We start from the raw sequence: 57,671 nt of genomic DNA on the forward strand, positions 1-57,671 counted from the left end.
GGCAGATGGGCTATATATGATGTACAGATAATGCATGGAAAAAGGCATAAAAAAAGCCCCCAAATTTTCATTTGAGGGCTTCTGCTTTTGATGGTGGTGCCTCCAGGAATCGAACCAGGGACACAAGGATTTTCAGTCCTTTGCTCTACCAACTGAGCTAAGGCACCAGTGCTTCAAGCATGCTTACGTTGTTGTGGTAAGCGGGTGCAAATATAGATTCAAATTTAATATCTCACAAAGGAATTTTAAAAAAAATGCTTTTGTATTTTTGGGTTCCTAAGCGGTAGGCTATGAATTTAATTATTGATGTTGGAAATACCCTGTCAAAAGTTGCTGTTTTTCAGCAGGATGAATTGATAGAAAGATTTACGGTTGAGAAACCTGATCTGTCAAAAAAAATTGAAAAAATTTTTTCCAGGCATCCAGATCTCGACGGAGTGATCATCTCCAAAGTCTCTCAGGCGGAATTCTCCCTACCGCAAAATCTCCAGAAAAAGATGCCGATTATTAACCTGGATGCAGGAACCCGATTACCTTTTGAAAATCTATATGCCACGCCTCAAACTTTGGGGGCTGACCGTAAGGCCCTGGTCGCCGCTGCTGTTAAAGAGTATCCTGGAAAAAGTGTGCTGGTCATCGATGCCGGCACTTGCATAACTTACGACTTTAAGAATGAGAAGGATCAATATTTGGGAGGAGCCATTTCTCCCGGTTTGAAAATGCGGTTTAAGGCATTAAATTCCTTCACCGCTAATCTGCCGTTGGTGGAAGCGCGGGAGGAAGCCGAACTTATAGGAGACAGTACCTTGACCTCCATTAGGTCGGGGGTGGTTAAGGGCATTTTAAAGGAAATTGACGGGGTGATCGAGGAGTATAAGGAAAAATACCCCGAACTTGTTACGATTATTACAGGTGGAGACGCACAATTCTTGTCTATAAACTTAAAAAATAGCATATTTGCCAACTCCAATTTCTTGTTGGAGGGATTAAATCATATTCTCGAATTTAATATCAGTCGATGACAAAACGATTTCTAATAATCGTATTCATTTTATTTTCAGTGATTACGACCGCTCAGGAGCGAACTTCCTCCCCTTACTCTTTCTATGGCATTGGGCTGAACACATTTAAGGGCACCGTAGAAAACCAGTCTATGGGTGGTCTCAGCATTTTTTCTGACTCTATACATCTCAATCTTCGCAATCCCGCAGCATACGGTAAGCTTGCCTTGACCACCTATGGTTTGGGTGCAAGCCATACGGCTACCGAGGTTATGACTTCTGAAGAAAGCGGTACAGCGAATAAAACTTCGTTTGATTACCTGGCGGTGGGTATTCCTACCGGAAAACTCGGTTTCGGTTTCGGGCTGATCCCATACACCTCTGTGGGATACGATATTCTTGACAGGAATGAGGCTAATAATACCGCGAGCAGATACACCGGAAAAGGTGGCCTTAACAAGGTTTTTTTGGCAGCCGGTTATGAGATCAATGAGAATATTTCTGTGGGTGTGGATGTTAACTATAACTTCGGAAACCTTCAGAATAAAAACATTTTTATTCGAGAGGGTCTCCAGTATGGCAGCCGTGAGATCAACAGAAGTGATCTTAGCGGATTCACCTACAAGATCGGCCTTGCTTATGAGCGAATGCTTAACGAGGATCTACAGTTCATGTTTGGAGGACACTATACTCCAGAAGCAAACCTGAGTTCAGCTAACGAACGAGAGCTGGCTACCATTATTTTTACTGGCGAAGGAATGGATATCGCTGCAGATACAAGGCAGGTAGAAGTAGCTGATGGAGATCTTACCCTGCCATCTAGTTACACTCTGGGAACCGGGATAGGAAAGCCGAGAAAATGGTTCTTTGGGGTAGAATATACAGGGTCTGAAGCAAGTGATTTCAGCAACAGGTCTTTTGCTTTGGAAGGAGCTACTTATAACAAGTCGAATAGCTATAAAGCTGGAGGATATTTCATTCCTAACTACTCTTCGCTTACCAGCTACTTTAGCAGGGTGGTTTATCGTGCCGGCCTAAGAATGGATGAAACCGGGCTGAACCTGGATGGTGAAGATATCAATGAGTTTGGCATAACCTTTGGAGTAGGACTACCAGCAGGAAGGATGCTGTCTAATGTTAACCTTGGATTTGAGTATGGTCAGCGCGGTACGAAAGATTCAGGACTCGTTTTAGAAGATTTCTTCGTTGCCAGAATAAGCCTCTCTCTTAATGATAGGTGGTTTGTGAAAAGAAAATTTGAATAATACTAATTTGGAATAAACCTTACACTATGAAAACTAAACTTATATTATTTCTTTCCGCGGTACTGTTGAGTGCCGGAGCCCTGCAGGCGCAGGCAAACCAGGAATGTGCTACAACGGCATCTTTGGCTTATAGCGATGCAAAAGCCAAGAATTATGATGCAGCATACCCACGGATCCAGACCTTGAGGAAAGATTGTCCTACTTATAGCGTTGTGACTTATCAATATGGAGAAAGAGTGTTAAAGCACATGCTTGAGAAAGCGCCTGAAGGTGAGAAAAAAGCCATCGCACAGGATCTTATTAAATTGTACGAGGAGCGTCTTCAGCATTTCCCTGGGAAAACCAAGGCTGGTGAGGTTTATGGTGATATCGCGCAGGTGATGTACGATTACAAACTGGGTACTCCAGAAGAGCAGTATGCCGCTTTTGATAAGGCTTACCAGGAAGATAAAGATGCGCTTAACGCAAAGTCTCTTTATACTTACTTTTCTTTATTGGTTGACCTTCAGGATGCCGGAAAAAGAGATCTTCAGGATGTATTTTCCCAGTATGACGTAGTGATCGCCAAGGTTGAGGAAGAAGAGAACAAAATGGCCGAAGGTCTTGCCAAACTAATTGAAAAGCAGGAGGCCGGTGAGCAGCTTACCGCCAAGGAGGAAAAGATGCTGAACGCTTATGAGATCAACCTTAAGGCATACAGTACCGTTAGAGGTAGTATCAACGCTAAATTAGGTCAGCGTGCAGATTGTGATAATCTTGTGCCTCTTTACAGCAAAGACTTTGAAGCTAATAAAAGCAACGTTGAATGGTTGAAAAGAGCTGCCGGAAGACTTTCTGGAAAAGATTGTACTGAAGATCCATTGTTCTTCAAGTTAGTGGAAGCTTTACACCAGGCAGAACCATCAGCTAAATCTGCACTTTACTTAGGACAGCTGGCAGATGCTGAAGGTAACGCGAGCAAAGCTCTCGAGTATTACAACCAGTCTGCTGAACTTGAGAAAAATCCGAAGGATAAAGCGAGGGTTTACTATAGAATTGCTGACGAATACAAGAGAAAAGGTCAGTTTGGACAGGCGAGAAACTACTACAGAAAAACCCTTCAGGCATTGCCTTCTTATGGAAGAGCTTATTTGCAGATCGCTAACATGATCGCCCAAAGCGCTAACAACTGTGGTAACACTGCCTTTGAAAAGAGAGCCGTTTACTGGTTAGCTGCCGATTATGCTGCAAGAGCAGGACGTGTAGACCCTTCTATCAGCAGCACTGCCAATGAAACCGCTGCGGCTTACAGGGGTAGAGCGCCACAACGTTCTGATATCTTCCAACAGGATATGCAGGGGAAAACTATCAACATTGGATGTTGGATAGGCGAAAGCGTACGCGTACCTAACTTGTAATATGAAGTTAACATACGGGAACATTTTTGGAAGCATTGTCACAATACTCTTTGTGGCAATGCTTTTTTCATGTGAAGGGAACCTCAAAGGCGTACGTGAAATGGAAATGCCCGAAGATGCGCCTCAGGCCATTGGGACCGGGATCAACTTAAAATATGTGGATTCCGGAAAAGTGGTGGCTACGCTTAAAAGTGAGAAAATGAGAGACTTTTCGAATAAGAACTTTCCTTATCGGGAGTTCCCCGAAGGGCTCGAAGTAGAGTTCTTTGGAGAGAACGATGAAAAGAATACCGTCACCGCGAATTACGGCATCATATACGACCAGACCGGATTGATCGATCTGCAAGGTGATGTGGTGGTGGTGACTAGTGACAGTACCCGTCTAATGGCCGATCAGCTCTATTGGGACCAGGAAAATAACTGGGTCTTCACAGACAGGCAGAACACCATCAGGTTCAAGAACGGAGCCGTTAATGAAGGCCAGGGCTTTGATAGTAATCAGGAATTCAGTAATTTCCGATCCAGGTCCAATGTGGGCGTGCAAATTATAGAAGAAGAGAAAAAATGATGAAAATTTCCAAATTCTTTGAGTTCGTCTATTTGGCGGCAGCAGTCTTTTTCCTGTATGAGGCTGTGAACATATGGAACACAGAGCGCAACAAGGCTTACTTGTTCCTTCTCTTCGTATTCATAGCTGTGTTCATGTTCTTCTTCAGGAGACATTTCAGGAACAAATATCAAAACAGGAATAAATAACAGGGATGGTCTTTGACATCACCATTATTGTCTTTTCCCTTATTTTTTCAGCTTTTTTTTCGGGCATGGAGATCGCCTATGTTTCGGCGAACAAGATACATGTCGAGATAGAGAAGAAGCAAAATGACTTTCTGGCCAAGGTGCTTACCCGGCTTACCCGGAAACCTTCCAAGTTCATTGCTGCCATGCTGGTGGGGAATAACATCGCCCTGGTGATCTACGGATTTTTCATGGGTGACCTGCTTATGGAATGGCTGGGCGGGATGGACCTGGAGAATGACCTGGCGAAATACCTTGTGGAGGATTTTAGTCTGTTAACCCAGACCGTGATTTCCACACTTGTTATCTTGCTGACTGCGGAATTTTTACCCAAAGTATTTTTCCAGATCTACGCCAACACTCTGCTTAAGTTCTTTGCATTGCCGGCTTATCTTTTTTACCTGCTCTTCAGTGTGATTTCCTCTTTTGTGATCTGGATCTCAGATTTTGTGCTGAAGCAGTTTTTTAAGACCGAAGGCGATGAGGTGCAACTGGCATTCACCAAAGTTGAATTGGGGAACTACATCAATGAGCAGATGGAGAAGGTGGAAGAGGATCAGGAGATCGATACCGAAATTCAGATCTTTCAGAATGCGCTGGAGTTTTCCGAAGTGAAGTCACGGGAGGTGATGATCCCCCGTACCGAGATCGTCGCGGTCGATCTCACTACAGAACCCAAAGACCTGGTGCAGACCTTCACCGAAACCGGACTTTCCAAGATCCTGGTCTACAAGGAAAACATAGATGACATCATTGGTTATATTCACTCTTTTGAACTTTTCAAGAAGCCGCCTACCATAAAATCTATTTTGCTGCCCGTAGTCTTTGTGCCTGAAACCATGCTGGTAAAGGATGTTCTGAACATCCTTATCAAGAAAAGGAAAAGCATTGCCGTGGTGATCGATGAGTATGGAGGTACGAGCGGCATGATGACGGTGGAAGATATTGTGGAAGAGCTTTTTGGAGAGATAGAAGATGAGCACGATCCGGTAGTTTTGATAGAAGAAAAACTGGGGGATGACCATTTCCTTTTTTCGGCCAGGCTTGAGGTAGATTACCTCAATGAGCAATTTAAGCTGGATATACCCATTGGGGAAAATTATGAAACTTTAGGTGGTTATATTGTCAACCATACAGAAGAGATCCCTCCAAAAGATGGGATCGTGCAAATTGACCAGTTCACTTTCCATATCAAGGAGGTCTCCAACACCAAGATCGAGTTGGTGGAAGTAAGGATCAAACCTCAGGATTAATTTTCCTTACATTTTGCGGATTTATAGTTTTTTAATATTCCTAAAAAGGTTATTTTCGCCTCCTGTATTTTAGAATAAACACAATTAAAAATGGCAGTATTAAATAAAATAAGGCAACGTTCGGTCTTCTTGATCGTGATTATTGCCTTAGCGCTTTTCTCTTTTGTATTGGCTGATGTTATCCGTAACGGAGGTCTCGTGTCTCAAAAATCACAAAATGTGATCGCGACCATCAACGGAGAGGATATTGAGCGGGAAGAGTTTGCAAGACAGGTGGAGGCTTATCAGCGCAACCTGGGGCCTAATGCCTCTACATCTCAGGCAGTGAACATGGTTTGGGATATGAAGGTGCGTCAGGCAGTGCTTGAGCAGCAGTTCGAGGAATTGGGGATTCGTGTTGAGGAAGCCCAGGTAAAAGAATTGCTTCGTCGTGAAATGGGAAGTAACCCTAACTTCACTAATGAAGCCGGAATGTTTGACGAGAACAAACTTCGTGAATATGTTGCCACGCTAAAGTCCACTTCTCCGCAGGCTTACCAGCAGTGGTTAGATTATGAAGCTTCTGTAGGTAAATCTGCCCTTGAAGAAATGTATATGAGCCTTGTGAGAGCCGGAGTAGGCGCTACCCTTGCTGAAGGAAAAGTTGCTTTCAAGTTTGCCAATGACAATGTTGACCTTGAATTCGTGAATATCCCTTACACTTCGGTTCCTGATTCTGAAGTGGAGGTTTCAAAATCTGAAATAAAAGAATATATCAAGGATAATGCAGAGCGTTTTAAGACCGAAGCGTCAAGAGATATCCATTATGTACACTATACCGAAGTAGCTTCTGTTGAAGATGAGGCTGAAGTAAAAGCTGAAATTGGTGCTCTGCTGAACGACAAAGTTGAATATAACTCTGTGACCAAGTCGAACGATACTTTGGCTGGTTTCAGTTCAACTGAAGATCTTGAGACTTTCGTTAATGAGAATTCAGACGTGAAGTACCGCGATCGTTTCGTGTTCAAGAATAACCTTCCCAAAGAACATGCAGATGCCCTTTTCAACCTGAACGAGGGTGAGACTTACGGGCCTTACAAAGATGCCGGTGCATGGAAGATCTCAAGGGCTGTTGCTGTGAAGCAGATCCCTGATTCTGCCAAGGCAAGACACATTCTGGTTGCCTTCCAGGGTTCTCCTGTAGGGCAGGGGGTATCAAGAACCAAAGCCCAGGCTAAAGAGCTTGCTGACAGTATCGCTTCTGTTGTTAAGAACAACAAGGATAAATTCGCTGAACTGGCTTCAGAATTTTCTGCTGACGGATCCAACAAAGACCAGGCGGGTGATCTTGGGTGGTTCACTCCCGGTACCATGGTTCCTGCTTTCAATGATTTCGTTTTCACAAACGAGGAAGGAAGTATTGGAGTGGTTCAGACTCAGTTCGGATACCACGTGATCCATGTTCAGGAGCAGACTGAAAAGGAAAAGGCCGTGAAACTGGCCACTGTTTCCAGAGCTATTCAGCCTTCAGAAAAATCAATGAACAATCTTTTTGCCGAGGTGACCAAGTTTGAACTTGCTGCCAGAGATGGTGACTTTGCTGCATTGGCAAAAGAAAACAATAAGGAAGTGAAACCTGTGAAAGAGATCCAGGAACTGGATGAGAACATCCCGGGAATTGGAGCTCAAAGAAATATTGTGCAGTGGGCTTTTGATGAAGAGACCGAAGTTGGTGATATCAAGAGATTTGATGTGCGAGACGGGTATGTGGTTGCGCAGGTGACTGCAGCGAACAAAAAAGGAACCAAGTCTGTTGAGGCTGCATCTTCTACGGTGATCCCTATCCTTCAGAAACAGAAAAAAGCTGAGATCATCAAGAACAGGATCTCAGGTAACGATCTGCAGTCTATCGCAAAGAGTCAAGGTGTGCAGGTGAATACGGCCAACGCAGTTAACCGTAACAGTCCAACCCTTCCTGGAGTAGGTAGTGAGCCAACTGTGGTTGGTGCCGCATTCGCCATGGAAGAAGGTGCCGTTAGCCAGCCGCTTGCGGGTGAAAAGGGAGTTTTCGTGGTGAAGGTGCTTAAGAAAACAGAAGCGCCAGAGCCTGCTTCTTACCAGCCTTATGCTTCAAGAGAGGCAGCTGCAAGAAGAACTACTGTTAATACCGAAGTGTTCTCAGCGCTTAAAGAATCTGCTGAAATAGAGGATAACAGGGCGAGATTCTACTAAGATCCGTCACCTATAAATAAGCAAAAGGCCCTTCATCGAAGGGCCTTTTTGTTTTCTGAAAAATTAATATTTAAAGGATCATTTCTGAATAGGGGATAATGGTTTCATATCCCTTTTTTCTGAAATAATCCTGTTCCGCCTCACCGCCCGTAGCCAGGATAAAATCTCCGCCCCAGCCGCCAAGGCTTTTTATGCCGCCGGAATAATCCGGAAAAAATGAAGTTTTGACTTTCGGAAGGTTAATCAGTTGTGAGATGATCTGTTCATGTATCTCCAGCAGCAAATTGAATTCTGAAAGGCTGCTGCAGGTGATCACCTGGTGGGTGAGCCTGCTGATCTTTTCACAGGCGGTGGCAAGAGCCTCCTTTTCTTGCTTTTTGTAATGTTGGATCGATTCCCGACTGTTCTGTTTACGGTTTAGGTGGACAAAGAAGATGCTGTCGCTGAAATCGGGGTGGAAAGAAGTGGTGAGGATGCTTCTTCCGCTCTTTGTAAGCTCATAAGTTACTGCGGAATCTTCGATGGCTACAGCAATGTCATATCCGCTACCGCCAAAGGTTTTTTCCTGCAGCTCAAAGGGATCTATTGAGAACCAATTTGCGATATTTGCTATAAGAGTGGAAGAGGTGCCCAGTCCCCAGTCGAGGGGAAATTCAGTAAAAGTGGTCACCTGGAACCCTTTATCCTTTTGGAGCAGCTTTGGGTTCGCTTGATGCGCTTCCCTCAGGATGAAAACCAATCGTTTTCTGAACTTATCTTCCTCTTTTTGCTCTACAGTGTGCCGGGTGATCTCATCAAGGGCTATTTCAGCCTCGAACCAGATATTCTCCTCGTGGTCATAACTGGTCCATTGAATAAATCCATTTTCGGCTTTTTTGACCTCTATGCTTTGGCCGAACCTGGTTGGCAGGGCAAGGGCCGTAGCCCCGTCCAGTACCACGTATTCTCCCGTGATCAAAAGTTTGCCGTGACTATAGAATTTCTGCATTAGCTTCTTAGATTTTCAAGAGCTTCCTCCACCGCACTGTGGGAAACATTGTGTTTCTTGAAATGTTCTACCATCGCCTCTTTTTCTTCAGGCGTTGCCTGTAGCTGATTAAGGATGTTCATAAGGTGCATCTTCATGTGCCCCTGCTGAATTCCGGTGGTGATAAGCGATTTTACGGCCGCAAAGTTTTGGGCAAGCCCGGCTACGGCTACTATTTTCATCAGGTCTTCGGCTGAAGGTTTTTGAAGGATCTCGAGGGCGATCTTTGAAAGAGGGTGAAGTCCCGTAAGTCCGCCAACCGTTCCCAGCGCCAGCGGAATTTCCATCCAGAACCTGAATTGACCGTTTCGAACATCGGCATGGGTAAGGCTAGTATACTTTCCGTCTTTGGCTGCGTAGGCATGAATGCCGGCTTCAACTGCTCTAAAATCATTGCCGGTAGCGAGAACTACGGCGTCTATTCCGTTCATGATCCCCTTGTTGTGAGTCACTGCTCTAAAAGGCTCTGTCTCGGCGATTTTTAAGGCCCTCACGAATTTGCCTGCAAAAGCTTCTCCGGTGAGTCCGTGATCGGCCAGGTCTTCTACCGGGCAGGAGACCTCCGCTCTCACAAGACAGTCGGGTACATAGTTTGACAGGATGCTCATCACGATCTCGATGTCCTTTTCGGTAGCGCTGAAAGCTTCATGTTTTTCGGCTGCCGTTTTGAAGGATTCCGCAAATCTTTCCAGGCACGAGTTGATGAAGTTGGCGCCCATGGAATCCTTGGTCTCGAAGGTGCAATGTAGCTGAAAATATCCTCCTAAAGCTTCATTTTTGTCCCTGAGCTCTATTCCCGTCACTCCGCCGCCGCGCTTTTTCATGTTTCGAACCAGGGGTTCAACGGCCTCCAGAAGTTCAGGCTTAACTTTTCTGAAAAAGTTTACAAGTTTCTCTTTTTCTCCCGAATAGATAAAGTGCACCTGCCCGATCTTCTGGGTTCCCAGTACTTCAGCCTTAAAGCCGCCGCGTTTTCCCCAGAATTTCGCCGCCTTACTGGCAGCCGCGATCACAGAGCTTTCTTCTATGGCCATTGGAATGGCATACCTAAAACCATTGATCATGAAGTTGGGCGCTATCCCAAACGGCAGGTAATAATTGGAAAGCGTGTTTTCTGTGAATTCCTCGTGCAGTTGCTGCAGGCTGGAATCAGGGTTCCAGTATTGTTTCAGGATCTGCGGGGCATTCTGTGAATCCTTCAAGTAGGTGGAGCTCAGCCAGTCGATCTTCTCTTCTTTGGTGAGTTTGGAAAATCCGGAAATAGGGTCGATCATCATTTTAAATTTGATTGCCAAAGATACAACTACTGTAATTACTGGCATATTTTGGAGCCGCTTCTATCTGTCTGGTTTTTAAAGTGATAAAATTCCCGCTTGTTCCGAGGGACTTTCACCGACATTTTCTTTAACATCTTGTTATGATTTAACAATGAAAAGCCTGTTTTTTAGCCGAATTTTTATTAAACTTGGCAATCAAATTTTATTTAGCTTCAGAATGAAATATGTTTTCGGACTACTGTCCTTCTTTCTAACGTTTAGCTCGTTAGTCTCTGCACAACAAAAAGAAATCACACTTGAGGAAATCTGGAACGGCACTTTTAGGCAGGAACGCCTGGAATCCCTTCAGTCGCTCAATAACGGCAAAGAGTACGTGGTGCTCAACTATGACCGCCAGAACAGAACCTCTTCCATAGACGTCTATTCTTATAAATCGGGAGAAAAGACAAGAACATTTTTAAGCAGCGCCGATCTTGAGGGAATTCAATATTTTCAGGATTTTGAGTTCAGCGGAAATGAGTCCAAGATCATCCTGGCTACCGAAGTTGAATCGATCTATCGTCGCAGTACCCGCGGAATCTATTACGTGTACGATGTGAAAAACGAGGAACTTCAGAAAATTTCCGAAGAAAAGATCCAGGAACCAACTCTTTCTCCAAACGGGGAAAAGGTCGCGTACGTAAAAGACAACAACATCTTTATAAAAGAGCTTTCTTCAGAAGAAGTAGTGCAGGTAACTAATGACGGGGAGAAGAACAAGATCATCAATGGGATCACAGACTGGGTTTATGAAGAGGAATTCTCTTTTGTACAGGCATACCAGTGGAGCAAGACCGGAGAGAAGATCGCATTTTTGAAGTTTGATGAAACCGAAGTTCCTGAATTTTCAATGGATATCTACGGGCAGGACCTGTATCCTTCAAAATCAACTTTTAAGTATCCAAAGGCAGGGGAGAAGAACTCAATAGTTTCCCTTTATATGTATGATGTGGCCAAAAATGAGATCTCTGATGTGGAGTTGGGTGATTATTCAGATTTTTATATTCCCAGAATAAAATGGACCAATGACCCTTCGGTTCTAAGCGTACAGGTTTTGAACCGCCACCAAAACGTGCTTGACCTTATTTTTGTGAACGCGCAGAACAATGAAGCCAGGGTGATTCTTAACGAAACAGATGAAGCTTACGTAGACGTGACCGATAACTTGACCTTTCTTGAGGACAACAGCTTTGTTTGGACCAGTGAAAAAGACGGATACAACCACATTTATCTTTACGACAAAAACGGAAAGCTGTTGAACCAGGTGACCGAAGGGCCATGGGAGGTGACCAGCTACTACGGATTCGATCCAAAAAGCAAAAAGATCTTCTTCCAAAGTACCGAGAACGGAAGCATCAACCGTGATGTCTTCTCAATCAATACTAACGGGAAGAACAAAAAACAATTAACCGAGAAGATCGGGCAGAACAGCGCCGACTTCAGTGCAGATTATACCTATTTCATTAACAGCTACACCAGTGCGACCACTCCTTACGAGTTCACTTTGCACCTGGCTAAGAACGGAAAGCTGGTTAGAAATATCAAAGACAATAAAGCTCTTCTAAAGCAGATCGCGGAATACGATTTTTCACCAAAAGAGTTCTCTACCATTGAGGTCAATGGAGCAGAGTTGAACATGTGGATGATCAAACCGTCTGATTTCGATGAGACTAAAGAATATCCGCTTTTCATGGCGCAGTATTCCGGTCCGGGATCGCAGACAGTGTCAAATACCTTCTACGGAACGAACGACTACTGGTACCAGTTGCTTGCCAACAAAGGATACATCATCGTGGCCGTAGATCCTCGTGGAACAGGATTCAAGGGCGCCGATTTTAAAAAGGTGACCCAAAAAGAACTTGGAAAATATGAAGTGGAAGACGTTATAGCTGTAGCCCAGAAACTGGGGCAGCGTGAATACATAGATGCTGAAAATATTGGGATCTGGGGATGGAGCTACGGAGGTTTCATGTCTTCAAATGCCCTTTTGCAGGGTAATGATACCTTTTCAATGGCCATCGCGGTTGCTCCCGTTACCAGCTGGAGGTTCTATGATTCTATCTACACCGAAAGATACATGACCACCCCTCAGGAAAATCCTTCGGGATATGATGAGAACTCTCCAATAAACCATGTTGAAAAACTTAAAGGAGATTATCTTCTTGTTCATGGTACGGGTGATGACAATGTACATGTACAAAACTCAATGAGAATGATAGAGGCATTGGTGCAGGCGAACAAGCAGTTCGACTGGGCCATTTATCCAGATAAGAACCACGGGATCTATGGTGGCAATACCCGCCTGCATCTTTACACTCTTATGACCGATTTCATTGAAGATCATTTAAAAGCAAATTCTAACAACTAATATTCCCTATAAATGGCAACTACTGCAACACCAGCAACTAAAAAAGAATTATTTGGACATCCGGTAGGTTTATACGTACTGTTCTTCACCGAAATGTGGGAACGTTTCTCTTACTACGGAATGCGCGCGATCCTGGTTCTATACCTGGTAAGCGCCACCCAGGGAGGAAACGCAGGTCTGGGGTGGACCAACGCCGAAGCCCTGGCGCTTTACGGGTGGTACACCATGTTGGTGTACGTAGCCTCCATTCCGGGAGGGATCATAGCCGATAAATTATTAGGTCAAAAGAAAACCGTGCTGGTAGGGGGGATCGTCCTCGTGGCAGGACACGGCATTTTGGCCGTTGAAGAAATGTGGGCTTTTTACAGCGGTCTTGCGCTTATTATCGCAGGTGTGGGGATGCTGAAGCCAAACATCTCTACCATGGTTGGTGGCCTTTACAAAGAAGGAGACATTAGAAGAGATAAAGGATTTACTATTTTTTACATAGGGATCAACCTGGGAGCTTTCCTTTCCAGTTTGATCGTAGGTTATGTGGGAGAGAACATTGGATGGCACTGGGGCTTCGGGCTTGCAGGTATAGCCATGGCGCTCGGACTTTTAGTTTACCTGTGGGGTCAAAAATATCTGCGTAACGTGGGTAACCTCCTTTCAAAGGAAGAACGCGACCAGGGAGCCTCTTTTGGAGGAATGTTCAAAGACCTTTTCAAATCTCCTCTCCAGTTAGCAATAACCGGTGTATTAATGGCATTTTCCATTTACTGGCTAGTAATGCAGGATATCGCTTACGGATTCCTGTTCATTTTCCTAACCCTGGTAACTGCAATGATGCTGATGGTTTATAAAGACCTTACCAGCCAGGTAATGAAAGACAGATATGTAGTAATGCTGCTTTCATTCATACTTGTGATCGTGTTCTGGGGAGCTTTTGAACAGGCAGGAGGACTCATGAATATCTACGCTCTTGAGAAAACCAACAGATCTTTGCCGTTTAGCCTTCCGCTTATCGGAAATGAAGTTCCTGCTTCCTGGTTCCAGTCACTTAATGCAATGTTCATCATCATCTTTGGGGTGATCGTAGCGAACTTCTGGGCAAAGAGAAAACTGAAGAACAAAGAAGCTTCTTCTATTTTTAAAATGGCGATAGGGGTGATTATCATGGGTCTTGGTTTTGTTTTTATGGTATTCGCTTCTATGCAGTTCCAGTCAAATGGTGCTTCTGCTATGTATTGGTTGGTATTAGCCTATTTATTCCACACTATAGGGGAATTAAGTTCTTCGCCGGTTGCACTTTCATTCATTACCAAGTTGGCTCCGGTAAAGTATGCCTCACTTATGATGGGGGTTTACTTTGCGGCGACCGGTCTTGGAAATAAGGTTGCCGGTATTGTAGGAGAATTATCTTCAGAAGCGGGAGACCAAACCATCTTTCTTGGGATCACCATTTTCACAGTTGCTTTCGCGACTATCGTATTGCTGATGCTTAAACCTCTTAAACGTCTTACTCATGGAGTGGAAGATGAAGAAAGAGAGCTTCCGGAGCAGGAGAATTTTGAACTGGGAAATGAAGATATCGTAGATAAAGAAGAATATAAGCGTAAAAAATAATGGCAGCAGCAGTTTCTACGGCAGATAACGATTTTTTTAAATCCAATGTCTTAGGTCATCCTGCCGGCCTTTTTGTTCTTTTCTTTACTGAAATGTGGGAGCGCTTCTCGTTCTACGGAATGAGAGTGCTTTTAGTGAATTTTTTGACCATGGCCATAGTCGGGGTAGACAACCCCGGCTGGGGCTGGTCCATGGAAAACGCCGGAGCGCTCTTCGGAACTTATGCCGGCCTTTTATACCTGACGCCAATTCTTGGTGGGCTGGTAGCCGATAAGTTCACCGGGTACAGGTGGGCGGTGATCATAGGTTCCATCATTATGACTTTGGGGCATGCTTCCATGGCCGTAGAAACTGAATTTTCCCTTTATTTTGGTTTAGGATTGCTGGTAATTGGTACCGGATTCTTTAAACCGAGCATTACCTCGATCATTTCTGAAATGTACGAGGGCAAACCCGACAAGAAAGATGGTGCTTACACCATTTTTTATATGGGGGTGAATGCCGGTGCGTTCTTTGGAATGATGCTTTGCGGTTACCTTGCAGAAAAGATAGGTTGGAGCTGGGGCTTTGGTCTGGCAGGGATCTTCATGCTTTTAGGGACTCTTCAATTCTGGCTGGCTAAACCGCTCTTCGGAAAGATCGGAGGAGTGCCTGATAAAGCCAAAGAAGTGCATGAGATCGAGCAAGAAGAAAGAACAGGAGTAAAAGACCACAAGCACAATCCGTTCACTTTAATGGATAAAATTTTGGTGGTTGCAGCTTCTACTATTGGATTTCTATATCTTATCAATGACCCGCTTTCAAGAATTGCTGATCTTAACCTGCTACCCGTTGTTATGCCTTTCGACTTTAAAGGAGAGCCTTTTTCTGGTCCCTTGGGAATGGCAATAATAGGTTTGGTTTTGTTCCTCATCCTGGTTATTTCAAGATTGCGGAGATATGCAAAAGTGGTGCGAGACCGACTTATTGCGGTAGTCATTTTTGCATTTTTCACCGTTTTCTTCTGGATGTCCTTTGAACAGGGAGCTTCTTCCCTAATTGTTTTTGCCCGTGATTCGGTAGACAGAGAGCTTATTGGGACCGGCGCAACAGTCTTCAATACGGTAAACGCTTTACTTACTGTAGTGCCGTTAATGATCATTACCTGGGTGCTGTACCTGCTCTGGAGGAGGACTTTTTCGAAGATCCCGGGGTCTAACATCGTTCTTGGTCTCTGTTTTTCCGGAATATGGGGAATCGTGCTTTGGATGCTTTACCGGGAATTTTCCGCAGATGTTACCGAGATCACAGTGTCGTGGTTCAGTATTTTGAACTCGTTCTTCATAATCGTCTTTGCATCCTTCTTCTCTAAGTGGTGGGAAAGCAAATACAATCCGTCCGCAGCCTGGAAGTATAGCTTCGGACTTATCCTTTTAGGTTTTGGGTTCGGATTGCTGGCTTTTGGTTCCAGCGGCCTGGCCGAAGGGGCAAAAGTGAGCATGATCTGGCTTATTCTGGCATACCTCTTCCATACCCTGGGAGAATTGTGCCTGTCGCCACTGGGGCTTTCTTATGTGAGTAAACTCGTGCCGGCGCGTATGATCGCGTTCATGTTCGGGATGTGGTATTTGGCCATCGCAATAGGAAACAAACTGGCGGGATCATTTGGAGGAATGATCACAGAGATCTCAGAAAAATATGATCTTTCCACATTCTTCCTTATCTTTACCGTAGTTCCTATTGGTGCAGGTGTCCTTGTGGCCCTTCTCAATCCGTTGCTGAAGCGTTTGATGCACGGAATTAAATAGGACCTTTAAAAATATTTATGATGCGCCCTTCCTTTTGAGGGGCGCATTTTATTTATATTCGGAATAGTTATTGAAAAAGAAGCCGTATGAAAAAAATAACTTTGAATATTTTTCTTCTGGTATTGCTTGGAACCGGACTGCAGGCACAGGAGATCAAATGGATGACGATGAACGAGGCGCTTGAAGCCCAGGAAAAGAAACCTAAAAAAATCTTTATGGATGCCTATACCGATTGGTGCGGCCCCTGTAAAATGCTTGACAAGAACACTTTTTCGAATAAAGACGTTGCTGCCTATATCAACAAACATTATTACCCGGTGAAGTTCAATGCAGAGGGTACGGAGCAGATCCAATACCAGGACCAAATTTTCAGCAATCCCGATTACGATCCCAACCGCCGCGGAAGGAACAGTCAGCATGAATTTGCGAGAGCCATGAAGATCAGCGCGTATCCCAGCCTGGTTTTCTTTGATGAGCAGGGTAATTTGATCGGTCCCATTCCCGGTTATAGAACCCCGCATCAGCTCGAATTGTTCCTGAAGCTGTTCCTGAAGGAAGATTACAAAAAAATAACCACACCCGAAGCTTTTAAAGCTTACTCAGAAGACTTTGAGAACGAATTTAAGGCAGCTAATTAGAAACGAATTATTCTATCTTAAAAGCTCCCTTTTCGCCCGTATGGTGGAAAGGGATTTCTTTTTTTTCGGCCGTTTGACGCCACTTGTCGATGAGGAACCTGTAATTGTTCCCGTCTGCCACGATCCATTCCGGGTTTAGTTCATCGATCACCCTTTCCAGGTTTATTTTTGGGGAACCCGAGAGCAGGAGGTAACGGGGATTTGCTTTAGGCGGAAAAATTCCCGTGCTGTCAATGACCAGGAGGTAATCATCTTTGATGCTGAAGATATTTCTTGAAGGGAGAATTTCGGTTTCCTCGATCTCTGCGCCCACCTTGTAATTCTTGATCAGGGGCAGCTGCCGTATTTCTTCTGAATTATTATAGAGCTTCAGCTTTTGCTGAAATTGTTGCCCGATTATCGTTTTTCCGGATCTGTGGAAGACCAGCAGTTTCTCATCTGCCTTGGAAGGTTCTGAAAGAAAAACCAGCTGTACGAGGATTATTGTAATTAGAACTACCACCAGCTTCCGGAAGGTGAAGGAATAGGCAAGTAGTATGAGGAGTAGCAACAGCAAGTAGAAGATCCAGACCTGGCTGAAGCTGAAAGGAATATCTGAAAAAAGGAATTTTTCCTGCTTCGCGATCTCGGCTACAAAAGAATTGAGCAACCGAATGACACCGCTGAAAATACTTGTCAGCAGCTCCGGCAGCAGGTTCAGGCTTGCCAGAATGATCACCAGGATCCCGGTTCCTAAAATGAGCCCCAGGAATGGCAGAATGAGCAAGTTAGAAAGGAAGAACAGTCCGGGGAATTGATGAAAGTAGAACAGACTGAGCGGCAAAACTCCTGCCTGTGCTGCTATGGTAGTGGAAAGTAGTTGCCAGAGGTATTTCAGGAGGCGGTTTTGCGGATTCCATAGGCTGTAAAGTAGCGGTTGGATCAGCAGGATCGAAAGTACCGCGGCATAGCTTAGCTGAAATCCCACTTCATAGATCCATTGCGGGTGAATCAGTACAAGAAGCATCAGGGAGAGAAAGAGGGAATTAACGCTGCTGCTACGCCTTTTCAGCTGCATGCCAATGCTTAAAAAGCTGAACATGGTCACTGCCCTCACTACAGATGGTGAGAGTCCTGCTAAAACGGCAAAAACCCATAAAAGGAGTATGATCAAAAAAGCCTTCACTACTTTTCCTTTTTTAGACCGGTCAAAAGGGGAGAATATCCGGTTGAGGATAAGAAGTAATATTCCCACATGCAGTCCCGAAACTGCCAGGATATGAATGGCCCCGGCCGCCGCATAATTGTTATAGGTTTCGGCAGAGATATCCTGTTTCTGGCCCAGGAGCAAAGCCTGTATAATGGACAGTTCTTCTTTTTTAAATCCGTTTGCTTGAAGATCCCTGCTGATGTTCTGTCGCATACGATCGGCTTCAGAAAGTAGTCCTTTTTGAGGATTTAACCGTCTGAAACTGGCATTTTGAAGGCTCAGCTGTCTCTCAATTCCCCGAATACCCATGAACCTGCTGTAATCGAACTGATGCGGGTTAAGCGGAGAAGGAATTTTTCTCAATTCCGAAGCAATGATCATCCGATCCCCAACAGAAAATTCAGCTTCACCTGAATCTTTTGGGTTAAGCACAAGGATCTTTCCGTGTGAAGGTTTACTATTTGCGAGCTCGACTTCGGCAATGAACTTATCATTGAAAAGATCTGGTTTCAGCACCTCCCTGATCCTTACCTGCAAAACGGCTTTTTCCGAAACTCCTTCCGCAGAGATCTGGTTTAAATAATGCCCTGTTTGGTTCTGCGGAAGGTGGATAGTGGCCGTGAACAGGCCCAGCACAAAGAACATGATCCATACAACCATTCCGAAGAAATGATCTTCAAAAAGCTGTTTTTTTGCCCTATAGTAGAAAATGAGGAATAGGAGCAAAGCAATTCCCAAAAAGACAAAGGCAAGATCTGCCGGAGGTTTTATGTAAAACCCGGCTATGACGCCCGAAAGCATTACGAGCGTAAATTTGATGATTGGAGTGTTAAGAGATTTCATTATCCAGGGAGGGTATCCCAAGATAATGATTTATTGAATGCGCCTGGCCATCACAAAGTTATCCTGCCAGTATTTTTCGGTAAGCGAAGAAATGATCACGCCGCGCGAAGTGGTGGAATGAATGAAAAGAATGGCATCTTCTGCAATATCCACGACCAGCCCAACATGGTTGATCACCTTTTTTCTGCTATTGGTCTGGAAGAAAAGAAGGTCGCCGATAAGCACTTCCTGCAGGTCAAGTTTCTGCCCCATAGAGGCCATATCCCGGGAAGTACGCGGCAGTGCAATGTCTTCGGAAGAGAATGCGGTCATCACCAGGCCCGAACAATCCATACCCGCTGTGGTGGTACCGCCATATTTATATCCGGTGCCCAGGTATTCACGGGCGTATTGTGTGATCCTCGCAGCAAAGTTATCTTCTGAAACAGGTATTTCTGGCTCTGCTTCATAAATTGGTTCTGCTTCTGTCTTTTCGGAAATACTTTCTTCTGAATTTACTTCTGAAGGAATTCTATCCTGGTAAGAAGTTGTCTGCTTTAAGCCTTTTTGAGAGCCGCAGGAGGCAAGCAGCAGGGGAATGAAAAATATGAGCAGTTTAAAAAATCGCATTAGTCGGTGATCTTTTTAAAAATGAGTTCCGCGGTCTTTTCACTGGCACCGGTACCGCCCAATTTCTGCTCCAGTTCATAGTAATCTGCAAACATCTTTTCGCGATGTGCTTCTGAAAGGATCTTTTGCAGCTCTTTTTTGAGGTTCTTCTTATTAAATTCAGACTGGATAAGTTCCTTCACCACTTCCCGGTCCATAATAAGGTTCACCAGCGAAATGTAATCGAGGTTAATAACGCGTTTGGCGATCTGGTAAGAGATGAAATTCCCTTTGTAGCATACCACTTCGGGAACCTTAAAAAGAGCGGTTTCTAGGGTCGCTGTTCCCGAAGTGACCAAAGCTGCCGTAGCCACGCCTAAAACGTCATATGTCTTGTTCATCACAAGGTGAACGTTCTTCTTTTTGATAAATTGCTGATAGAACTCCGGTTCCTGGCTGGGAGCCCCTGCAATGACGAATTGATATTCCTTAAAATCATCGGTCACGCTCAGCATGGTTTCCAGCATTTTTACGATCTCCTGTTTTCGGCTTCCGGGCAAAAGAGCGATCACCGGCCTTTCATCCAGACCGTTTTCTGCTTTGAACTTTTCCACGTTCACCGGCGGCCGATGTGCAATAGCATCGATGAGTGGATGGCCCACAAAATGCACATCATAGCTATGCTTTTCCTCGTAAAAATCTTTTTCAAAAGGAAGGATGACGTACATTTCATCGATGTCGCGCTGGATGTCCTTGATGCGGTTCTCTTTCCAGGCCCAGATCTGCGGAGAGATGTAAAAATGGGTTTTGTAGCCTTCCTTTCTGGCCCATTTGGCAATTCGCAGGTTGAAGCCCGGATAATCCACAAAAATGATCACATCGGGATCGAATTTTTTAATATCCTCCTTACAAAACGAAATGTTTCCGAGGATGGTCCTCAGGTTCATGATCACCTCGGCAAAGCCCATGAATGCGAGATCGCGATAGTGCTTTACAGGAGTGCCGCCTTCCGTAGCCATTAGATCGCCTCCCCAAAACCGGAAATCGGCTTTAGGATCCACCTTTTTCAGAGCCTTCATAAGATTGGCCGCGTGTAGATCTCCCGAAGCTTCTCCTGCTATGATGTAATATTTCATGCTAAACGAGCTTTAATATGGCGATTACCAGGGCTGCCATGATGCTGGCCATTAAAACTCCCCGGGCACGATAGTGCTGTTCCTTTTTCAGAAAAACGAAGAAAGGAAGGAAATTCAGAATGGCGCCTGCTGTGATGAGCGTGCCCATGAAATCCCCCTCAATAGACTTTGTAATGGTCTGGCTAACCGAAACTTCAGAAAATATAAGGATGTAGATGAGCATTCCAATGATATTGGCGAACAATCCCGTTAAAAAGCCTATGGAGATCTCTTTTTTAATCATTCAGGTCCCAGTTGTTTAGATCGCTCAGAAAGTGATGTGCGGTAAGATCGAACTGCACCGGAACCACAGAAACATAACCCTGGGCCAAAGCGTATTCGTCGCTGTCTTCACCTTCATCTTCATTTACGAACCTGCCGGACAACCAGTAGTAATCCCTTCCCTGCGGATTAGTACGCTTATCGAACTCCTCTTCCCACCGGGCGTTGGCCTGCCGGCAAACCTTTATACCCTTGATCTCTGATTCTGGCAACTTCGGAAGGTTCACGTTTAGAACCACCCCTTTTGGAAGGCCATTCTTCAGAACATTTTTGGTGATCCTTTTCACAAACTTTTTCGAAGGTTCAAAATCGGCATTCAAGGAATAATCCAGCAGGGAAAATCCTATAGCCGGGATACCTTCAATACCGGCTTCTACCGCCGCGCTCATGGTGCCGGAATAGATCACGTTTATCGAGGAGTTCGAACCGTGGTTGATGCCGCTAACACAAAGATCGGGTTTGCGGTGCAGGATCTCCTGCGTGGCTATTTTAACGCAGTCTGCCGGGGTTCCCGAACAGCTGAACTCTTTATGTTTGAATGTCTCCTTTACCGTAACCTGGTCACAGAATAAGGTATCACTAATGGTTATGGCGTGTCCCATTCCGCTTTGTGGGCTGTCTGGGGCCACGACGATCACGTCTCCCAGTTGTTTCATTACTTCTATAAGGGCTCGTATTCCCGGAGCCGTTATGCCATCATCATTGGTGACCAAGATCAGCGGCTTTTCCTGTGACATTTGTGAAAATTTTATGGCTGCTAAATTAAAGCAAATTCCTGAGGAAAACGTTATATTCGTAGTTTAACAAATATGCAGCGCCTATGCAAGGTTGGCATAGTTTTTAATGTATTAAGGGGAATACTAATGATGAAAATACGTAGCATAATGAGAAGGAACTATAAATTACTGGTGCTGGTACTGCTCTTTGCAGCAGCTTCCTGCAGTTTTACGACCAAGACATTCAATGATCCCAACAAGGACAAGACTTTAATAGAACTTATCGCCTATGTGCTTGAAAACGGTCATTACGATGCAAAAGAAATGGATGATTCTTTCTCAAGAGAAGTTTATAAGGATTATCTGGAAAGCATAGATCCTTTGAAAAGGTATTTTTACGCAAGTGATATTAAGGAATTCAAGCAGTTCGAGGACCAGATAGATGATCAGGTAAGGAACAGCGAGATCACTTTCTTCGATCTTACTCACTCCCGATTGGTTCAACGAATGGAGGAAGCTGAAGAGATCTACAAAGAAGTACTTTCACAGCCTTTTGACTACTCTAAAAAAGAAGTTCTTAATACAGATTACGACGAGCAGGAATATGTGAACAGCAAGGAAGAGATGAAAGAGCGCTGGAGAAAACAGCTCAAATTCTCTGCTATCGCTAATTTCTACGACAAGAAAAAAGAACAAAAAAGAGAACTGGAAAATGATCCAGATTATGAGGTAAAAAGCGATAAGGAGCTGGAAGCTGAAGCACGTGAACTTACCCTTTCATCATTAGAAGAATATTTTGACTTTAACGATGATCTTGAACGCAAAGACTGGTTTTCGTTCTACGTCAATGCTATAGTTGAGGAATTTGATCCGCATACCTATTATTTCGCACCTCAGGACAAAGACCGTTTCGATATGGCGATGAGCGGAAAACTGGAAGGTATCGGGGCGCGTCTTCAGAAGAAGAATGATAACGTGAAGATCGTAGAGATCATTTCAGGTGGGCCTGCCTGGAGAGGTGAAGAAGTTGAAGTTGGAGATGAGATCCTTAAAGTGAAGCAGGAAGATGAAAAAGAGCCTGTAAGCGTAGTTGGAATGAGACTCGATGACGCGGTGAGCCTTATCAAGGGCCCAAAAGGAACAAAAGTTACCCTTACCCTTAGAAAGGTTGACGGTACCATTGAAGATGTAGAGATCGTTCGTGATGTGGTTGAGATAGAAGAAACCTATGCAAAGACCTCAATAGTAGAAAAGAACGACCGACTGTATGGGGTGATCAACCTTCCGAAGTTCTATTTTGACATGGAGAACTATTCGGAAAGAAATGCTGCGAGCGATGTGAAAAAAGAGATCATTAGATTAAAAGAGCAAGGCATGGAAGGTCTTGTGATCGACCTGAGAAACAACGGAGGTGGATCGCTTAAAACAGTTGTGGATATCGCCGGACTTTTCATCAAGGAAGGGCCCATCGTACAGGTAAAGTCGAAGCTTGAAGGTCAGGAAGTGCTGAAGGATACAGATCCTTCGGTATTGTGGGATGGTCCCCTTGTGATCCTTGTAAATGAACTTTCAGCATCGGCTTCAGAAATACTTGCCGCTGCCATGCAGGATTATAAAAGAGCTATTATCATAGGAAGCAAGCAAACTTACGGAAAAGGAACCGTTCAGAATGTATTGGATCTTAACCGTTGGGTAAGAAACAGCGATTTTGGAGATCTTGGAGCCCTTAAGATCACCACTCAGAAATTCTACAGGGTGAACGGTGGTTCTACCCAGCTTGAAGGAGTGAAAAGTGATGTGGTGGTTCCGGATAGATACAGTTATATAGACATAGGAGAGAAAGATCAGGAGAACCCGCTTCCGTGGGATCAGATCGAAGCAGCCAATTTCCAGGTGTGGGACGGTTATATTGATTTTGAAGAGACAGTATCCAACAGTAAGAAGAGAATGGCCCAGAACGAACACCTGAGATTGATCGAGGAGAACGCTGAATGGATCAGGGACCAGAGAAATGACAAATCTATCCCGTTGAGCTTTGAAGAGTATAGAACTGAAATGGAGAGCAACGAGCAGCAGGCAAAACGTTTCAACAAGATCTCTGAGTACCAATCTAATCTGACCTATGAATCTCTTCCTTACGAGAAAGATCTTTTCACCACCGATACGGTTTTAGCTGAAAAGAGACAAAGATGGCACGAGAACCTGAGCAGTGATGTTTATATGGAAGAAGCAGTGAACGTGCTTGAGGATATGAAGATGAACAATATCAGGAAGTCTGGTGTGGCACAGATCAAGGAGTAACTGAGAGCCTCTGTAATTAGAACACAAAACCTTCTGCTTTCACAGAAGGTTTTTTTATTCTCAGAGGGTAAATACCCCAATGCTTGCCTCCTTCGTGAATGTTATATAGGTTTAAAACGTGTTCCTCCAAAATGCTAAGTGGATTTGCCCGGAAACAATTTCCGTTTAGTCTGCCCTTAACTAATCTTATTGACGTTTCGCCTGAAATCAGACCTTTCGAGAAAGTTGCTTATTACACCTTGGGTTTGCTTTCGAAGAAATCAAGTTTATAATACTGCTAAATAAAAGGCTTACCAAAATGACATTCTATCAGCATCCAGTTTTATAAAAATGAAGAGCAGGATGGTAAAACCCCATAATCCTGAACCTCCGTAACTAAAGAAGGGGAGTGGGATGCCTACTGTCGGAAATATGCCTATCACCATTCCCACGTTCACAAAGAAGTGAATGAACAGGATACCCGCCACACTATAGCCGTAGACCCGGTTAAACTGCGATTTCTGTCTTTCGGCAAGGTGAAGTATGCGCAACATCAAAAGTATGAAAAGCAGGACCACTACAGTACTTCCTATAAAGCCCCATTCTTCGCCTACGGTGCTGAAAATATAGTCGGTGTGTTGTTCAGGGACGAAATTTCCCTTGGTCTGGGTGCCCTGCGTCCAGCCTTTGCCAAACCAGCTTCCGCTGCCAATGGCGATCTCGCTCTGGTTGGTATTATAACCAATACCACGATTATCTACTTCTTTTCCCAGAACGATATTGAACCTGTCCCTGTGCCGCTGTTCAAAAATGTTCTCAAAAATATAATTTACAGAAAAGGAAAGGGCAACAGCCACGATAAGAATGCTCAGGTAAGCTATGGCTCCCGGTTTTTTCTTCTTTCTTAGAAAATAGGTTAACAGCAGTACTATTACCGCTCCTCCCGAAACCCAAAAAGGATTGAACATCAAAGTAAGGACGAAGACCAGGATGCCCAATGCGCCTATCAGCAAATACACTCCAGAAAGTCCTTCCCTGTAAAGCGGAAAGAAAAATGCAGCATATACCATAGCACTTCCCGCATCGGGCTGGGGCAGGATGATCAATGCCGGTAAAGCTATTATTATAAAGGCTTTGAATTGATCGCCCAGGTTCTTGATATTGGTCTGAATGTCACTCGTAAACTTTGCGAGCGCTAGGGCAGTGGCCACTTTAGCGAATTCTGAAGGCTGGATTGTAAATCCGCCTATGGCGTACCATGATGTGGCGCCGTTGATGGTCTTTCCGAAGAAAAAGAGCCCGATAATACTGAAAAGTGAAAAGACATAGATGATGCTGGCAAATCGCTCATAGAACTTAGCTTCCAGCGAAAGCAGGATCACTATTAGGAAGACGCTTAAAATGATCCATAACAGCTGTTTTCCGTAGATCTGATCCAGGTCAAAAAAAGACGTGGCTGTATCATCAAGCGAGGCCGAATAGATGTTCACCCAACCTATGCTCACCAGTAAAAAGTACAAGAGAATGCTTAGCCAGTCAAATTGAGAGATGGTTTTGGACATTTACTACTGGTTGATTTTAAATGGTTCGCCACTAAGTGGTTTGGCATATTCTTCTTCCAGGCTGTGAGTAAGGATCCATTCTTCCATGTCTTTTCGGGTGATCTCCCCTTTCAAATACTTTTCTATTAGTAATCCGGCGATCCTTCCGGCATAGCGTCCTCCCCAATAACCGTTCTCTACAAAAACCGCCATGGCGATCTTTGGGTCGTCAACAGGGGCAAAAGCGATGAAGATGGAATGGTCTGTCAACTGCACTCTTTTTCCGTTGATCTTCGTAAAGTTCTCTGCGGTACCTGTCTTACCGGCTATTTCGATTCCCGGAATTCCCAGGGCAGAGGCAGTTCCCGATTTATATACCTGATGCATGCCTTCGATCACCGGTTCAAAATGTTCGGGATCAATTGTGGTGTACTTCTTTTGTGTATATTCTTCTTTCTTGATGGGGTTCCCGTCTATCTCTTTAAGGATGTGAGGAGTGTAGAACCAACCCCTGTTGGCTATCGCAGCAGTCATATTTGCCAGCTGAATAGGGGTCATCAAAACTTCTCCCTGGCCAATGGCATTAGAAAGAGTGGCAGGTGCAAACCATTTGTACTTTGGATATTCATAAATGGCATTATAGTAATCTGCCGTAGGGATCTTTCCTGATCTCCCGGTGGGAAGGTCATAACCCAAATAATCTCCTAACCCAAAGCTTTCAAGATGTTCGGCCCAGGTGTTCACCCCCTCCTGAGGGGTAGGGTATTTTTCAATGATGCGCCGGTAGACATTAGCGAAGTAGGCATTGCAGGAATTAGCAATTCCCGGGATCATACTTAGCGGTCCGGGATGGGCATGACAACCCATTTTTCGGCCTCTCCCGTAATAATAACCCATTTGGCAGGTAAACCTTTCCCTGGTATCCACTACACCTTCCTGTAAGGCAATAAGAGCATTAATGGTCTTGAATGGGGATCCCGGAGGATATTCGGCCAACAGGCCACGATCATATAATGGCTTGGCTATGGTGTCGTAATACAGTTCAGTGAAGTTCTTGGATCTTTTTCGGCCCACCAGTTTAGCCGGATCATAGTTGGGCGCGGTCACCATGGCCAGGATCTCTCCTGTAGCCGGTTCAATGGCAACAATACCTCCACGCTTGTTCTCCATAAGCAGTTCTCCATACTTTTGGAGTTCTGCATCAATGGTAATGGTGAGGTCTTTTCCTTTTTTGGGAAGGGTATCGTAGATCCCTCCTTTGTACGGGCCAATGTCTCTGTTAAACCGGTCTTTCTGAATATATTTTACTCCCTTTATTCCGCGTAAAAGTTCTTCATAGTATTCCTCTACTCCCTGTTTCCCGATAAGGTCTCCGGAAAGGTAATAAGGGTTTTCATTTACCGTACGTTGGTTAACCTCTGCGATGTAGCCTAAGATGTTTGATCCATGTTCGGTATAATAGTCCCTTAGCGATCGCTTCTGAATGTAAAAACCTTCATACTTCCGCATTTTCTCCTGCAGATAAGCATATTCACTTTTTGTAAGCTGCGGAATGACCACAGAGGGCAGGCGTGGAGAATAGATCTTTGCCTTGTCCAGCCTTCCAACCAGTTGTTCTTCAGTAAGTCCTAAGATCTTACAGAATTCGGTTGTATCAAAAGGTTTTAAATTCCGCGGAATGACCATCACGTCATAAGAGGGCTGGTTGGAAACCAGTAGCTCTCCATTGCGGTCAAAAATGAAGCCTCGCTGTGGGTAATCATATACCACCTTGATAGCGTTGTTCTCGGAAAGCCCTGCAAAGGAATCATCCAGGACCTGAAGGTAGAACAAACGGGCCAGAAAGATTAGCCCTGAGGTAATAATGATAATGTATAATAGGATTCTTCTCATCTAGATCTTCTGTTGAATAGTGCCAAGGTTAGGAAAATCAGGATCAGGGTAAAAATGCCTGAAAACAATGTTTTCTTTAGAAGTAACAAGAAGTGTGCAAAATTGAAAAATTCCAATAAAAAGAGCACAAAATGATGAATGAACACAAGAATAGCCACGTAACTTATCCTTGAGCCTATAGGGGTGCTGGAAAATTTGATTGTCTGGTAATCATAGCTCACTCCAAAGGAGAACCTTAAAACCACCGGGCGTATATATGCGATCACCACGCAGGCGGCAGCATTGATCCCCCCGCTGTCTTCGAACAGGTCTACGCCAAGTCCCAGGAAAAAACTTAAAATAAGGAGCAGGGTTTGATTTCCGTTAAAGGGATACAGCAGGATGAACAAAATGTAAAGGTACGGATTGATGTACCCCATAAAATTGATGTTGTTCAGCAAGAGTACCTGCAGCAGGATGAGGAAAAAGAACCGAAAGGTATTTGACAACACTACGTTATTCATCCTTGGTGATATTTTGCAGTTCCTTTATCTCTTCCTGGGCCGTATTTTCAATGATGTAAACATAGCCAAGGTTGGTCATGTCGTTGAAAAGCCCAATGTTTATAGTGTAATAGCTTTCGCTTTGATCAAGTTCATAATCTATGATGTCTCCAATGGGAATGCCTTTTGGGAAGATCAGGGACCTTCCGCCGGTAATTATAGTATCTCCTTTAGTAACAGGAGCAATTGCCGGAACATCGATCAGCTGCACTACATTGGGATCTTCCCCGTTCCAGACCAAAGTTCCGAAGTGATTTGATTTTTTTAGCTGGGCGTTGATTCTGGAATTGGAGTTTAAAATGGAGATGACGGTTGAATAATTAGGAGAAACGTTCTCTACGATACCTACGATCCCTTTACTGGTTACCACTCCCATGTCTCGCTCTATTCCCTCCCGCGAACCCGATTTCAAGGTGAGGTAATTGTCAACCTTGGCGTAATTATTATTGATGACTTCTGAAGCCCTGAAAATATAGCTGCCCTCATAAGAAGAAGTGTCGGTGAAATCTTTTATTTCCAGCGAATCTTCATAGGTAGCCAGTCTTGTCCGAAGCCTTTGATTCTCCTCAAGTAACCGAAGGTTGTACTCTTCAAGGTTAAAATAGGTGTTGATGTTGCTCGTCCAGCTGTAAATTCCCCCGCTCACGAAATTTGCGGAACTAATGAATTTGCTCTTTTGATACGAATGCGATTGTATGGTCAAAAACAGGGAAACCGAAAGCAGCAACAAGAATAAAATATTGTTCTTATTGCGAATAAGAAAATTTATTATTTGCTGCATAAGTTACTCCTACTTTATCAAGATGCTCTTGTAGCGGTGAAGGGTCTTAAGGCAAATACCGGTACCGCGTACTACTGCCCTTAAAGGATCTTCTGCAATGTACACTGGAAGATCTGTCTTTTGAGATAATCTTTTATCAAGGCCCCTTAACATTGAGCCACCCCCTGCGAGGTAAATTCCGGTATTGTAGATATCGGCAGCAAGTTCAGGCGGAGTTTGAGAAAGCGTTTCCATCACAGCATCCTCGATCCTCAAAATAGATTTGTCAAGAGCTTTCGCGATCTCTCTAAAGGAGATGTTCACCTGTTTCGGTTTTCCGGTTAACAAGTCACGTCCCTGAACGTTCATTTCGTCTGGCGGAACTTCAAGGTCTTCGGTCGCGGCTCCAATCTGGATCTTTATTTTTTCCGCAGTACGCTCACCCACATAAAGGTTGTGCTGGGTGCGCATATAATAAACGATGTCATTGGTGAAAACATCACCCGCGATCTTTACAGATTTGTCACACACGATACCGCCAAGGGCGATCACAGCGATCTCTGTAGTACCACCCCCTATATCCACGATCATGTTACCTTTTGGCTGCATGATGTCTACTCCAATACCAATGGCTGCGGCCATGGGTTCGTGAATTAGATAAACTTCTTTACCATTTACCCTTTCGGCACTTTCTTTAACCGCGCGCATCTCAACTTCCGTAATTCCCGAAGGGATACAGATCACCATTCTTAGAGCCGGCGTGAACATTTTCTTCTTTAACGCGGGAATTTCCTTGATGAACATGGTAAGCATCTTTTCAGACGCGTCAAAGTCAGCGATCACCCCGTCCTTAAGTGGGCGAATGGTCTTGATGTTTTCATGGGTCTTTCCCTGCATCATCGCAGCTTCTTTACCCACTGCAATAATCTTTCCTGTTGTTCTATGACGGGCCACGATAGATGGGCTGTCAACCACTACTTTGTCGTTATGAATGATAAGGGTGTTTGCAGTCCCAAGGTCAATGGCTATTTCTTCAGTGAGAAAATCAAAAAATCCCATGTTAAGTCTTATTAAATTTGAGGTTTGGTAAATGTAATAAAATTAATGTTTAAAATGCCTCGTGCCTGTCATCACCATAGAAAGGTTATTTTCATTGCAATAGTCAATGCTTAACTGATCTTTTATCGAACCTCCAGGCTGGATCACCGAAGTAATACCGGCATGATCTGCGATCTCCACACAATCTGGGAACGGGAAGAAAGCATCACTTGCCATAACGGCGCCTTTAAGGTTAAATTCGAAAGAATTTGCCTTATCTATACTTTGTCGCAGAGCATCTACTCTTGAAGTCTGCCCTGTACCGCTTGCAAGTAACTGATTGTTTTTTACCAGAACGATGGTGTTTGATTTGGTATGCTTGCAGATCTTGGAAGCAAACAATAGGTCCCTTAACTCGTTCTCGTCGGGTTTATTGTTGGTCACAAAAGTTAAATCTTCTTTTGTGTCCGTTTTTAGGTCTTTATCCTGAACAAGCACGCCGTTTAGACAGGTGCGTACCTGTTTCTTCGGAAGTTCTGTTTCCTTCTGAACAAGCATCACCCTGTTCTTCTTTCCTTTTAAAATTTCAAGAGCTTCTTCGGAATATGAGGGCGCGATCACCACTTCACAGAATAATTTGTGGATCTGTTCTGCTGTGGCTTTGTCAATTTCGGTATTGCTGATCAAAATTCCGCCGAAAGCCGAAACCGGATCACCCGCCAAAGCATCTTTATAGGCCTCAAGAATGCTGTCTCTTTGGGCCAGGCCGCAGGCGTTGTTATGCTTTAAAATGGCAAAAGTAGGCGCTTCATTTTTGAACTCGCTCATCAGGTTCACCGCTGCATCTACATCTAAAAGGTTATTATAAGAAAGTTCCTTGCCGTGCAGCTTTTCGAACATACTGTCAAAATCTCCGAAGAAATATCCTTTTTGATGAGGGTTCTCTCCGTATCTTAACTCTTTCCCGGTGGTATAGCTTTCTTTATAAACGGTTTCTTCTTCATTGAAATAATTGAAGATGGCTGTATCGTAATGAGAAGATACGTTAAAGGCTTTTGCCGCGAATCTTTTCCTGTCGGCCAAAGAAGTTGCGCCTTTTCCTTCGGAAATAATGTTTAAGAACTCACTGTAATCTTCCATAGAAGAAACGCACAGCACATCCTTGAAGTTCTTGGCTGCCGCCCTGATGAGGGAAATTCCGCCGATATCTATTTTTTCAATGATTTCCTGGTCTGTAGCGCCAGAAGCAACTGTTTTTTCAAAAGGATACAGGTCCACGATCACGATGTCGATCTGGGGAATCTGGTATTCCTTCAGCTCGGCTGCGTCCTGTTCATTATCACTTCGGTTAAGAATGCCTCCAAATACTTTTGGGTGAAGCGTCTTTACCCGGCCTCCAAGAATGGAAGGGTAGGAGGTAATGTCTTCAACAGGTACTACATTAATTCCCAGGTCGGTGATGAATTTTTCAGTCCCGCCGGTGGAGTAGATGGTAATTCCTAGCTCATCCATTTTTTTAACAATGGGTTCCAGCCCCTCTTTGTTAAAAACTGAAATTAATGCGGATTTCGCCGATTTTAAGTTGCTCATTGTGTTGGTTTTGGTAAAGTTGCAAAAGTAACTATTTCAGTATAAAATATAAATCCTGAAGCCTTTATTTCTCATAAAATTTGTAACGAAACCTGAAGCTGCACGTCATATAGGTTGAATGCCGATCTTAGCGCTATGTTGATCTACCTGAGAGTCCTTAAAGAGAGCTTTAATTTTGCAATTAACGCTCTAAAAAACAATAAATTACGCACCATGTTGTCACTTCTGGGAGTGACCATTGGGATTTTTTCTATCATCGCCGTGCTGGCAGCGGTAGATTCGCTTGAGAAAGAGATCAAAGGAAGCCTTAGTTCTCTTGATCAAAGCACCATGATCGTCACCCGTTTTTCATTCGGGCCTACAGAGGTGCCACAATGGAAAAGACAGCAATTTCCAGATGTGACTTACGAGGAATATGAGGACATTAGCCGAAATCTTCCCGACCTGGAGGCAGCCTCCTTTGTGCTAAACGTTCCGAACGAACCCATAAAGTACCAGGAAAACACCGCGAACGATGTGGGAATAGCTGCAGTTTCATATGAATATTACGACATAGAAGCCCTACAGCTGGAAGAGGGCAGATTCTTTAATCAGGCCGAATCGGTAAGAGGGGCGCCTGTGATCATTTTAGGGCATGATGTGGCGGAAAGCTTATTTCCTGGGGGGGATCCTATGGGTAAAAGAGTGCGCTTGTATGGCAGAAAATTCACCGTGATAGGCCTGCTTGAGAAAATGGGCCAAGGCCTTTTTGGAGGTGGTCATGATTCAAATGTGTTCGTGCCTGTAAATGCGGTGCGGCGTATCTACGGAAGCAATAGCCGCGGTACTTTTCCGCAGATCGTGATAAAACCTGAAGATGGGGTTGATAATGCCGAATTTGTCGCACTGCTGGAGCAGCAGATAAGGAACAATCGCGGACTTAGACGGGAAGAGATCAATAACTTCTTCGTGAACCAGCTCAAAGGTTTTACAGATTTCATCGACAATATTACCGGCCAAATGAATTTCATTGGGCTCATCATCAGCGGATTTTCACTTTTAGTGGGAGGTTTTGGGATCGCCAACATTATGTTCGTGAGTGTGAAGGAACGAACGAATCTTATTGGGATCCAGAAATCTCTGGGCGCCAAAAACCGGTTCATTTTATTTCAGTTTCTCTTTGAAGCAGTCATCTTAGCCGTCATCGGCGGGTTGATCGGATTATTTTTGGTGTGGGTGATCTCCTTGCTGGCCTCACAATTTACCGGGGATTTCGAATTCGTACTCTCGCCCTGGAACCTGTTCATTGGTACAGCTGTTTCTGCGGTGATCGGGCTTATTTCTGGAATTGTCCCTGCAATTTCGGCATCAAAGCTTGATCCCGTAGAGGCTATTAGGACGGGGATGTAAGACCCTCTGTCTTGCGGACTTCTCCCTTGAGAAGTGGGAGAATTTTTGGTTTTGTATTTAGATTAAGAGGTTCCAAAAAAATCATTTTTGAAACCTCTTGTGATCTTTGTATTTAAAGCTCCTCTTCTTTTAGAGAGGCGGGGGTGAGGCTAAAGGATCTCCGCTACCTTTTCGTTCACGAATTCCAGGAACCTTTCATCTTCTTCGGTAAAAGGATCGGGGACATTAGAATCAATATCTATCTGCCCGATGTTTTCCCCGTTCTTGAAAAGCGGCACTACGATCTCAGCTTTAACATGAATGCTGCAGGCAATGTAATTGTCCTGTGCGCTGACATCGGGCACTACAAAGTTTTTGTTTGACACAGCCACCTGTCCGCAGATACCTTTTCCGAAGGGAATGATGGTATGGTCTGTAGGCTCACCGGCGTATGGTCCCAGTTTCAATTCATTCTTATCGCCGTTCTTGAAATAAAATCCCACCCAGGTGTAGTAGGGGATCTCGGCTTTCAATAATTCGCAGATCTCCTTAAGGCGCAGATCTACCGGTGCTTCATGCTCCTGTACTATTTTTTCTACTTCTGTTCTTAGCTTGCTAAAAGGCATACCGTATAAGTTTTGCACAAAAGTATTTAAAAATTCTTCGAGGTCGTACCTGTTAATTTCAATACTTTTGAAAAAACCTTCAGGAGAATTTGCTTCAACTGGTCCAGAAATATGCTTCGGTAATCCGCTTTATTTTCACCTTTTTGGGGACCTACCTGCTGTTGGCCTTTTTGTACAACCTGTACCTCAATAATTTTGATTCCGCATCCTATTACCCCGACTATCTAACCCATCTGGTCGCATTGCAAAGTGAAGCGGTGGTCTCGGCAATGGGCTATGAAGCACAAATAAGATCGGGCTTTCCCGAGTCGACCATGCACCTGATCGTGAACGGAAAATTCGTGGCCAGGATCATTGAAGGCTGTAATGCGGCGAGTATCATTATTCTCTTCATCTCTTTTATGCTGGCTTTCTTCGGAAGTTTAAAGCCGACTCTTATCTATACTTTAGCGGGATCTGTACTCATTTATGTGACCAATATTTTTCGTATAGGCCTTATGGCTGTAGGCATTTATGAGTACCCGCAATACGCTCATTTTTTACACACGATAGCATTTCCGCTGGTCATTTACGGATCGGTATTCCTGCTATGGGTGGTCTGGATCATTATTTACACTAAACAAATAAGAGCATGAACCCATATTTAAGGATGTTTCTTATCGGGTTGCTGGTCGCAGTGCTGGCATTGATCAGGATGTATGAGTATCAATATTTTTATGATCCGTTCATGTACTTTTTTGAGCGGGCTTTCCAGGAGCAACAGGAATATCATTTTACTAACCTTATGTTCTTCAATGTTTTCCTCAGGTTTTTGCTGAACACGGTGGTTTCCCTCACCATTCTTTATGTGGCTTTTAAAAACTGGAGCATTATCAAATTCGCAGGAGTTATCTATGCACTCTTTTTTATTGTTCTCTTTCCTCTTTTTGTCTGGTTAATGCAGAACGTGACACCAGATGATTATCTAGCAGCTTTTTACGTGAGGAGATTTCTGGCCCATCCGGTTTTAATCCTTATTCTGTTGCCGGCATTCTATTATTACCGGCTCAAGTCTGTACCGGAGAACTAAAATGTTCGGGATATTTATTTTTTCAGTACTTTTGTCATTGGAATGAAAAAGATTTTGCAAAAATCGGGTTCTTTGGTTCTGGCACTTTTGGTGCTGTTCTCTACCATGTCCTTTACCGTGGATAAGCATTTCTGCGGAACGTACCTGGTGGATCAGGCTATTTTTTCTGAAGCCCAGGACTGCGGAATGGAACATCCTTCTGAAGGTGAAATGACCACAGAAGATGGTTGCAGTGATCAAAAAATTTCTGTAGAAGGCCAGGATGATCTGAAGATCTCATTTAATGATCTTGAACTTCCGCAACAGGTATTTCTTTCCACTTTTACTTATTCCTATGTAGGACTGTTTCAAGAACTGCCACAGCAGTTAATTCCTTTTTCAGACTACTCTCCGCCTTTGCTCGTCAGGGACATCCAGGTCCTTAACGAGACTTTCCTTATTTGATCTTTAAGTATTTAGATGGTTATGACCTGCCCTAAAACGGGTGTGGGTCACGGGTTGTATTTAACCTTTTTCTAATTACTTAAACATCAAACAATGCTGAATAAAGGCATCAAATTTTTAATTGAAAATAAGCTGGTAGCTGCCATTCTTCTCCTGTTGTTCGTGGGTTGGGGTATAGTCACAGCGCCCTTTAACTGGGAAACTGGTGTCCTGCCTACAGACCCTGTAGCGGTTGACGCCATCCCCGATATTGGTGAGAACCAGCAGATCGTTTTTACCAAGTGGCCGGGAAGGTCTCCTCAGGATATCGAGGACCAGATCACTTACCCGCTCACCACCTCATTACTTGGTATTCCAGGGGTGAAGACCATTCGGAGTTCCTCGATGTTCGGATTCTCGAGCATCTATATCATTTTTGAAGAAGACATTGAATTTTACTGGAGCCGTAGCCGGATTCTCGAAAAGCTGAATTCCCTACCCAGCAATTTGTTGCCCGAAGGGGTGAATCCGGCTCTTGGCCCAGATGCCACAGGACTTGGACAGATCTTCTGGTATACCCTTGAAGGCCGTGATAAGGACGGGAATGTTACCGGCGGCTGGGACCTTCACGAACTGCGGAGCATCCAGGATTATTATGTGAAATACGCCCTTTCGGGAGCCAGCGGGGTTTCTGAAGTAGCTTCCATAGGTGGATTCGTCCAGGAATACCAGATAGATGTAAATCCTGAATTGATGCGCCAGTACAACGTGGGGCTGAAGCAGGTCGTCATGGCGGTGAAAGAGAGCAACCGCGACATTGGTGCGCAAACACTGGAGATCAATCAGGCGGAATATCTTGTTCGCGGAATGGGATATGTGAAGTCCATTGAAGATATAGAGAATGCTGTAGTCACTTCAGAAGATTACACTTCAATTCGCATTAAAGATATTGCAAGAGTCTCTTTAGGGCCTGCCCAAAGGCGGGGAGTTTTGGACAAGGAGGGCGCTGAAGTAGTGGGTGGAGTAGTAGTTGCGCGCTATGGCGCGAATCCGCTTGAAGTGATCAATAACGTGAAAGAACAGATCGCCGAAATAAGCGGCGGACTTCCTTCTAAAGAACTGAGTGACGGAACGGTTTCTCAGGTCACCATTGTTCCTTTTTACGACAGGACAGAATTGATCCAGGAAACCCTTGGAACTTTGAATGAGGCCCTAAGCCTGGAGATACTTATTACCATTTTAGTGATCATCGTGATGGTCTACAACCTCAGGGCCTCGGTGCTGATTTCCAGTTTGCTTCCGGTGGCCGTGCTCATGGTGTTCATCTCTATGAAACTGTTCGGAGTTCCTGCCAATATTGTCGCACTTTCGGGTATTGCCATTGCGATCGGGACCATGGTAGATGTTGGGGTGATACTTTCGGAAAATATTTTGCGACACCTGGATGAACATGGGGTAGACGGCGATGGCAAAAAACTACCTATAAACACGGTTGTGTACAATGCCACTTCCGAAGTATCGGGAGCGATCCTCACGGCGGTACTTACCACGATCATTAGTTTTATTCCGGTTTTCACCATGATAGGTGCCGAAGGAAAACTTTTCAGGCCGCTGGCGTTTACCAAGACCATGGCTCTTACGGCTTCGCTGATCGTTGCCCTGTTCATAATACCACCTTTTGCAGCCATTTTCTTCAAAAAGAGAACTTCGAGGACAACTGTAGGATTTGGAGCTAACATTCTCCTGATCATTGCCGGACTTGTGGCGATGGTTATGGGTTATTTTATCGGGATTGTGGTCGTTGCCTACGGGGTCACAGGCTTGTTCCTTCTTAAAAAGAGGATCACTCCTAAAAAGGCAAATTTGATCAATGTGATCATTTCGGCCTTTGCAATTGTTTACCTGCTGGCAGAATACTGGAGACCTCTGGGATTTGACCGAAGCGTGTTCATGAACTTCCTTTTTGTCGGTTTAATTGCTTTTGGATTATTAGGGATCTTTACGGTTTTCCGAAGATATTATACCCGCATCCTTACCTGGGCCCTGAACAATAAGATCCTTTTCCTTTCGGGTCCAACAGTTCTTGTAATTGTAGGGTTTTTGATCATGAGGAATACAGGGAAGGAATTCATGCCTTCGCTAAATGAAGGTTCCTTCCTGCTGATGCCTACCTCCCTGCCTCATGCGGGGGTGGAGGAGAATACCAGGGTGTTACAACAACTGGATATGGCTGTTGCCGGTATACCGGAGATCGAGACCGTGGTTGGAAAGGCCGGACGTACCGAATCTGCACTTGACCCTGCACCGCTTTCCATGTATGAGAATGTCATTCAGTATAAATCTGAGTATATGCGGAATGAGGAGGGTGAGCCACAGCGTTACCGGGTCAATGAAGATGGTTTGTTCATTCTGAAGAGTGGAAAACTTGTCCTAAACCCGAATACTGATGTGGACGAAGATGCCAACCTGGAAGAAGGCAGCGTGAAAGATCCGCTGAAGGTAAGACGTGAGCAATTGATCCCTGATGAAGACGGGGAATACTTCAGAAACTGGCGACCAGAGATCCAGTCACCAGATGATATCTGGAATGAGATCGTGAAGGCTACCAAGTTACCCGGAGTGACTTCGGCGCCAAAACTTCAGCCTATCGAGACCCGCCTGGTCATGCTCCAAACCGGTATGCGGGCGCCTATGGGGATCAAAGTAAAAGGACCTGATCTAAAGACCATTGAAGCTTTCGGATTAAAACTGGAAGACATTCTGAAGGAAGCCGAAGGCGTGAAAGATGAAGCGGTTTTCGCCGACAGGATAGTGGGGAAACCTTACCTCCTCATCGATATTAAACGCGACAGACTGGCCCGGTATGGGATAGCTATTGAAGATGTGCAACAGGTGCTGGAAGTCGCGGTGGGCGGAATGGTGATCTCCCAGACCGTTGAAGGCCGTGAACGCTACGGGATGAGGGTGAGATACCCAAGAGAGCTCAGGGCCAATCCTGAAGATATTAAAGACATTTACGTTCCTGTTGAAGGAGGTACTCCTGTTCCGCTGGGAGAACTTGTTGAGGTGAAATATGAACAGGGCCCGCAGGTGATCAAAAGTGAGGATACTTTCCTGATCGGTTATGTGCTTTTTGATAAGCTGGACGGGTTCGCCGAGGTAGATGTGGTGGAAAATGCCCAGGACCTTATTGAAGAAAAGATCGCTTCGGGAGCGCTTTCTGTTCCTGAAGGGATCACCTACCGTTTTACCGGAACTTATGAGAATCAGCTTAGGGCAGAGAAAACACTTTCTGTAGTGGTGCCTCTTTCCCTGATGATCATTTTCCTGATCCTATATTTCCAGTTTAGATCTGTATCCACCTCCTTAATGGTGTTTACCGGGATCGCCGTGGCTTTTGCCGGCGGTTTCCTGTTGATTTGGTTGTACGGACAGGACTGGTTCATGAATTTCAACTTCTTTGGGGAGAACCTTAGGGACCTCTTCCAGATGCATACCATTAACCTGAGTGTGGCCGTATGGGTAGGGTTCATCGCCTTGTTCGGTATCGCCACCGATGACGGGGTGGTGATGGCGACTTACCTTACCCAGTCTTTTGACCGCAACGTCACAGAGACCAAAGAACAGGTGAGGGCAGCGGTTATCGAGGCCGGAGAGAAAAGGATAAGGCCTTGTTTGATGACCACGGCAACAACTATACTGGCATTATTGCCGGTGTTAACATCTACAGGCCGCGGAAGCGATATCATGATCCCAATGGCAATTCCAAGTTTTGGAGGAATGTTGATCGCGCTCATGACCTTGTTCGTGGTACCCGTGTTGTATAGCTGGAGAAAAGAAGCAGGATTGAAAAAGAAAATGGAAGTCGGAGATTAGAAGTTGGATAATTGATAGAATTAATGTTATGATAAAATCATTTAAAGATTTAGATATATATCAGGAATCATATGCTCTGGCAATGGAAATTTTTCGTGAAACCAGGCAATTTCCTAAAGAAGAAACTTTTTCGCTTACTTCTCAAATCGTTCGGGCTTCACGGTCTGTAGCAGCTAATATTTCTGAAGGATGGTCGAAAAGACAATATGAGCAAATTTTTAAACAGCAATTAGTGAATGCGTTAGGTTCCAATGGGGAAATCGAGACCTGGTTGGATTTTGCCGTTGACTGTAACTATTTGAGTAAAGAGGTGCATGGGCAATTGAGAGAAAAGAATGAGATCGTTGGAAAGAAGATAAATCGTCTTCATCAAAACTGGAAAAACTATGGAAAATAGAGCTGTTCAAATAAAATGTAGAGGATTGAGTTCAAGAATAGATCATTTCTTGTCCAGCTTCCAGCCTCCAACTTCTAACTTCAGGTTTAAGTTAATGATCATTCTTGGGTTGTTCTTTTCAGCAAATGGACTTTCCCAACAATTAGAGACCTACATTCAGGAAGCAGAGCAAAATAATCCTGAGATCAGCGCTTTTGAACTGCGGTATGAACTGGCTTCTGAAAAGGTGAATGAAGTTAACACTTTACCCGATACTGAATTCAGCGCGGGGTATTTTGTGAGTGAACCAGAGACCCGGACAGGAGCTCAAAAAGCACGTTTTTCAGTAAGGCAGATGATCCCCTGGTTTGGAACCATAACAGCCCGGGAAAATTACGCTGCTTCTATGGCCGATGCTGAGTACATTGAAATAGCGGTAGCCAAAAGAAAGCTTGCCCTTTCGGTAGCCCAATCCTATTATCGTCTGTATTCGTTGCAGGAAAGACAGGAAGTGCTGCTTGAGAATATCGAGCTGCTCGAAGTGTACCATGAACTGGCAATAAACTCTCTTGAAGTGGGCAGTGCTTCGGCTGTAGATGTGCTTCGCCTGCAAATGAGGCAGAACGAACTGGCACAGCAAAAGCAGACTTTGGAGCAGGAATTTGATGCTGAAAGAGTGAATTTTAACAACCTTTTGAACCGTCGCGAGGATATGAACGTGATGGTTGTTGACTCTATGGCCATTCCGCAGGAAGAGGTACTACGGGATCTAAGTATTGCCGAAGTTCATCCGGAATTATTGAAATTTGATCGCTTGTATGAATCAGTTGCCGAAGCAGAATTGCTGAACCAGAAAGAAGCGCTTCCAAAACTCGGATTTGGGATCGATTACATTCCAGTGGCCGAGCGTACAGATATGATCGTGGACGAGAGTGGAAAGGATATTTTGATGCCCATGGTATCGGTTTCTATCCCTATTTTCAACAATAAATATAAGTCGGTGTCCCGCCAAAATGAGATAAAACAGCAGGAGATCGCAGCCCAACGCGCAGAAAGGGTGAACAAGCTGGAGACCTTGCTTGCAATGGCACTCAATAACCGTGCCTCGGCGAAGATCACTGCCAATACCTTTTTGCGGAATATAGAGCAGGCTAAAGATGCCGAGGAGATCCTGGTGAGAAGCTATGAAACCGGAACCATCGATTTTAATGATGTTCTCGATGTGCAGGAGCTGCAGCTAAAATTCCAGACCGGATTGATAGAAGCCGTGAAAAATTATTACCAGCAAACGGCTCTGGTAAACTATTTGACGAATTAAAAAGTTAGATCTTAATAGACAATAAGATGAAAAAAGTACTCATTTATATAGGAATTCTTGCCGCCGGCCTGCTTCTAGGCTATTGGCTGTTCAATACTTCTGAAGGAAGTAATGAAGCTGAACATGATCATTCAGAAGAAACTAACCAGATGTGGACCTGCTCCATGCATCCGCAGATCATGCAACCCGAACCTGGTGACTGTCCCATTTGCGGAATGGATCTGATCCCTGCCGAAGCAGGTGCAGAAGGTCTTACCGCCGATCAGTTCAAAATGACAGAAAATGCCCTGGCTTTAGCCAATATCCAGACCACCACAGTTGGAGGAGGAGAAATTGCCGGGAACAACCTGAAACTTTCAGGGAAGATCCAGGTGAACGAAGAGACCAATGCCGTGCAGGTGGCTTATTTTGCCGGAAGGATAGAGCAGCTTAATGTGAATTTCACCGGGGAACATGTGAACCGCGGACAATTGCTGGCGACCATCTATTCTCCTGAACTGGTTGCGGCCCAACAGGAGCTGCTAACTGCTGCCAGGTTAAAGGAAAGTCAACCGGCCCTTTACAAAGCGGTGAGAAATAAACTAAAGCTTTGGAAACTTTCAGATAAACAAATAGAGGCTATCGAATCCTCCGGAAGTGTTCGTGAGAACTTTCCAGTGTATGCTACTGTGGCCGGTACGGTGACCGAAAAGCTGGTGCAGGAAGGGGATTATGTAAAGCAGGGGCAACCGCTCTATAAAATATCGAATTTGAACAGCGTTTGGGCAGTCTTTGACGCCTATGAGAACCAGATCAGGAATATTAAAGAAGGCCAGGAGATTACCATCACCACCAATGCGTATCCGGAAAGGCAATTTAACGCTAAAGTCTCTTTTATTGATCCGGTGCTCAATACTTCCAGAAGAACGGTACTGGTAAGAGCCGATCTGGAAAACAAGAACAATATTTTTAAACCAGGAATGTTTGTACAGGGAGAAATAGAAACAGCCGGAGTAACTGCCGAAGAAGAGGTGGTGACCATTCCTAAGTCTGCCGTGTTGTGGACCGGGGAACGTTCTTTGGTTTACATAAAACCGGTACCCACCGAACCTGTTTTTGAGATGAGGGAAGTGAAGCTGGGAAGAACCGTGGGAGATAACTATGAGGTGCTTGAAGGCCTTCAAAATGGCGATGAGGTTGTGGTGAACGGAACCTTCACCGTAGATGCAGCGGCACAACTTCAGGGTAAGAAATCAATGATGAACTCAAGTGAAGGAATGCCTGCAGATCCAAAGGAGATGAAGATGAAGTTGCCTGAGACCTTTCAGAAGGATTTTACAACGGTATTAAGCGCATACTTTAATTTAAAAGATGCTTTTGTAGACTCCAATGTGGAAGCTGTCAAGGCCGGGGCTTATAAGATGCTCGAAGAAGTGAATAGCCTTAAAACAGAGAATTTGGGTGCTATGGAGGTCTCTCATGTAAAAGAGATCAGACAAATGCTGCAGGCTATTTCTGAAAATGATAACCTGGAAAACCAGCGGGACCATTTCATCATCTTATCAAAGAATATGATCGCCTTCGCATCAAACCTTGATGAGATCGAAACTCCTGTTTTTGTGCAGCATTGCCCAATGGCCAATACCAATAAAGGTGCAGACTGGCTGAGCCTTTCCGAAGAGGTAAGAAATCCCTATTATGGGGAGGCCATGTTAACCTGTGGCGAAGTGACCAAAAGAATCAAGTAAATCCATAACTTTAACTATAAATAACTCAGAACATGAAAAACGCAAGATTATTATTACTGGCCTTTTTAGGAGCAATTACTTTAAACTCCTGTGGAGAGGCTAAAAAAGAGAACCAGGAAGAAGCAGATGATGCCTCTATGCCAATGCAGAATGAGATGCATATGGAAGGGGAGGAGCATGATATGACAGCCATGAGCGGTAACCTTGACGATGGCGCTCAGGGGGAAGTGGAGTTCAAGGACCAGAAAATGGCCGCTGTTTATAATCACTACATGCACATCAAGACCGCTTTAGTGAACACCGATGCTGAAGAAGCTAAGAACGGTGCTAACATGCTTAGCGAAGCCCTTCAAAATGCAGGAGGAAATGAGCAGGCCCTTAACGCAGTTCAAAAGATAGCCCAGGCTGAGGATATCAATGGACAAAGAACGGCTTTCCAGGACCTTTCTGCGGCTATGGAGCAGATGCTTACAGGAGCCATTTCTTCAGGAGAGGTTTACAAGCAGTTCTGCCCAATGGCCTTTGAAGGAAAAGGAGCCTACTGGTTGTCTGCTTCCAAAGAAGTTCGTAATCCGTACTATGGCGATAAGATGCTTAAGTGCGGAAGCGTAAAAGACACTTTAAAATAAATTGAATGATCTGCCGGCCCCAAAAAGCAGGTCGGTAGATTTTTTAATATCTAAATGATGAAACAAAGAACATTTTTGCTGTTAGCCCTTTTTGGAGCAATGACCTTTTCGGCTACCGCGCAGGTGGAGCATAAAAAAGGACATGACAGTCATACCATGCCAGCCAAAGCATCTAAAAAGAGCCTTAGCCTTCACACTATGGCTATGGCCATGGTAGGTGGAGCGCATGTACACATAGATTATTCGGCACCAAGTGTAAGGGACCGGATCATCTTTGGTGGGCTTGTGGCTTTTGACAGGGTATGGCAGGCAGGTGCTCATAATGCCACGTGGTTGAAGACCGATAAGGACCTGTTGATCGCCGGAAAAGTTTTGCCTGCAGGCAAATACGGTTTCTTCCTGATTCCCGGAAAAGAGGAATGGACAGTGATCTTTAATTCCCGCTGGGAACAACATGGAAAGGATGATTACAATGAAGCTGAAGACGTGCTGAGGTTCACGGTAACTCCAAAAAACCTGAAAGAAGTTCAGGAACAGCTCACTTATGAAGTGAACAAAACGGGTGAACGGTCAGGTGAGATCGTTTTCTCCTGGGAAAAAAAGAAGATCACCATCCCGTTTCAGGTAAAGTAAATGAAGCTTTCGATCAAAAATATGGTTTGTAACCGCTGTATCATGATGGTGAAGTCGGAACTGGAAAAGTTCGGACTTCATCCAGATGCAGTTCGGCTTGGAGAAGCCGAGATCAGTCGCGATCTTTCTGCGGAAGAAAAGCACGATCTGGATGCCCGTTTTCGGGAGCTGGGATTTGAGCTTCTGGATGATCGCAAAACCAGGTTGATCGAAAGTGTGAAAACCTGTATCCTTGAAAGCATCCATTATTCCGAAGAACCCCTGAAGATCACTTTTTCGGAATATCTTTCAGAAAAATTCAACCAGGACTATTCCACCCTAAGCAAGCTGTTCTCTGAAGTTCAGGGCATGACCATTGAACAATACGTGATCACACAAAAGATCGAAAAAGTGAAGGAATTGCTGGTCTACGATGAGCTCTCGTTAAGCGAGATCGCCCTGCAGCTCAATTATTCCAGTGTTTCACATTTGAGCAAGCAGTTCAAAAAAGTAACGGGGCTAACGCCCACCCATTTTAAGCAGGTAAAGGAGATCAAACGCATTCCTCTGGACAAACTCTAAATCTTACCACAAATTTCCAGAATTGTATAACATTTCCGCTTTAAATCCTGCGAACTTTGGGATATTAAAGTAAGAGAGATGAAACATACTTATCACATAAGCGGCATGACCTGTAACGGCTGTCGTTCTCACGTAGAAAATACCCTTCAGAAGGTTTCCGGGGTTAAAAATGCTTCCGTAGACCTTCAAAAAGAAGAAGCTGTCATCGAGATGGAACAACACATTCCTACAGAAGTTCTTCAAAAGGAGCTTGAGCAGGATGGAGGGAATTACAAAATAACAGTTCTTAAAAAAGATGTTTCCGAGTCCTCTTCTTTGATGAGGCATAAGTACAAGATTAGCGGCATGACCTGTAATGGCTGTCGGTCTCATGTGGAGGAGACTCTGCGGAAGGTGGACGGAGTAAGAGCCGCTTCTGTAGATATTGAAAAAGCCGAAGCGGTCATTGAGATGGAAAAGCACATTCCTGCCGAAGTTTTTGAGCAGGAACTGCAGAAAGCAGGCGGGAATTATCACATTTCTGAAGCGGGAGGATCACTTGTTGAAAGTAAAGTATCGTCAAAAGTTCAAGAGGCTGCTCATGAAGGAGAAATGGAACATCGCTATCAGATCAGCGGAATGACGTGCAATGGCTGTCGCTCACACGTGGAAGAAACCCTTCAAAAGGTGGACGGAGTCAAAGGCGCATCCGTAGATCTTGAAATGTCAGAAGCGATGATAAGGATGGAAAAACATATTCCGATAGGGGTTTTTGAAGATGCGCTGCAAAAGGATAGCGGCAGTTACCATATACATTCTGAAGGGGCTGAGGAAAAATACCAGGTCACGGGGATGACCTGCAGTGGCTGTCAGGCGCACGTGGAGGAATCTCTGAAATCAGTGAACGGTGTAAAAAAAGTTTCCGTAGATCTCAAAAAAGGAGAAGCGCTGATAACTTCAGAAAAGCCGATTCCTGTCACCACTTTTCAGGAGAGCCTTAGAGAAAGTGGGAGCACTTATAATATTTACCTTCCCGGGCAGGACATTACCGCTCCTCCTAAACCCCCGAAGCCAAAAGGCAAGGGAACGGGCACCTTTTACTGCCCCATGCATTGCGAGGGCGATAAGACATATGATAAACCCGGAGATTGCCCCGTCTGCGGAATGGACCTGGTGGAAGAGGTGAGCCTAAAGGCCGAAAGGCAGAAATACACCTGCCCCATGCATCCCGAGATCGTGAGCGATGAGCCGGGAGATTGCCCCATCTGCGGCATGGACCTGGTGCCCATGGCGCCCGAAGCTACGGCTGAAGAAAAATCTTATCAAAAGCTGCTCAAAAAGTTTAAAATAGCGGTGGCCTTTACTTTGCCCATTTTTCTCATAGCCATGGGAGAAATGATTCCGGGGAATCCTATTTATGACTGGATGAGCATGGAGGCGTGGAACTGGGTGCAGTTCGGATTGTCCCTGCCGGTGGTGTTCTATGCCACCTGGATGTTCTTCGAACGGGCCTGGCGCTCGGTGCTTACCTGGAACCTGAACATGTTCACCCTGATCGGCATTGGAGCCGGAGTAGCTTGGCTTTTTAGTGTCGCCGGAATGTTATTTCCGGGGCTTTTTCCGGAGCAGTTTTTAACCCATCACGGCACCGTGCACGTTTATTTCGAGGCGGCCACGGTGATCCTTACCCTTGTACTTTTGGGGCAGCTGCTGGAAGCAAGAGCTCACAGCAGAACCAATTCGGCTATTAAGGAATTGCTGAAATTGGCGCCTAACAAAGCCATTATTGTAGAAAATGGGGAAGAGCGGGAGATCCATACAGATGAGATCGAAGTCGGAAACATTCTTAGGGTAAAACCCGGCGATAAGGTTCCGGTAGACGGCATCATTGAAAAGGGGCAGACCAACATAGATGAATCCATGATCACAGGGGAGCCTGTGCCTGTTGAAAAAGAGGAGGGTGATAAAGTGACCTCCGGAACCATTAACGGCAACAGGAGTTTCACCATGAAGGCCGAGAAAGTGGGGGATGAGACCCTGTTAGCGCAGATCATCAAGATGGTCAATGACGCCAGCCGCTCTCAGGCGCCTATCCAGAAGCTGGCAGACAAGATCTCTGCCTATTTCGTACCTATCGTGGTATTGATCTCCATAATCACCTTTGTCGTGTGGGCCATCTGGGGACCTGAACCAAGTTACGTGTACGCCCTCATCAATGCGATTGCCGTACTGATCATCGCCTGCCCCTGTGCGCTGGGTCTTGCCACGCCGATGTCTGTAATGGTAGGGGTCGGAAAAGGCGCCCAGAGCGGAGTTTTGATCAAGAACGCGCAGTCTCTGGAGCAGATGGATAAGATCGATGTTTTGATCATTGACAAGACCGGAACCATTACTGAAGGGAAACCTTCGGTAGAGAAAATCGTTTCTACAGGTGCATTTTCTGAAGATGAACTGGCGCAGATGCTGGCCTCGATCAATTCACAAAGTGAGCACCCCCTGGCTGCGGCTACGGTAAATTTTGCAAGAGAGAAGAACCTGAAATATTCCGAAGCAGAAGACTTTAACGCGGTAACCGGAAAAGGAGTTACTGGAATTTCAGGAGGGAAAAACATTGCCATTGGTAATGAGAAGCTGATGCAGGAAGAAAATATTGAGATCTCTGAATCCCTTCAGCAACAGGTGAAAAAAGAACAGGAGCTGGGGAAAACGGTGTCTTATGTAGCTATTGATCAAAAAATAGAAGGCTTTTTCACCATAACCGACCCGATCAAGAAGACCAGCCGACAAGCCATCAAGGATCTGTTGGATGCGGGGGTTGAAGTGATCATGCTGACCGGCGACAATGAGGTGACCGCCGCGGCAGTAGCTTCAGAACTTCATCTTACCGGATTCAAGGCCGGGATGCTTCCGCAGGATAAAATGGGAGAGGTGGAAAGGCTTCAGCAACAAGGAAAGAAAGTGGCTATGGCGGGTGACGGGATCAACGACGCCCCGGCCCTGGCTAAGGCCGATATTGGGATCGCCATGGGTACGGGTACCGATGTTGCCATTGAAAGTGCAGAGATCACCCTCGTAAAAGGAGATCTTCACGGAGTGGTGAAAGCCAAGAACCTGAGTAAAAATGTAATGAGGAACATCAAACAGAACCTGTTCTTTGCCCTGATCTACAACACACTTGGGGTGCCGGTTGCTGCAGGGGTATTGTTCCCTTTCTTCGGAATACTGCTATCACCGATGATCGCGGCACTGGCCATGAGCTTCAGTTCGGTCTCTGTGATCGCTAACGCCTTGAGGCTGAGAACTGCCGAGATAGGATAGTTAATAGGAGAGGATAAAAAAGAGCCGGAATTTTCCGGCTCTTTCTATTCTCTAATTTTCCATTCGAATGTTATAGTCCAAGTTCTTCCCAAATGGTATCATCATCCTCAAATCCGAAGATCTCGGGGATGTCTGTGGTTGGATCTGTCTCAAAGGTGAATTCCTCATCTCCCTGGTCTTCCACGTGTAATCTGGCAAACAGCGGATCTCCATCGGTATAATTTTCATTAAAGGTAACAACCACATTATCTTCGCTGCCTGTTACCTGGGTGAAACCAACAATTTGGGAGGTTTCTTCATTTGGATTTCCATTGTATACCACGATCCATCCGGTCTCGGAGACGGTTACGTTATCAAAAGTGATGGTGTTATCTGTAACGGTCGCATCAGATATCATGAAATTTGGAGTATTTACGACAACTGTTTCTGTTTCTCCTATAGGTGTATCATCGGTTTCATTGAAGGCTCCATCACCCATGTTGTAACCGTTGTCTACATGAAGCATTAATACTACAGTATCACCGTCTTCTAAAGTGGTCCCCTCCAGGTTCACCTCCACATTAGTAGCAGATTCAGAAGTTACTAATGTTTGTCCCAAAATTTCTCCGGAAGCATCGTTGTGATGGGCAACTAACCAAACATCTGTATTGGCTGTCACCTGGTCTACCACCAGAGTGTTCTGTGAAATGACCTGTGCATCATTAGTGACCGTGATTTCCCCTGTTGGATCGGGATCTACCACAACATCGCCATCGTCATCATCACTACAACTATAGAATCCCATCGCCAGGAAAAATACACCTGCATAAAGCATTAATTTTTTAAGGTTGCTCACTTTTTTCATAATTCAATTTTTTAGGTTTTTACTTTGTGCTTTAAAATATTGCGGGTAAAACTCTGAAAAAGAAATGGTTGAGCGAAAAAATTTGTAGGATACAGGTGCAGATTTACCAGTAATTTAACGGCTCTGTTAATCCTATGTAAACTTCTGAAATTCAGATGTTTTAATCTTTTTTAGTTCCTAAAAACAAAAGGCCGGTTGATCTTTCAACCGGCCTTTCTTATCCAATGATTTGTGTTTAACTGTTTGGATCGAGGATCAAATTCACTCTTTCCAAAGCATCCTGCAGGTGATATCTCGTCATGGTATCTCTGCTTCGGCCAATGCTGTTTCTTAGCTCTCTCTGAAGTTTGCTTAGTTCTCCGCGAACCACAGGGCGAATGTCACTTTGTGCAACATCAACATTGCTCTGGTTGATCCAGTTACGGTAGCGAGCAGGAACAGGTTTTTGTTCCTGGGTCATAAGATACTCCATACGGTCAATATATGCACGCTGAAGGTTTCTTCTATAAGTATCAATGCTGCTGCCTTTTCTCAATTCACTCCAGATACCTGTCCTCAGATCCTGCATCATATCAAGAAGTCCGTATGCTTCAGTACCATTGATCTCACGATTTTCGATAAGACGTGCCATTCTTCCAAAGTCAAGCAGGTTGTTCAGGGTTCTTTCCTGCGTGTTTCTGATTCGTTCCACATTTCCGTCGAACTCGATCTTGTTAAAGATCTCCTGGTCTATCAGCCATTCCGGAGTAGAGAACAACTCATCCTGTAAGAAATTCATTGCTTTTTTCTGCTTTTCCGGAGTCACGTGAAAATAAACGGCTCCTTCCTGATCATAGGTCTTTGTCTCCTTGATCACCCCGCCTATATTGGCTGCCACATGTCCCATATAGCGGTTGTACTGGCCAAGCACCTGCTCATACATGGTTTCAAGATCCTCGTAATCCTTGCCTTTTTCGGCAGTCCACTCGATGAGGTTTGGAATAATTCTCTTGAGGTTCTTTATTCCGTACTGGCTGGCAAGTACCGAATCGTCTCCCAGGTCTTCGGTTTGTGAAGTCGGGTCGATCACGTTCCCCTGTTGTCCTCCAAATCGGTATACCGGATCGCCTGCTTTTTCAAGGATCCAGGAATCAAGGATCTCTTTTTCCTCTTTTCCATATTTCTCAGGGATTGGTTTGTACCCCCACATGATCGAATATTTGTCATAAGGGCCAATATTAGGCATCAAGGCAACATCGCCATCCTCTGGCTGTGCGATGTAATTGAAACGGGCATAGTCCATGATAGATGGTGCCGTACCATATTTTTTGGTAAACTCAGGATCCCTTAGGGATTCCACCGGATAGGCAACGCTGCTTCCCATGTTATGCGGAAGACCTAATGTATGCCCAACCTCATGAGCTGATACGAACCTGATAAGGCGGCCCATGATCTCATCCTTAAAGGCAACGCCACGGGCACCTTCGTTGATGGCAGCGGTCTGTACAAAGAACCAGTTTCTCAATAAGGTCATCACATTATGATACCAGTTGATGTCTGATTCCAGGATCTCTCCCGAACGTGGATCGCTCACGTGCGGCCCGTTAGCATTCGGGATAGGGGAAGCCAGGTAACGCACAACAGAATACCTTACATCCTCCGGACTCCAGTCCGGGTCTTCTTCTTTTGAAGGAGGATCTTTGGCAATAATGGCGTTTTTGAAGCCGGCTGCCTCAAAAGCTACCTGCCAGTCCTCAATTCCTTGCTTTATGTATGGGATCCACTTTTTAGGAGTAGCACGATCTATGTAATAAACAATAGGTTCTTTGGGTTCTACAAGTTCTCCGCGTTTGAATTTCTCCATATCTTCTTCCTTCACCTCAAGTCTCCAGCGGTCAAGGTAGCGTACGGTCTCGCTTTTTTGAGCTTCCAGTCCGTAGTCTGTTTGCCCAGTTGTGAACCAACCTACACGCTCATCAAAGTATCTTCTTTCCATAGGGACTTTCGGGAGCAGGATCATTGAGTTGCTCATTTTTACTGAAATGGAAGCGGTACTTGAATTTGAGGGCGGTTCTCCGGCGTTATAGGTCTTTACGTGACGCACTTCGATGTTTTCAGGATAACTTCGGATGGTGTCAATATAAGACCTGCTGTCGTCAAGACGGGTGATCTTGTATTCTTTGCGGTTCCTTTCCGGAAACCCGATAGCCTGCACATCTTTTTTGAAAAGATCGGTCACCTTGATCACAGTCGCGTTGTTCACAGAATCTTTGTGATAAGCGGCGATGTCAAAGGAAAAAAGGATGGGCTCAAAATTCGAATTTCTTACGGCTTCATGAATAGGCAGGGAATCGGCAGCGTACACATCATGAGAAACCACTCGTAGAAGTACATCGTTGTTCTTCTTTTCCCAACGTAGAACCTGTTCGTTCTGTTTTCCGCCACCAAAACCAATGCCTGAGGCTGTCTGAGCGATGCGGGTAACCATTAGCATCTCCCGGTTAAAAAGGCTATCGGGGATCTCGTAATAGTAATCTTCATCTATTTGATGCACGGTAAACAGTCCTTTGTCAGTCTTTGCATCTTTGGTGATCACCTTGTTGTAAGGTTTGATGCCGTTCTTGTCTTTTTCTGCAGGTTTTTCAGCGGCTGCTGTTTTTCCTTTTTCCGGCTGAAATACGGCACAGCTCGCCAAAGAAAAAGAGAAAAAAACAAGGAGCAGCCGAGTTAGTAATCGGGTGTTCATTCAGGTTTATTTTAGGTTAATGATTCGATCCAATTAATCCCAATAGGGCAACGCCGCAATTGGCTAAATTAAAAGGAGTTGCAATATGCACTTTTTTGACTGCCTTTTCTGCAGAAGGTTTAAAATAAAGTTAAAATAAAAAGCCACGGTTGCTCATTTGCAGCCGTGGCTTTTCATTACACTTCAATTTATGCTTTCTAGTCAAACCATTGTTCCACCTCTTCCAACTGAAGGGCAGCAATAGGTAACTTGTGTTTTTTTCTAAGGCCGTTCAATTTCTGGTGAACCTGAGTGGCTTTAAGTTCCTTTAGTTTGGCCACACTGCCAAATTCATGCATCACCGTGTCGATCCAATCCTGCGGAACACCGATCTTCATGAAATCTTCCGGTTTTGGAACCGCGGCTTTCTTCTCCGGCTTCATTTGCGGGAAGAAAAGCACTTCCTGAATGGATTGCTTGTTGGTGAGGAACATGATCAGGCGGTCCATTCCAATTCCAAGACCAGAGGTAGGAGGCATTCCATATTCAAGGGCTCTTAGGAAATCATGGTCAATGAACATGGCTTCATCATCACCTTTTTCAGATAGTTCAAGCTGCTCTTCAAAACGCTCTCGCTGGTCAATAGGATCGTTAAGCTCTGAATAGGCGTTGGCGATCTCTTTTCCGCAGACCATTAACTCGAAACGCTCGGTAAGTTCAGGGTGCTCCCTGTGTTCCTTACACAGCGGACTCATTTCTTTTGGGTAATCTGTGATGAAAGTCGGCTGTATAAAGTTGCCTTCACATTTCTCACCAAAGATCTCGTCGATGAGCTTTCCTTTCCCCATGGTGTCATCAACATCGATCCCCATGTTCTTTGCGGCCTCGAAAAGTTCTTTTTCCGACTTTCCGGTGATGTCAAAGCCGGTGTACTTTTTAATGGCATCGGTCATGGTGATGCGGGCATAGGGCGCTTTAAAATCGATCTCGTCTTTTCCGAAGGTCGCTTTGGTGGTTCCGTTCACTGCCACAGCACAATGCTCTAACAGGTTTTCTGTGAACTTCATCATCCAGTTGTAATCCTTGTAAGCCACGTAGATCTCCATCGCGGTGAACTCCGGATTGTGAGTACGGTCCATCCCTTCGTTCCTGAAGTTCTTGGAGAATTCATACACTCCGTCAAACCCACCTACGATCAGTCTTTTCAGGTAAAGCTCGTTCGCTATCCTTAAGTATAGTGGAATATCAAGGGCGTTGTGATGAGTGATGAAAGGTCTCGCAGCCGCTCCTCCGGGAATAGATTGCAGAATAGGTGTTTCCACTTCAAAATACCCTTTGTCGTTAAAGAAATTCCGCATGGCATTGAAAAGCTTTGTACGCTTTACAAAGATCTCCTTCACCTTTGGATTCACCACAAGGTCGGCATAACGCTGACGATAACGAAGTTCAGGATCATTGAACTCGTCAAAGGTCTTTCCCTCTTTGTCGGTTTTTGGGAGAGGAAGGGGTTTCAAAGATTTGCTCAAGAGTTGGAAATCTTTCACCATCACGGTCATTTCCCCAACTTTGGTCTTGAACAGTTCCCCTTCTATTCCTATAAAATCTCCAATGTCAAGAAGTTTTTTATAGATGTCGTTATACTTGCTTTTATCTTCCCCATGGCAGATCTCATCACGATTGAAATAGACCTGGATCCTTCCTTTCGAATCCTGAATTTCAGCAAATGAAGCTTTCCCCTGTATTCTTCTGGACATAAGGCGACCTGCTATGACCACTTTTTTGCCTTCTTCAAAGCTTTCCCTAATTTCAGAAGTGGTATGATCTACCGGAAAAAGTGCTGCCGGGTAGGGATTTATATTGAGCTTGCGAAGAGATTCCAGTTTCTCTCTGCGAATGATTTCCTGTTCAGATAAATGCATTGATCTTTGTTTCAAATTTCGACTGGCAAAGATACAGACTAATGGCTAATCAATCAATTGTTTTTTAAGCTCTTCTAATCTGTAGGAAATCGTATCTTTGAGGAGTATTTATGAGCCTCTGGAGAGTCTTACTATCGATCTTGTTTCCGCCCCTGGCTGTCATTGACAGAGGGTGCGGTTCTGTATTGATCGTACTGATACTGACTCTGCTGGGCTGGATTCCGGGAGTGCTGGCAGCGCTTATTATTCTGAACAGGAAGTAGAAACTGAAAATGCAGAAGGATTGAATAAGAAAATTGAATTCCGGGAGTTGGGCCGGAGAGATTATAAAGAGGTTTGGGACCACCAGCAGCAACTGTTTCAGGAGATCCTTGACCAGAAGATCAGGAACCGAAGGGAAAATACTTCCGAAGAAACAAAGAACCACCTGCTCTTTGTAGAGCACCCACATGTCTATACCCTCGGAAAAAGCGGGGACATTAAAAATTTACTGGTCAATGAGGACCAGCTGAAGGAGAAGAACGCCACCTTTTATAAGATAAACAGGGGAGGGGATATCACTTATCATGGCCCAGGACAAATTGTGGGTTACCCCATCCTGGACCTCGAGAATTTCTTTACCGATATACATAAATACCTGAGGTTACTCGAGGAAACAATCATTCTTACTCTTAAAGAATATGGCGTGGAAGCCGGAAGGAGTGAAGGCGAGACCGGAGTATGGCTGGACGTGGGTACTCCTTTTGCCCGAAAGATCTGTGCTATGGGTGTTCGTGCCAGCCGCTGGGTCACCATGCACGGTTTTGCTTTTAACGTAAACGCCGATCTTGGTTATTTTGACAACATCATCCCCTGCGGAATAGAAGGCAAAGCGGTTACTTCTCTCAACGTTGAACTCGGGGTGAAAGAAGTCCCGGTCGACGAGGTGAAAGAGAAAATAAAGAAGCACTTTTCTGCCCTTTTTGAAGCTGAACTGGTCTAACGGTTTTCTGTTCTCCGTTTACGGTTCTGTTCTCTTTTTCATTAACCCGCTAAAAGAGGCTTAATGAACCTGACTGTGAAAATGTATGTAAGTACGACCCCTTCGGGGTCGGAGCTATTTCTATTCGGGAGATTTAGAAATTTATGATTCCTTCGGGATCAGGATTGGTGGAGAAGGTAATTGATCTATCGGGACTACTTTTAATTGATCCAAAATCTTAGAGGTAGAAAGGTCTAGTATAACCCAACAGTAGACTACAATGACTCGAAGGGATCAAGAACTTGTAGGTAATCAGCATCGGTTTAACTACAACCGCAACGGGGTCAAAAGTAGTAATGGTTCAAACAAGGACCCGCTTTTAGCACCCCTGTCATCCAATTTCGAACATCTAACTTCTAACGTCTAAAATCTAACATCTAATTGATCTCATACACCAGCACGCTGTCATCTTCTCCCTGTACCACCAGGTCAGGAATCGAATTAGCATCGGCTTTTGAAAGGTCTATCCTGGAGTTTCCGTAAAGCGGGAAACCGGGCAGTAGTTGTCCGTTACTGTCAAAAAGATAAACTTTGTGCGCCTGCAGATCGGTCACGCTCACATAGATCTTGTTGTCAATATAGAAGATCTCCGGGGCAGTATACAGTCCAAAATCCAGGCTCACCTCATTGTCTTTAATGGTCAGGATATTTTCAGACATGGTAGCCAGCGTCTTGATGGTAGCATCTATTTTATGGTTCTCTGAAAGTCCTAATTTTTTCTTCTGAACTTTTCCGCTTTCATCAATTTTCAGAAGTTCTCCGGAAGCTGAAGTTGATGCAAATTCGTTTTCGTACTCATACCATTCATTATCTGAAAAATTCAGTTTTTCCTTTACCCCAACCCTGGGTCTTCCTGTCCTGCTTAAAATATTCAATTTTCCTGAAGTTTCCGGCACCAGGATATAATCCTTTCGGCCTATCCTTATGTGTTTTGGGGATTGAGTAATGGTGGCATCGGCTTTTGAAAAAGTGAATCCTCTTACGCGCTCACCTTTGTTGTTGAACATGTAAAGTTCCCGATCCTGCACTATTACAAAACGGTATTTTCTTTTGTTGTCGTAGTCAAAAACTGCCAGTGGCTGCGTGATCTCATCATTGAATTCGAGCGGGAATGGCTTTACCGTTCTGCCTGTCCTGTCAATGACGTGCAGGCGGTTTTGAGTTGCAAAGGCCAATTGGTATCGTCCGTTCCGCAGAATGTCGACTGATTCGATCTCTCCTAAAATGCGGGATTCCAGTTGCTTTTTCCAGTAGATCTTTCCTTCCGGAGAGATAAGGTAAAGTACATTATTCACATCCTGAACTGCAATATCGTTACCTTTAGTACGATGGTTCTTAAAAAATACGGGGCGCGTGGCCAAGGCTGCATCAAGGTGGATCGCAACGGTCTGGGAGGCTGTATTTTCAGACTTTGTTTCGTTCTTTTTTGTCAGGACAGCGTGAACGTGGGCGAAATTTCCGTTATAGATGAACTGAAGAGCAGTTAAAGGATAATTTTTAAAGTCCAGGCCTTTGGTCGCGTTTCGATGTGCTTCAGATACCGCTTCAGAAAGGTCATTTTTGAAGCTGCTGTTCCTGGTCAGCAGCAAAATAGAAGCCTTGGTGCTCAGGCTTTCAAAAGAAGCCTGGTACGCTTCACTTTTGCTCATTACCTGTTCATTCTGAAAGTCACTGATCACCTTCTTGATTGCTTCGAAAGAATCAGAAAAAAGAACGAATTCGTCAAGATAGGCATAAACCGAGAGGGCGCCGGGGGTAAGAAGCGGCTTCAGGATTTCGAAATTTCCGGAGTAATTATAAATGCTGATCTCTCTGAAATCTTCCAGTTCTTCCTGGTGGGCAGACAGGGCAATCTTTGCTGCTTCCCGGTCTAAAACGCGAATGGCAAGTACATTTCCTTCCGCCAGGTAGATCAGCCCGGCTTCATTGGCGATCTCCAGTAGTTCTTCACCTTTAGAAATGCTCTTTTTGGGATCCTTTCTACGAAAATTCGTCAGATTTTCTTTTAATGCGGCAAACTTATCAAAAGTAACGGAGTAAAGCCCTTTTGCTTCGGAAGGGGTGATATTCGGAAGCATGTTTTCTGAAGTTCCCACGCCTTTAAAGAGATCGATGTGATGGGGCAGGGTATCCCCGGAAATACTGATGCCGTTCAGTTTTATGGCCGACTGGGATAATTCGGCATCCAGGCTTGTCCAATTGCTGAAGTTTAGAATATGGTCCAGGTTTTCCTGCGGAAACCATCTGTTAAGGATCGGTTCTAGTTTTTTGTGGTTGACAAAAATTCCCGGTTGTTTATCTGAAGAAGCTTTCATCGCCTTTTGAAAAGCTTCTGAATTGGCTAATTCCGGGTTGCCTGAAAGGCTGCTTTCCAATAAGCTTTTTGAATTGCTGAAAATATAAATGCTGTCCACGCTGGAAGTATATGCGACCTGACCTTCAAGAGTATATTTCTTTATTTGGTGGTCTTTAGTATTAAAGGTCTCCACCATTTTATTTTTTATGGAGTCAGTTTCGATCTGAGGAACCTCGGTGCTTAGAAAAGCAAATTTCAGGTCCTTATTTTCCTCGAGGGCCAGGGCCAGGTATGCGGGGCGGTTATGTGGAAAATAATTTAGAAGGGAAAGTTTTTTTTCCAGGTCTTGTATGAGAGGGAAATCGCTGTTCTTCTTGATGAGCTCATTGTTCTTCAGGTTGCTGAAAAACAGGTCTGGGTCTTGCAGCTTCAGAATGACCGCAGAATTTTCGGAGATATAATTAACCGGGTCTTGTAAACCCCTGTAGTCTTGCGAACATCCGGTGAGGAGGGCGATCAGGAGAGCCACCAGGATTTTTCTCATAAATACCTTTTTACACAAAAGTAGTATTTACAGGGGAAGTTCCAACTGCTCAGGAAAGAGTTTAAAGCTTTTGCGGTGGTATTTTGTAATGCCGAATTCTTTTATCGCTTCCCGGTGCTCGCGGGTGCCATAACCTTTGTTGTTTTTCCAGTTGTACATGGGATATTCCTCGTGCATTTGCTGCATCAGTTCATCCCGATAAGTTTTCGCCAGGATGGAGGCGGCTGCGATGTTGAGGTATTTCCCATCTCCCTCTATTATGCACGCGTGGGGAATTTGCTTATAGTTATGGAAACGGTTTCCATCAACGGCAATAAAATCAGGTACGGTCTCCAATTTTTCGATACAGTGGTGCATGGCCAGAATTGATGCATTGAGAATGTTGATCTGATCGATCTCTTCCATATATATGTGGTGAATGGAATAGCAAATAGCTTTTTTCTCGATCACCTCTCGAAGTTCCAGTCTTTTCTCGGGAGTGAGCAGCTTGGAATCGTTGATCATCCCTTTCCTGAAGTACTTTGGCAGGATCACCGCCGCAGCCGTGACCGGTCCCGCCAGGCAACCTCTGCCGGCTTCATCGGTGCCGCATTCAAATTGGAAGGAGGAGTGTTGGGGTTTGAGCACTGAATATTTGTTTTGAACTACAAAAGTACAATGATTAAATTTTTTACTATAAAATTATTTAGAGATTAACGAAATGAGAGCTGAAAGTAGTAACGGCAATGGCTAAGCATATTTCAAGCCCGTGTGTAAGTACTATAATAGTTAAAAATTTAACAAATTTAAAGCTATTGTTTTTGGTTCCTTAATATTTTATTAGCATTTTAGGCGCGGCTAATTCAAACATTAAATTAAAATGAAACAACGATTACACGTGATTCTAACGTTTTTTATGGCGTTAGTCGTGCAAATAACTTTTGCACAAGACAGGACCGTCACAGGTACAGTTACCGACGGCGATGGAATGCCCCTACCGGGTGTAAACGTACTGGTTAAAGGTACGACAAGTGGAACCCAGACCGATTTTGACGGAAATTATTCTGTTCAGGCCTCTATGGGTGACATATTAGTATTTAGTTACGTTGGGTTCGAAACCAAGCAGGAAGTGGTAGAAGATGAAGACGTAATTGATGTAACAATGGTAGTTGATGCTGCCCAGCTTGAAGAAGTTGTAGTTACAGGGGTTGCAGGTGCAACCAGTAGAAAAAAACTTTCCGTTACTGTTGGAAAGGTTGATGCCAGCGATTTAGAAGTAATTCCTTCTACTTCTGCGGCCAGTGCTTTACAAGGTAAAGTGGCCGGGGTGAATGTCACTAACTTTGGTCAACCAGGTT

At 44.6% G+C, this 57,671-nt stretch carries 46 protein-coding genes and 1 tRNA gene (1 of these 47 cut by a window edge); 27 read left to right on the forward strand and 20 right to left on the reverse strand.

Going from position 1 to position 57,671, the window contains the following annotated elements; translation table 11 throughout:
- Window positions 1-91: 91 nt before the first annotated feature.
- A tRNA-Phe gene (locus BLS64_RS04380) sits at window positions 92-167 on the reverse strand.
- Between the two features lie 123 nt (window positions 168-290).
- Between BLS64_RS04380 and BLS64_RS04385 the strand changes: the two genes are divergently transcribed.
- The 7 genes from BLS64_RS04385 (at window position 291) to BLS64_RS04415 (ending at window position 7,922) form a co-directional block, all read left to right on the forward strand.
- On the forward strand, window positions 291-1,022 hold the full coding sequence (locus BLS64_RS04385; protein WP_093112089.1) for a type III pantothenate kinase: 732 nt from the start codon (window positions 291-293) through the stop codon (window positions 1,020-1,022).
- Window positions 1,019-2,266, forward strand: a complete 1,248-nt coding sequence (locus BLS64_RS04390; protein ID WP_093112091.1) for a porin family protein — start codon at window positions 1,019-1,021, stop codon at window positions 2,264-2,266. Before BLS64_RS04385 ends, BLS64_RS04390 begins: the two co-directional genes overlap by 4 nt.
- Before the next feature lie 26 nt (window positions 2,267-2,292).
- Window positions 2,293-3,663, forward strand: coding sequence for a tetratricopeptide repeat protein (locus tag BLS64_RS04395; protein WP_093112093.1), 1,371 nt, complete (start codon window positions 2,293-2,295; stop codon window positions 3,661-3,663).
- Between the two features lies 1 nt (window position 3,664).
- Window positions 3,665-4,231 carry an LPS export ABC transporter periplasmic protein LptC gene (lptC, locus tag BLS64_RS04400; protein ID WP_093112095.1) on the forward strand — a complete coding sequence of 189 codons (567 nt, stop codon included), beginning with the start codon at window positions 3,665-3,667 and terminating at the stop codon, window positions 4,229-4,231.
- Window positions 4,228-4,419 (forward strand): hypothetical protein, encoded by a 192-nt coding sequence (locus BLS64_RS04405; protein WP_093112097.1) that lies wholly within the window; start codon window positions 4,228-4,230, stop codon window positions 4,417-4,419. Before lptC ends, BLS64_RS04405 begins: the two co-directional genes overlap by 4 nt.
- A gap of 5 nt (window positions 4,420-4,424) precedes the next feature.
- The gene (locus tag BLS64_RS04410; RefSeq protein ID WP_093112099.1) at window positions 4,425-5,711 is read left to right on the forward strand and encodes a hemolysin family protein; all 1,287 of its coding nucleotides are present in this window, start codon (window positions 4,425-4,427) and stop codon (window positions 5,709-5,711) included.
- Window positions 5,712-5,801: 90 nt separating this feature from the next.
- The gene (locus BLS64_RS04415; protein WP_093112101.1) at window positions 5,802-7,922 is read left to right on the forward strand and encodes a peptidylprolyl isomerase; all 2,121 of its coding nucleotides are present in this window, start codon (window positions 5,802-5,804) and stop codon (window positions 7,920-7,922) included.
- 70 nt (window positions 7,923-7,992) lie between these two features.
- On the opposite strand, the gene BLS64_RS04420 is transcribed toward BLS64_RS04415, so the two are convergent.
- Window positions 7,993-8,910 carry a GYDIA family GHMP kinase gene (locus BLS64_RS04420; protein ID WP_093112103.1) on the reverse strand — a complete coding sequence of 306 codons (918 nt, stop codon included), beginning with the start codon at window positions 8,908-8,910 and terminating at the stop codon, window positions 7,993-7,995.
- On the reverse strand, window positions 8,910-10,223 hold the full coding sequence (locus BLS64_RS04425; protein ID WP_093112337.1) for a hydroxymethylglutaryl-CoA reductase, degradative: 1,314 nt from the start codon (window positions 10,221-10,223) through the stop codon (window positions 8,910-8,912). The genes BLS64_RS04420 and BLS64_RS04425 overlap by 1 nt, the downstream gene beginning before the upstream one ends.
- A 220-nt stretch (window positions 10,224-10,443) precedes the next feature.
- Here BLS64_RS04425 and BLS64_RS04430 point away from each other — a divergent pair, with 220 nt between their 5' ends.
- The 4 genes from BLS64_RS04430 (at window position 10,444) to BLS64_RS04445 (ending at window position 16,666) form a co-directional block, all read left to right on the forward strand.
- Window positions 10,444-12,633 carry a S9 family peptidase gene (locus BLS64_RS04430; protein WP_093112339.1) on the forward strand — a complete coding sequence of 730 codons (2,190 nt, stop codon included), beginning with the start codon at window positions 10,444-10,446 and terminating at the stop codon, window positions 12,631-12,633.
- Between the two features lie 12 nt (window positions 12,634-12,645).
- The gene (locus BLS64_RS04435; protein ID WP_093112105.1) at window positions 12,646-14,241 is read left to right on the forward strand and encodes a peptide MFS transporter; all 1,596 of its coding nucleotides are present in this window, start codon (window positions 12,646-12,648) and stop codon (window positions 14,239-14,241) included.
- The gene (locus BLS64_RS04440; RefSeq protein ID WP_093112107.1) at window positions 14,241-16,028 is read left to right on the forward strand and encodes a peptide MFS transporter; all 1,788 of its coding nucleotides are present in this window, start codon (window positions 14,241-14,243) and stop codon (window positions 16,026-16,028) included. Before BLS64_RS04435 ends, BLS64_RS04440 begins: the two co-directional genes overlap by 1 nt.
- 86 nt (window positions 16,029-16,114) lie before the next feature.
- Entirely contained in the window at window positions 16,115-16,666 is a 552-nt protein-coding gene (locus tag BLS64_RS04445; protein WP_093112109.1) for a thioredoxin family protein, read from the forward strand.
- Window positions 16,667-16,673: 7 nt separating this feature from the next.
- Here BLS64_RS04445 and BLS64_RS04450 read toward each other — a convergent pair whose 3' ends face one another.
- The 5 genes from BLS64_RS04450 to surE are packed head-to-tail and all read right to left on the reverse strand — an operon-like array spanning window position 16,674 to window position 21,480.
- Window positions 16,674-18,698 (reverse strand): ComEC/Rec2 family competence protein, encoded by a 2,025-nt coding sequence (locus tag BLS64_RS04450; protein ID WP_093112111.1) that lies wholly within the window; start codon window positions 18,696-18,698, stop codon window positions 16,674-16,676.
- Between the two features lie 30 nt (window positions 18,699-18,728).
- On the reverse strand, window positions 18,729-19,307 hold the full coding sequence (locus BLS64_RS04455) for a C40 family peptidase (RefSeq protein ID WP_093112113.1): 579 nt from the start codon (window positions 19,305-19,307) through the stop codon (window positions 18,729-18,731).
- Window positions 19,307-20,422 (reverse strand): lipid-A-disaccharide synthase, encoded by a 1,116-nt coding sequence (gene lpxB, locus BLS64_RS04460; RefSeq protein WP_093112115.1) that lies wholly within the window; start codon window positions 20,420-20,422, stop codon window positions 19,307-19,309. Before lpxB ends, BLS64_RS04455 begins: the two co-directional genes overlap by 1 nt.
- Window position 20,423: 1 nt before the next feature.
- Window positions 20,424-20,705: a hypothetical protein gene (locus BLS64_RS04465; RefSeq protein ID WP_093112117.1), complete on the reverse strand. Its 282-nt coding sequence runs from the start codon at window positions 20,703-20,705 to the stop codon at window positions 20,424-20,426.
- Complete coding sequence (gene surE, locus BLS64_RS04470; protein WP_093112119.1) at window positions 20,698-21,480, reverse strand: 5'/3'-nucleotidase SurE; 783 nt, start codon at window positions 21,478-21,480, stop codon at window positions 20,698-20,700. The genes BLS64_RS04465 and surE overlap by 8 nt, the downstream gene beginning before the upstream one ends.
- Before the next feature lie 147 nt (window positions 21,481-21,627).
- Here surE and BLS64_RS04475 point away from each other — a divergent pair, with 147 nt between their 5' ends.
- Complete coding sequence (locus BLS64_RS04475) at window positions 21,628-23,760, forward strand: carboxy terminal-processing peptidase (protein WP_093112341.1); 2,133 nt, start codon at window positions 21,628-21,630, stop codon at window positions 23,758-23,760.
- Between the two features lie 290 nt (window positions 23,761-24,050).
- Here the strand turns inward: BLS64_RS04475 and rodA are convergent, their stop codons facing one another.
- From rodA to purH, 6 genes are read right to left on the reverse strand one after another with little or no spacing between them, the layout of a single operon-like run.
- Window positions 24,051-25,301 (reverse strand): rod shape-determining protein RodA, encoded by a 1,251-nt coding sequence (gene rodA / locus BLS64_RS04480; protein WP_093112121.1) that lies wholly within the window; start codon window positions 25,299-25,301, stop codon window positions 24,051-24,053.
- A gap of 3 nt (window positions 25,302-25,304) precedes the next feature.
- Window positions 25,305-27,173, reverse strand: a complete 1,869-nt coding sequence (gene mrdA / locus BLS64_RS04485) for a penicillin-binding protein 2 (RefSeq protein WP_093112123.1) — start codon at window positions 27,171-27,173, stop codon at window positions 25,305-25,307.
- A complete protein-coding gene (locus BLS64_RS04490) occupies window positions 27,170-27,676 on the reverse strand; it encodes a rod shape-determining protein MreD (RefSeq protein WP_093112125.1) in 507 nt (168 codons plus the stop codon). Before BLS64_RS04490 ends, mrdA begins: the two co-directional genes overlap by 4 nt.
- Window positions 27,669-28,496 carry a rod shape-determining protein MreC gene (gene mreC, locus BLS64_RS04495; RefSeq protein WP_093112127.1) on the reverse strand — a complete coding sequence of 276 codons (828 nt, stop codon included), beginning with the start codon at window positions 28,494-28,496 and terminating at the stop codon, window positions 27,669-27,671. The genes BLS64_RS04490 and mreC overlap by 8 nt, the downstream gene beginning before the upstream one ends.
- A 9-nt stretch (window positions 28,497-28,505) precedes the next feature.
- On the reverse strand, window positions 28,506-29,534 hold the full coding sequence (locus BLS64_RS04500) for a rod shape-determining protein (protein WP_093112129.1): 1,029 nt from the start codon (window positions 29,532-29,534) through the stop codon (window positions 28,506-28,508).
- A 42-nt stretch (window positions 29,535-29,576) separates the two neighbouring features.
- On the reverse strand, window positions 29,577-31,103 hold the full coding sequence (gene purH / locus BLS64_RS04505) for a bifunctional phosphoribosylaminoimidazolecarboxamide formyltransferase/IMP cyclohydrolase (RefSeq protein WP_093112131.1): 1,527 nt from the start codon (window positions 31,101-31,103) through the stop codon (window positions 29,577-29,579).
- A 135-nt stretch (window positions 31,104-31,238) separates the two neighbouring features.
- Between purH and BLS64_RS04510 the strand changes: the two genes are divergently transcribed.
- Entirely contained in the window at window positions 31,239-32,492 is a 1,254-nt protein-coding gene (locus BLS64_RS04510; RefSeq protein WP_093112343.1) for an ABC transporter permease, read from the forward strand.
- A 149-nt stretch (window positions 32,493-32,641) separates the two neighbouring features.
- Here BLS64_RS04510 and BLS64_RS04515 read toward each other — a convergent pair whose 3' ends face one another.
- Window positions 32,642-33,097 carry a GAF domain-containing protein gene (locus BLS64_RS04515; RefSeq protein ID WP_093112133.1) on the reverse strand — a complete coding sequence of 152 codons (456 nt, stop codon included), beginning with the start codon at window positions 33,095-33,097 and terminating at the stop codon, window positions 32,642-32,644.
- An 89-nt stretch (window positions 33,098-33,186) separates the two neighbouring features.
- Between BLS64_RS04515 and xrtF the strand changes: the two genes are divergently transcribed.
- The 11 genes from xrtF (at window position 33,187) to BLS64_RS04570 (ending at window position 47,006) form a co-directional block, all read left to right on the forward strand.
- Window positions 33,187-33,732, forward strand: coding sequence for an exosortase family protein XrtF (gene xrtF, locus BLS64_RS04520; protein ID WP_093112135.1), 546 nt, complete (start codon window positions 33,187-33,189; stop codon window positions 33,730-33,732).
- Window positions 33,729-34,166, forward strand: coding sequence for an exosortase F system-associated membrane protein (locus tag BLS64_RS04525; protein WP_093112137.1), 438 nt, complete (start codon window positions 33,729-33,731; stop codon window positions 34,164-34,166). Before xrtF ends, BLS64_RS04525 begins: the two co-directional genes overlap by 4 nt.
- A gap of 42 nt (window positions 34,167-34,208) precedes the next feature.
- Window positions 34,209-34,610, forward strand: coding sequence for an HYC_CC_PP family protein (locus BLS64_RS04530; RefSeq protein ID WP_093112139.1), 402 nt, complete (start codon window positions 34,209-34,211; stop codon window positions 34,608-34,610).
- Between the two features lie 93 nt (window positions 34,611-34,703).
- Window positions 34,704-38,465: an efflux RND transporter permease subunit gene (locus BLS64_RS04535; protein ID WP_093112141.1), complete on the forward strand. Its 3,762-nt coding sequence runs from the start codon at window positions 34,704-34,706 to the stop codon at window positions 38,463-38,465.
- Between the two features lie 28 nt (window positions 38,466-38,493).
- Complete coding sequence (locus tag BLS64_RS04540) at window positions 38,494-38,862, forward strand: four helix bundle protein (protein ID WP_093112143.1); 369 nt, start codon at window positions 38,494-38,496, stop codon at window positions 38,860-38,862.
- A gap of 94 nt (window positions 38,863-38,956) precedes the next feature.
- Window positions 38,957-40,159: a TolC family protein gene (locus BLS64_RS04545; RefSeq protein ID WP_176763425.1), complete on the forward strand. Its 1,203-nt coding sequence runs from the start codon at window positions 38,957-38,959 to the stop codon at window positions 40,157-40,159.
- A gap of 26 nt (window positions 40,160-40,185) precedes the next feature.
- Window positions 40,186-41,886, forward strand: a complete 1,701-nt coding sequence (locus tag BLS64_RS04550) for an efflux RND transporter periplasmic adaptor subunit (protein ID WP_093112146.1) — start codon at window positions 40,186-40,188, stop codon at window positions 41,884-41,886.
- 32 nt (window positions 41,887-41,918) lie between these two features.
- Window positions 41,919-42,515: a DUF3347 domain-containing protein gene (locus tag BLS64_RS04555; RefSeq protein ID WP_093112149.1), complete on the forward strand. Its 597-nt coding sequence runs from the start codon at window positions 41,919-41,921 to the stop codon at window positions 42,513-42,515.
- A 54-nt stretch (window positions 42,516-42,569) separates the two neighbouring features.
- Complete coding sequence (locus tag BLS64_RS04560; RefSeq protein WP_317039628.1) at window positions 42,570-43,148, forward strand: DUF2911 domain-containing protein; 579 nt, start codon at window positions 42,570-42,572, stop codon at window positions 43,146-43,148.
- Entirely contained in the window at window positions 43,149-43,709 is a 561-nt protein-coding gene (locus BLS64_RS04565) for a helix-turn-helix domain-containing protein (RefSeq protein WP_093112153.1), read from the forward strand.
- Between the two features lie 78 nt (window positions 43,710-43,787).
- Window positions 43,788-47,006, forward strand: coding sequence for a heavy metal translocating P-type ATPase (locus BLS64_RS04570; protein WP_093112155.1), 3,219 nt, complete (start codon window positions 43,788-43,790; stop codon window positions 47,004-47,006).
- A gap of 70 nt (window positions 47,007-47,076) precedes the next feature.
- Here the strand turns inward: BLS64_RS04570 and BLS64_RS04575 are convergent, their stop codons facing one another.
- The 3 genes from BLS64_RS04575 to lysS all read right to left on the reverse strand — a co-directional run bounded on the left by BLS64_RS04575 (window position 47,077) and on the right by lysS (window position 52,473).
- Window positions 47,077-47,850, reverse strand: coding sequence for a DUF7282 domain-containing protein (locus BLS64_RS04575; RefSeq protein ID WP_093112157.1), 774 nt, complete (start codon window positions 47,848-47,850; stop codon window positions 47,077-47,079).
- 235 nt (window positions 47,851-48,085) lie between these two features.
- Window positions 48,086-50,575: a zinc-dependent metalloprotease gene (locus BLS64_RS04580; RefSeq protein WP_093112159.1), complete on the reverse strand. Its 2,490-nt coding sequence runs from the start codon at window positions 50,573-50,575 to the stop codon at window positions 48,086-48,088.
- 197 nt (window positions 50,576-50,772) lie between these two features.
- On the reverse strand, window positions 50,773-52,473 hold the full coding sequence (lysS, locus tag BLS64_RS04585) for a lysine--tRNA ligase (protein WP_093112161.1): 1,701 nt from the start codon (window positions 52,471-52,473) through the stop codon (window positions 50,773-50,775).
- A 110-nt stretch (window positions 52,474-52,583) separates the two neighbouring features.
- On the opposite strand from lysS, the gene BLS64_RS04590 reads away from it, so the two are divergent.
- Together BLS64_RS04590 and lipB are read left to right on the forward strand one after the other, a co-directional pair.
- Window positions 52,584-52,736: a YqaE/Pmp3 family membrane protein gene (locus tag BLS64_RS04590; RefSeq protein ID WP_093112163.1), complete on the forward strand. Its 153-nt coding sequence runs from the start codon at window positions 52,584-52,586 to the stop codon at window positions 52,734-52,736.
- A 20-nt stretch (window positions 52,737-52,756) separates the two neighbouring features.
- Complete coding sequence (gene lipB, locus BLS64_RS04595) at window positions 52,757-53,455, forward strand: lipoyl(octanoyl) transferase LipB (RefSeq protein ID WP_093112165.1); 699 nt, start codon at window positions 52,757-52,759, stop codon at window positions 53,453-53,455.
- Window positions 53,456-53,871: 416 nt separating this feature from the next.
- On the opposite strand, the gene BLS64_RS04600 is transcribed toward lipB, so the two are convergent.
- Together BLS64_RS04600 and BLS64_RS04605 are read right to left on the reverse strand one after the other, a co-directional pair.
- Window positions 53,872-56,334: a hypothetical protein gene (locus BLS64_RS04600; RefSeq protein ID WP_093112167.1), complete on the reverse strand. Its 2,463-nt coding sequence runs from the start codon at window positions 56,332-56,334 to the stop codon at window positions 53,872-53,874.
- A gap of 27 nt (window positions 56,335-56,361) precedes the next feature.
- Window positions 56,362-56,961, reverse strand: coding sequence for a ribonuclease HII (locus BLS64_RS04605; protein WP_093112169.1), 600 nt, complete (start codon window positions 56,959-56,961; stop codon window positions 56,362-56,364).
- A gap of 232 nt (window positions 56,962-57,193) precedes the next feature.
- On the opposite strand from BLS64_RS04605, the gene BLS64_RS04610 reads away from it, so the two are divergent.
- A protein-coding gene (locus BLS64_RS04610) for a SusC/RagA family TonB-linked outer membrane protein (protein ID WP_093112171.1) crosses the window boundary here: on the forward strand, window positions 57,194-57,671 show its 5' end (the start). The gene runs 2,654 nt beyond the window's last position; the window shows 478 of its 3,132 coding nt (coding positions 1-478); its start codon is at window positions 57,194-57,196; the stop codon falls past the right edge of the window.

The sequence above is a fragment of the Salinimicrobium catena genome, from assembly GCF_900102915.1.
In the GTDB taxonomy this organism is placed as follows: domain Bacteria; phylum Bacteroidota; class Bacteroidia; order Flavobacteriales; family Flavobacteriaceae; genus Salinimicrobium; species Salinimicrobium catena.

Excerpts from the sequence above, each read along its gene's own strand:
- BLS64_RS04415 (WP_093112101.1), top strand. The coding sequence starts at position 5,802 with ATGGCAGTATTAAATAAAATAAGGCAACGTTCGGTCTTCTTGATCGTG.
- BLS64_RS04440 (WP_093112107.1), top strand. The coding sequence starts at position 14,241 with ATGGCAGCAGCAGTTTCTACGGCAGATAACGATTTTTTTAAATCCAAT.
- BLS64_RS04405 (WP_093112097.1), top strand. The coding sequence starts at position 4,228 with ATGATGAAAATTTCCAAATTCTTTGAGTTCGTCTATTTGGCGGCAGCA.
- BLS64_RS04425 (WP_093112337.1), bottom strand. The coding sequence starts at position 10,223 with ATGATCGACCCTATTTCCGGATTTTCCAAACTCACCAAAGAAGAGAAG.
- BLS64_RS04465 (WP_093112117.1), bottom strand. The coding sequence starts at position 20,705 with ATGATTAAAAAAGAGATCTCCATAGGCTTTTTAACGGGATTGTTCGCC.
- BLS64_RS04450 (WP_093112111.1), bottom strand. The coding sequence starts at position 18,698 with ATGAAATCTCTTAACACTCCAATCATCAAATTTACGCTCGTAATGCTT.
- surE (WP_093112119.1), bottom strand. The coding sequence starts at position 21,480 with ATGTCACAGGAAAAGCCGCTGATCTTGGTCACCAATGATGATGGCATA.
- BLS64_RS04550 (WP_093112146.1), top strand. The coding sequence starts at position 40,186 with ATGAAAAAAGTACTCATTTATATAGGAATTCTTGCCGCCGGCCTGCTT.
- BLS64_RS04535 (WP_093112141.1), top strand. The coding sequence starts at position 34,704 with ATGCTGAATAAAGGCATCAAATTTTTAATTGAAAATAAGCTGGTAGCT.
- BLS64_RS04560 (WP_317039628.1), top strand. The coding sequence starts at position 42,570 with ATGATGAAACAAAGAACATTTTTGCTGTTAGCCCTTTTTGGAGCAATG.
- BLS64_RS04430 (WP_093112339.1), top strand. The coding sequence starts at position 10,444 with ATGAAATATGTTTTCGGACTACTGTCCTTCTTTCTAACGTTTAGCTCG.
- BLS64_RS04510 (WP_093112343.1), top strand. The coding sequence starts at position 31,239 with ATGTTGATCTACCTGAGAGTCCTTAAAGAGAGCTTTAATTTTGCAATT.
- BLS64_RS04500 (WP_093112129.1), bottom strand. The coding sequence starts at position 29,534 with ATGGGATTTTTTGATTTTCTCACTGAAGAAATAGCCATTGACCTTGGG.
- BLS64_RS04545 (WP_176763425.1), top strand. The coding sequence starts at position 38,957 with ATGATCATTCTTGGGTTGTTCTTTTCAGCAAATGGACTTTCCCAACAA.
- BLS64_RS04420 (WP_093112103.1), bottom strand. The coding sequence starts at position 8,910 with ATGCAGAAATTCTATAGTCACGGCAAACTTTTGATCACGGGAGAATAC.
- BLS64_RS04390 (WP_093112091.1), top strand. The coding sequence starts at position 1,019 with ATGACAAAACGATTTCTAATAATCGTATTCATTTTATTTTCAGTGATT.
- BLS64_RS04575 (WP_093112157.1), bottom strand. The coding sequence starts at position 47,850 with ATGAAAAAAGTGAGCAACCTTAAAAAATTAATGCTTTATGCAGGTGTA.
- BLS64_RS04590 (WP_093112163.1), top strand. The coding sequence starts at position 52,584 with ATGAGCCTCTGGAGAGTCTTACTATCGATCTTGTTTCCGCCCCTGGCT.
- lpxB (WP_093112115.1), bottom strand. The coding sequence starts at position 20,422 with ATGAAATATTACATCATAGCAGGAGAAGCTTCGGGAGATCTACACGCG.
- BLS64_RS04445 (WP_093112109.1), top strand. The coding sequence starts at position 16,115 with ATGAAAAAAATAACTTTGAATATTTTTCTTCTGGTATTGCTTGGAACC.
- lysS (WP_093112161.1), bottom strand. The coding sequence starts at position 52,473 with ATGCATTTATCTGAACAGGAAATCATTCGCAGAGAGAAACTGGAATCT.
- BLS64_RS04435 (WP_093112105.1), top strand. The coding sequence starts at position 12,646 with ATGGCAACTACTGCAACACCAGCAACTAAAAAAGAATTATTTGGACAT.
- BLS64_RS04540 (WP_093112143.1), top strand. The coding sequence starts at position 38,494 with ATGATAAAATCATTTAAAGATTTAGATATATATCAGGAATCATATGCT.
- BLS64_RS04455 (WP_093112113.1), bottom strand. The coding sequence starts at position 19,307 with ATGCGATTTTTTAAACTGCTCATATTTTTCATTCCCCTGCTGCTTGCC.
- BLS64_RS04565 (WP_093112153.1), top strand. The coding sequence starts at position 43,149 with ATGAAGCTTTCGATCAAAAATATGGTTTGTAACCGCTGTATCATGATG.
- BLS64_RS04410 (WP_093112099.1), top strand. The coding sequence starts at position 4,425 with ATGGTCTTTGACATCACCATTATTGTCTTTTCCCTTATTTTTTCAGCT.
- BLS64_RS04490 (WP_093112125.1), bottom strand. The coding sequence starts at position 27,676 with ATGAATAACGTAGTGTTGTCAAATACCTTTCGGTTCTTTTTCCTCATC.
- lptC (WP_093112095.1), top strand. The coding sequence starts at position 3,665 with ATGAAGTTAACATACGGGAACATTTTTGGAAGCATTGTCACAATACTC.
- mrdA (WP_093112123.1), bottom strand. The coding sequence starts at position 27,173 with ATGAGAAGAATCCTATTATACATTATCATTATTACCTCAGGGCTAATC.
- BLS64_RS04600 (WP_093112167.1), bottom strand. The coding sequence starts at position 56,334 with ATGAGAAAAATCCTGGTGGCTCTCCTGATCGCCCTCCTCACCGGATGT.
- purH (WP_093112131.1), bottom strand. The coding sequence starts at position 31,103 with ATGAGCAACTTAAAATCGGCGAAATCCGCATTAATTTCAGTTTTTAAC.
- BLS64_RS04395 (WP_093112093.1), top strand. The coding sequence starts at position 2,293 with ATGAAAACTAAACTTATATTATTTCTTTCCGCGGTACTGTTGAGTGCC.
- mreC (WP_093112127.1), bottom strand. The coding sequence starts at position 28,496 with ATGCAGCAAATAATAAATTTTCTTATTCGCAATAAGAACAATATTTTA.
- BLS64_RS04555 (WP_093112149.1), top strand. The coding sequence starts at position 41,919 with ATGAAAAACGCAAGATTATTATTACTGGCCTTTTTAGGAGCAATTACT.
- BLS64_RS04570 (WP_093112155.1), top strand. The coding sequence starts at position 43,788 with ATGAAACATACTTATCACATAAGCGGCATGACCTGTAACGGCTGTCGT.
- BLS64_RS04515 (WP_093112133.1), bottom strand. The coding sequence starts at position 33,097 with ATGCCTTTTAGCAAGCTAAGAACAGAAGTAGAAAAAATAGTACAGGAG.
- rodA (WP_093112121.1), bottom strand. The coding sequence starts at position 25,301 with ATGTCCAAAACCATCTCTCAATTTGACTGGCTAAGCATTCTCTTGTAC.
- BLS64_RS04530 (WP_093112139.1), top strand. The coding sequence starts at position 34,209 with ATGAAAAAGATTTTGCAAAAATCGGGTTCTTTGGTTCTGGCACTTTTG.
- BLS64_RS04580 (WP_093112159.1), bottom strand. The coding sequence starts at position 50,575 with ATGAACACCCGATTACTAACTCGGCTGCTCCTTGTTTTTTTCTCTTTT.
- BLS64_RS04475 (WP_093112341.1), top strand. The coding sequence starts at position 21,628 with ATGAGAAGGAACTATAAATTACTGGTGCTGGTACTGCTCTTTGCAGCA.
- BLS64_RS04525 (WP_093112137.1), top strand. The coding sequence starts at position 33,729 with ATGAACCCATATTTAAGGATGTTTCTTATCGGGTTGCTGGTCGCAGTG.
- BLS64_RS04385 (WP_093112089.1), top strand. The coding sequence starts at position 291 with ATGAATTTAATTATTGATGTTGGAAATACCCTGTCAAAAGTTGCTGTT.